Source organism: Flavobacterium sp. W1B (assembly GCF_047344965.1).
In the GTDB taxonomy this organism is placed as follows: domain Bacteria; phylum Bacteroidota; class Bacteroidia; order Flavobacteriales; family Flavobacteriaceae; genus Flavobacterium.
Map to the genome: position 1 here is coordinate 3229602 of NZ_CP178845.1, position 57671 is coordinate 3287272.

General features: G+C 35.1%; 47 protein-coding genes and 1 tRNA gene (2 of these 48 cut by a window edge). 15 read left to right on the forward strand and 33 right to left on the reverse strand.

The features are described 5' to 3' along the window. The 7 genes from ACMDB5_RS14065 to ACMDB5_RS14095 all read right to left on the reverse strand — a co-directional run. Positions 1-178, reverse strand: the beginning of a protein-coding gene (locus ACMDB5_RS14065) for a hypothetical protein (protein ID WP_413998893.1). The gene continues 398 nt to the left of window position 1, outside the view; only the first 178 of its 576 coding nucleotides appear in the window; its start codon is at positions 176-178; its stop codon lies beyond the left edge, outside the window. 556 nt (positions 179-734) lie between these two features. Next, a complete protein-coding gene (locus tag ACMDB5_RS14070; RefSeq protein ID WP_413998894.1) occupies positions 735-1199 on the reverse strand; it encodes a cyclophilin-like fold protein in 465 nt (154 codons plus the stop codon). Positions 1200-1209: 10 nt separating this feature from the next. Continuing rightward, the gene (locus ACMDB5_RS14075; RefSeq protein WP_413998895.1) at positions 1210-2253 is read right to left on the reverse strand and encodes an alpha/beta hydrolase; all 1044 of its coding nucleotides are present in this window, start codon (positions 2251-2253) and stop codon (positions 1210-1212) included. 6 nt (positions 2254-2259) lie between these two features. Next, complete coding sequence (locus tag ACMDB5_RS14080; RefSeq protein WP_413998896.1) at positions 2260-3312, reverse strand: carboxymuconolactone decarboxylase family protein; 1053 nt, start codon at positions 3310-3312, stop codon at positions 2260-2262. Between the two features lie 11 nt (positions 3313-3323). Continuing rightward, positions 3324-4088: an SDR family oxidoreductase gene (locus tag ACMDB5_RS14085; protein WP_413998897.1), complete on the reverse strand. Its 765-nt coding sequence runs from the start codon at positions 4086-4088 to the stop codon at positions 3324-3326. Between the two features lie 9 nt (positions 4089-4097). Further along, the gene (locus tag ACMDB5_RS14090; protein WP_413998898.1) at positions 4098-4607 is read right to left on the reverse strand and encodes a cupin domain-containing protein; all 510 of its coding nucleotides are present in this window, start codon (positions 4605-4607) and stop codon (positions 4098-4100) included. Between the two features lie 14 nt (positions 4608-4621). Then, on the reverse strand, positions 4622-5188 hold the full coding sequence (locus ACMDB5_RS14095) for a sugar O-acetyltransferase (RefSeq protein ID WP_413998899.1): 567 nt from the start codon (positions 5186-5188) through the stop codon (positions 4622-4624). A 106-nt stretch (positions 5189-5294) separates the two neighbouring features. On the opposite strand from ACMDB5_RS14095, the gene ACMDB5_RS14100 reads away from it, so the two are divergent. After that, positions 5295-6122, forward strand: coding sequence for a helix-turn-helix domain-containing protein (locus ACMDB5_RS14100; protein ID WP_413998900.1), 828 nt, complete (start codon positions 5295-5297; stop codon positions 6120-6122). Between the two features lie 322 nt (positions 6123-6444). Here ACMDB5_RS14100 and ACMDB5_RS14105 read toward each other — a convergent pair whose 3' ends face one another. The 3 genes from ACMDB5_RS14105 to ACMDB5_RS14115 form a co-directional block, all read right to left on the reverse strand. Then, on the reverse strand, positions 6445-6984 hold the full coding sequence (locus tag ACMDB5_RS14105; RefSeq protein WP_413998901.1) for an SRPBCC family protein: 540 nt from the start codon (positions 6982-6984) through the stop codon (positions 6445-6447). Between the two features lie 363 nt (positions 6985-7347). Beyond that, positions 7348-8106 (reverse strand): alpha/beta fold hydrolase, encoded by a 759-nt coding sequence (locus ACMDB5_RS14110; RefSeq protein WP_413998902.1) that lies wholly within the window; start codon positions 8104-8106, stop codon positions 7348-7350. 10 nt (positions 8107-8116) lie between these two features. Then, the gene (locus ACMDB5_RS14115; RefSeq protein ID WP_413998903.1) at positions 8117-9010 is read right to left on the reverse strand and encodes an EamA family transporter; all 894 of its coding nucleotides are present in this window, start codon (positions 9008-9010) and stop codon (positions 8117-8119) included. Positions 9011-9161: 151 nt separating this feature from the next. Between ACMDB5_RS14115 and ACMDB5_RS14120 the strand changes: the two genes are divergently transcribed. Beyond that, positions 9162-9623, forward strand: coding sequence for an Lrp/AsnC family transcriptional regulator (locus tag ACMDB5_RS14120; RefSeq protein ID WP_413998904.1), 462 nt, complete (start codon positions 9162-9164; stop codon positions 9621-9623). Positions 9624-9745: 122 nt separating this feature from the next. Here the strand turns inward: ACMDB5_RS14120 and ACMDB5_RS14125 are convergent, their stop codons facing one another. Next, entirely contained in the window at positions 9746-10555 is an 810-nt protein-coding gene (locus tag ACMDB5_RS14125; protein WP_413998905.1) for a lysophospholipid acyltransferase family protein, read from the reverse strand. A 106-nt stretch (positions 10556-10661) separates the two neighbouring features. Continuing rightward, complete coding sequence (locus ACMDB5_RS14130; protein WP_413998906.1) at positions 10662-11312, reverse strand: NUDIX hydrolase; 651 nt, start codon at positions 11310-11312, stop codon at positions 10662-10664. A 96-nt stretch (positions 11313-11408) separates the two neighbouring features. On the opposite strand from ACMDB5_RS14130, the gene ACMDB5_RS14135 reads away from it, so the two are divergent. Then, positions 11409-11843: a DUF4268 domain-containing protein gene (locus tag ACMDB5_RS14135; RefSeq protein ID WP_413998907.1), complete on the forward strand. Its 435-nt coding sequence runs from the start codon at positions 11409-11411 to the stop codon at positions 11841-11843. A 75-nt stretch (positions 11844-11918) separates the two neighbouring features. Here the strand turns inward: ACMDB5_RS14135 and ACMDB5_RS14140 are convergent, their stop codons facing one another. The 11 genes from ACMDB5_RS14140 to ACMDB5_RS14190 form a co-directional block, all read right to left on the reverse strand. After that, positions 11919-12329: a hypothetical protein gene (locus ACMDB5_RS14140; RefSeq protein WP_413998908.1), complete on the reverse strand. Its 411-nt coding sequence runs from the start codon at positions 12327-12329 to the stop codon at positions 11919-11921. 10 nt (positions 12330-12339) lie between these two features. Next, positions 12340-13284 (reverse strand): NAD(P)H-dependent flavin oxidoreductase, encoded by a 945-nt coding sequence (locus ACMDB5_RS14145; RefSeq protein WP_413998909.1) that lies wholly within the window; start codon positions 13282-13284, stop codon positions 12340-12342. Between the two features lie 30 nt (positions 13285-13314). Continuing rightward, positions 13315-14502, reverse strand: coding sequence for a tRNA 2-thiouridine(34) synthase MnmA (mnmA, locus tag ACMDB5_RS14150; RefSeq protein ID WP_413998910.1), 1188 nt, complete (start codon positions 14500-14502; stop codon positions 13315-13317). Between the two features lie 73 nt (positions 14503-14575). Further along, a complete protein-coding gene (locus ACMDB5_RS14155) occupies positions 14576-15289 on the reverse strand; it encodes a toxin-antitoxin system YwqK family antitoxin (RefSeq protein ID WP_413998911.1) in 714 nt (237 codons plus the stop codon). 91 nt (positions 15290-15380) lie between these two features. Next, positions 15381-17285, reverse strand: a complete 1905-nt coding sequence (gene yidC / locus ACMDB5_RS14160) for a membrane protein insertase YidC (RefSeq protein ID WP_413998912.1) — start codon at positions 17283-17285, stop codon at positions 15381-15383. 82 nt (positions 17286-17367) lie between these two features. Next, positions 17368-18981, reverse strand: coding sequence for a CTP synthase (locus ACMDB5_RS14165; protein ID WP_413998913.1), 1614 nt, complete (start codon positions 18979-18981; stop codon positions 17368-17370). Between the two features lie 157 nt (positions 18982-19138). Continuing rightward, complete coding sequence (locus ACMDB5_RS14170; protein WP_413998914.1) at positions 19139-19372, reverse strand: DUF3820 family protein; 234 nt, start codon at positions 19370-19372, stop codon at positions 19139-19141. A 95-nt stretch (positions 19373-19467) separates the two neighbouring features. After that, on the reverse strand, positions 19468-19869 hold the full coding sequence (locus tag ACMDB5_RS14175) for an OsmC family protein (RefSeq protein ID WP_413998915.1): 402 nt from the start codon (positions 19867-19869) through the stop codon (positions 19468-19470). Further along, a complete protein-coding gene (locus ACMDB5_RS14180; RefSeq protein ID WP_413998916.1) occupies positions 19869-21812 on the reverse strand; it encodes a LysM peptidoglycan-binding domain-containing protein in 1944 nt (647 codons plus the stop codon). The genes ACMDB5_RS14175 and ACMDB5_RS14180 overlap by 1 nt, the downstream gene beginning before the upstream one ends. A gap of 125 nt (positions 21813-21937) precedes the next feature. Continuing rightward, positions 21938-23467 (reverse strand): glutamine-hydrolyzing GMP synthase, encoded by a 1530-nt coding sequence (gene guaA, locus ACMDB5_RS14185; RefSeq protein ID WP_413998917.1) that lies wholly within the window; start codon positions 23465-23467, stop codon positions 21938-21940. Between the two features lie 198 nt (positions 23468-23665). Continuing rightward, positions 23666-24313, reverse strand: coding sequence for a hypothetical protein (locus ACMDB5_RS14190; RefSeq protein WP_413998918.1), 648 nt, complete (start codon positions 24311-24313; stop codon positions 23666-23668). Positions 24314-24591: 278 nt separating this feature from the next. Between ACMDB5_RS14190 and ACMDB5_RS14195 the strand changes: the two genes are divergently transcribed. The 6 genes from ACMDB5_RS14195 (at position 24592) to ACMDB5_RS14220 (ending at position 30454) form a co-directional block, all read left to right on the forward strand. Then, the gene (locus ACMDB5_RS14195) at positions 24592-25002 is read left to right on the forward strand and encodes a RidA family protein (RefSeq protein ID WP_413998919.1); all 411 of its coding nucleotides are present in this window, start codon (positions 24592-24594) and stop codon (positions 25000-25002) included. Positions 25003-25045: 43 nt separating this feature from the next. Next, on the forward strand, positions 25046-26302 hold the full coding sequence (locus ACMDB5_RS14200) for a voltage-gated chloride channel family protein (RefSeq protein ID WP_413998920.1): 1257 nt from the start codon (positions 25046-25048) through the stop codon (positions 26300-26302). 67 nt (positions 26303-26369) lie between these two features. Then, entirely contained in the window at positions 26370-27377 is a 1008-nt protein-coding gene (locus tag ACMDB5_RS14205; RefSeq protein ID WP_413998921.1) for a DHH family phosphoesterase, read from the forward strand. A 6-nt stretch (positions 27378-27383) separates the two neighbouring features. Beyond that, positions 27384-28013 (forward strand): gliding motility-associated peptidyl-prolyl isomerase GldI, encoded by a 630-nt coding sequence (gene gldI / locus ACMDB5_RS14210; protein WP_413998922.1) that lies wholly within the window; start codon positions 27384-27386, stop codon positions 28011-28013. Between the two features lie 62 nt (positions 28014-28075). Next, the gene (locus tag ACMDB5_RS14215) at positions 28076-29200 is read left to right on the forward strand and encodes a peptidylprolyl isomerase (protein WP_413998923.1); all 1125 of its coding nucleotides are present in this window, start codon (positions 28076-28078) and stop codon (positions 29198-29200) included. Positions 29201-29239: 39 nt separating this feature from the next. Continuing rightward, complete coding sequence (locus ACMDB5_RS14220) at positions 29240-30454, forward strand: peptidylprolyl isomerase (protein ID WP_413998924.1); 1215 nt, start codon at positions 29240-29242, stop codon at positions 30452-30454. A 157-nt stretch (positions 30455-30611) separates the two neighbouring features. Here the strand turns inward: ACMDB5_RS14220 and ACMDB5_RS14225 are convergent. Then, positions 30612-30682: transfer RNA gene (locus tag ACMDB5_RS14225), tRNA-Trp, on the reverse strand. 297 nt (positions 30683-30979) lie between these two features. Between ACMDB5_RS14225 and ACMDB5_RS14230 the strand changes: the two genes are divergently transcribed. Next, on the forward strand, positions 30980-33487 hold the full coding sequence (locus tag ACMDB5_RS14230; protein WP_413998925.1) for a beta-N-acetylglucosaminidase domain-containing protein: 2508 nt from the start codon (positions 30980-30982) through the stop codon (positions 33485-33487). Positions 33488-33571: 84 nt separating this feature from the next. On the opposite strand, the gene ACMDB5_RS14235 is transcribed toward ACMDB5_RS14230, so the two are convergent. Continuing rightward, positions 33572-34015 carry a hypothetical protein gene (locus ACMDB5_RS14235; RefSeq protein ID WP_413998926.1) on the reverse strand — a complete coding sequence of 148 codons (444 nt, stop codon included), beginning with the start codon at positions 34013-34015 and terminating at the stop codon, positions 33572-33574. A 395-nt stretch (positions 34016-34410) separates the two neighbouring features. Between ACMDB5_RS14235 and ACMDB5_RS14240 the strand changes: the two genes are divergently transcribed. The 4 genes from ACMDB5_RS14240 to ACMDB5_RS14255 all read left to right on the forward strand — a co-directional run bounded on the left by ACMDB5_RS14240 (position 34411) and on the right by ACMDB5_RS14255 (position 42925). Continuing rightward, entirely contained in the window at positions 34411-35541 is a 1131-nt protein-coding gene (locus tag ACMDB5_RS14240; RefSeq protein WP_413998927.1) for a Rieske 2Fe-2S domain-containing protein, read from the forward strand. 260 nt (positions 35542-35801) lie between these two features. Then, positions 35802-38645 carry a M16 family metallopeptidase gene (locus ACMDB5_RS14245; protein WP_413998928.1) on the forward strand — a complete coding sequence of 948 codons (2844 nt, stop codon included), beginning with the start codon at positions 35802-35804 and terminating at the stop codon, positions 38643-38645. 17 nt (positions 38646-38662) lie between these two features. Then, complete coding sequence (locus ACMDB5_RS14250) at positions 38663-40552, forward strand: heavy metal translocating P-type ATPase (protein WP_413998929.1); 1890 nt, start codon at positions 38663-38665, stop codon at positions 40550-40552. A gap of 222 nt (positions 40553-40774) precedes the next feature. Further along, positions 40775-42925, forward strand: coding sequence for a PAS domain-containing protein (locus ACMDB5_RS14255; protein WP_413998930.1), 2151 nt, complete (start codon positions 40775-40777; stop codon positions 42923-42925). A gap of 13 nt (positions 42926-42938) precedes the next feature. On the opposite strand, the gene ACMDB5_RS14260 is transcribed toward ACMDB5_RS14255, so the two are convergent. The 5 genes from ACMDB5_RS14260 to ACMDB5_RS14280 all read right to left on the reverse strand — a co-directional run bounded on the left by ACMDB5_RS14260 (position 42939) and on the right by ACMDB5_RS14280 (position 48579). Next, positions 42939-43541, reverse strand: coding sequence for a GNAT family N-acetyltransferase (locus ACMDB5_RS14260; protein WP_413998931.1), 603 nt, complete (start codon positions 43539-43541; stop codon positions 42939-42941). A gap of 124 nt (positions 43542-43665) precedes the next feature. Next, positions 43666-44022, reverse strand: coding sequence for a hypothetical protein (locus ACMDB5_RS14265; protein WP_413998932.1), 357 nt, complete (start codon positions 44020-44022; stop codon positions 43666-43668). Positions 44023-44141: 119 nt separating this feature from the next. Beyond that, on the reverse strand, positions 44142-45320 hold the full coding sequence (locus ACMDB5_RS14270; RefSeq protein ID WP_413998933.1) for an AIR synthase related protein: 1179 nt from the start codon (positions 45318-45320) through the stop codon (positions 44142-44144). Between the two features lie 77 nt (positions 45321-45397). Next, on the reverse strand, positions 45398-46189 hold the full coding sequence (locus ACMDB5_RS14275; RefSeq protein ID WP_413998934.1) for an OmpA family protein: 792 nt from the start codon (positions 46187-46189) through the stop codon (positions 45398-45400). 200 nt (positions 46190-46389) lie between these two features. Further along, positions 46390-48579 (reverse strand): glutamine synthetase III, encoded by a 2190-nt coding sequence (locus tag ACMDB5_RS14280; RefSeq protein ID WP_413998935.1) that lies wholly within the window; start codon positions 48577-48579, stop codon positions 46390-46392. Positions 48580-48882: 303 nt separating this feature from the next. Between ACMDB5_RS14280 and ACMDB5_RS14285 the strand changes: the two genes are divergently transcribed. Continuing rightward, a complete protein-coding gene (locus tag ACMDB5_RS14285) occupies positions 48883-49857 on the forward strand; it encodes a TerC family protein (RefSeq protein WP_413998936.1) in 975 nt (324 codons plus the stop codon). A 71-nt stretch (positions 49858-49928) separates the two neighbouring features. On the opposite strand, the gene ACMDB5_RS14290 is transcribed toward ACMDB5_RS14285, so the two are convergent. The 3 genes from ACMDB5_RS14290 to ACMDB5_RS14300 form a co-directional block, all read right to left on the reverse strand. Continuing rightward, positions 49929-50450: a hypothetical protein gene (locus ACMDB5_RS14290; protein ID WP_413998937.1), complete on the reverse strand. Its 522-nt coding sequence runs from the start codon at positions 50448-50450 to the stop codon at positions 49929-49931. 381 nt (positions 50451-50831) lie between these two features. Beyond that, positions 50832-52646 carry a T9SS type A sorting domain-containing protein gene (locus tag ACMDB5_RS14295; protein WP_413998938.1) on the reverse strand — a complete coding sequence of 605 codons (1815 nt, stop codon included), beginning with the start codon at positions 52644-52646 and terminating at the stop codon, positions 50832-50834. Positions 52647-52929: 283 nt separating this feature from the next. Then, positions 52930-57671, reverse strand: partial view of a hypothetical protein gene (locus ACMDB5_RS14300; protein WP_413998939.1) — the 3' portion only. Its footprint extends 2128 nt past the window's final position; 4742 of the gene's 6870 nt are visible here — the last part of the coding sequence; its start codon lies beyond the right edge, outside the window — the gene reads right to left on this strand; the stop codon is at positions 52930-52932.

A 57671-nucleotide genomic window follows, 5' to 3' on the forward strand; every position in this document is an offset into this window, starting at 1 on the left:
AAGCAAACTTTAGATTAGAATTTCCTTTTTCAAAATTCACAACCCATTCGCTATTATCTTTTCTGATAAGCTTAACAGCTAACCCTTCTGAAAATTGAGTATAGGCATTTTCGGGAATTGTAACATACATTTCTCCGTATACTGGTAAACCAGATAATATTTCAAATTTCTTTTTCAAAGATTAGGTGTTTAAACTTACTGCCAACGTCAGTCTATGAAAAAACCTCCGTTGATTTCTTTCAAAAATAGCTAAATTATTTTGACAAAAGGAAGAAAAGTAGTCTATTTAGTAATGTAACATATCAGTGGAATTTCCCGCCATCAACTAAGTTTATCTAGTTTAGAAGATACTATTTTACCAGAAAACCCCGTTCGATTCATCGATGCTTTTGCAGAGACTATAGCATTGGAGTCTTTGAGGTTTTCGACTCAAACCATAAAAGCAGAAAGTCGCCCGAGCTTCGATGCTAAAGTGTTTCTTGAAATTCATTGCTACTATTATGTAAAATGAATACCAAAAAAAAGAGGCACATTTGCCTCTTTGAAACCCTCCTAATTCTTTTACGATAACCCCATAGTGTTGGCGGAATCTCAACCGGTTGCAGCTTGTCCGTCGTGGCGGATTCAACCGCGGGTTCATTACTTTGTCCGTTCGATTGCGCACGGGTGTTGGCTTTTCAAGCCCAACGGAACTCTTAGTTGTTATAGGCTGTGGTTTTACGTATTCGGTTTTTTTATTTTACTTCAAAAGTAACAGTTGTATTTCCAGAACCTAATGCAGATGCAAAAGCTGTTGTATCATCCACTGAACCTAATTTTGTGTAACTGTAAGATGTTGAAAAAGTCTTGTAAAATAAAACCAAAGTCTTTGAACCATATAGCATTAAGTCTCCATTTTTAATAGTTTTTGGATTGGATGAATTTGTCGGAAGATTGTTTGGCAAATCATAATATTTTTCGTTTCCATTCAGTTCAATCATATTAATTGTCAAAGGCAATATTTTCTTAAATACTTTTGCCGAATTGTTGTCTAAAAGCGTAGCAGTAAATATTTGTGAGCCAATTTTTATTTTTATCTTTCCGTTTGCCATCGGTACATTATTTTCTGTATTAATTGTATCTTCTTTTTTGTTACAAGATGATGCACTACAAATAAATATAGAAATAAAAGTGAGTAGTATTAAGAATGACGTTTTCATAATTAATTTGTTACTTCAAATTTTCTTTAAAAAATGTTTCTAATTTATCGAAAGGGATTTTATCTATTTGGTCGTATAAATCGACGTGCACAGCATTTGGAACAATAACCAATTTTTTAGGTTCAGAAGCCATTGCAAAAGCATCTTCGCTAAAATATCTTGAATGTGCTTTCTCTCCTGCAATAATTAAAATCGGTCTTGGCGAAATTTCTTTGATGTAGGTCAAAATGGGCATATTCATAAAAGATATTGGATTTGTTGCCGTCCAAGAACCAGTAGAATTTATAGAACGTTCGTGAAATCCTCTTTCCGTTCGGTAATAATCGTGGTATTCTTTCACAAATTGCGGTTCATCGCCCTTCAGTTTTTCAGCGTTTAAAACAACTCCAGCTTGGAAGCTTCCTACTTCTGCATCTTTCCAACGTTGTTCGCCCAATTGTTCCAAAGTTTTTGTACGTTGTTCTAAAGTTACTGCGTCGTCATAGCCTTTCGACATTACTCTTGTCATATCGTACATTGTTGAAGTTGCAACCGCTTTTACACGTTTGTCAACAGCAGTTGCATTTAATGCAAAACCTCCGAAACCACAAATCCCGATAATCCCGATTTTATTTCGGTCGATATTTTTCTGAATACCAAGGAAATCTACTGCCGCACTAAAATCTTCAGTATTAATATCTGGAGAAGCAACATTTCTCGGTTCGCCACTACTTTCGCCAGTGTAAGACGGATCAAAAGCTAAAACTGCAAAGCCTCTTTCTGCCATTTGATTGGCGTATAAACCCGATGATTGTTCTTTTACCGCCCCAAAAGGCCCACTGATTGCAATTGCAGAAAGTTTTCCGTTTTCACTGTTTTTAGGTAGATATAAATCTCCCGAAAGTGTAATTCCGTAACGGTTTTTGAAACTTACTTTTTGTCGGATTACTTTTTCGCTTAACTTAAATGTATAGCGTTCTAATGTATTCATTTTTGTGTTATTTTGTTTTTGTTGTGCATTAATTTGCCCTGAAAAGAGTAGTAATGCAACGATTATCATTGCTAATTTTTTCATTTCTCGTTAATTTAATTTTTTAAAAATCTCCAACATTGTTGCTCCATCCAAACTTTCCATATCGATTAATTTTAGGCCTTTTACCATTTTTAAAGTAGAGGTTTTGTAATGCAAAAAGTGTGGCGTTTGCAAATGAGATTGATACGCAGTTTTATCCGCATACATTTCTATAATTCTGATTTGAAGTGGATTTTCCTTTTGATACATTGGAAAAATAGCAATTACTCCTGGTTCAATTTTTACCGAAACTGAAGCTTCTTCTTTCAGAATTGCATTGTATTCTTCTAAATATTCTGGTAAAATTTCAATTTCAGAAATACGAACCATCATTTCTGGTTTTACGATGGGAATGAGTGGTTTTGAAATCAATTTTCTTATTGTATTGGCTTGTGTTGCACTGACTGATTGCGCTATTAAACTTGAAATTTCTTCCAACTGATTTTCTGTAATTCCTGTATTTTTTCCCATTGTAATATGAGATTGCAACTGACCTTCAACGCCAGACATTGATGCCAATGCAGAAATTGTAACCAATTCTCTTTGCTGAAAACTCAACACATCACTTGCAAAAATATCCGCGAACAAATGTTCCTTCAAAAAAGCATCAATGCGAGGTGCAAATTCACCAAAACCTGGTGCTGGTTTAGCTTGTGGAGTTTTAGTTAAATCTTCCAAAACTTTTCTGCCTTGTTCATATTTGTCAGATGGATTGTTTTCTACAACAATTTTTTTTCCTTCTTTATCGGTAATTCCTTTGTTTTTTCGTTCATCTAAAACCGTTTTAAAAGTAGTAATGGCATTCAAACATCTAGGGAAACCACAATAAGCATAGAGTTGGGTTAATGCTTCTTTAATTTCGTTGATGCTTAAGCCGTTGTCTAAACCATTGTTTAATTGAATTTTCAATTCTTCAATATTTCCGGTTGTGGTAAGTGCAGAAATTTTGACTAAACTTTGTTCCTGACTATTTAAAGGGGTTTTATTTTGTGCGTTCATTTTAGTAAAACTTAGGATGAGAAGAAAAAGTGATGTCCATTTTAGGTATTTGCTGATGTTCATGTTTTTTTGTTTTAATGAATACTAAAACCTCCGTCTACAACAAGCGTGTGTCCAATGATTAAACTTGCAGCATCGCTACAAAGAAAAAGAACCGTATTTGCAATTTCTTCGGAGCGTCCTAAACGACCAAGAGGTACTTCTTTAAGCATTTCGTTGATAGCATCACCTTGCCCGTTTGCAATCATTTGGTCTGCCATTGCTGTATGAATAAGTCCAGGGCAAATTGTATTAATGCGAATGTTTTGTGAGGCATATTCCATTGCTGCACTTTTGGTAAGTCCGATAACACCGTGTTTTGCAGCGTGATAAATTCCTCTTTGAGCACCACCCAAAATTCCACCAATAGAGGAGCAATTTACGATAGACCCATTTCCTTGTTTCCGCATTTGTTGCAATTCATATTTCATACAACTCCAAACGCCACGAAGATTGATGCCTACTACTTTGTCGAAATCTTTTCGGGTTTGGTCGGCTGCTTCTGCCAATTCATTTTGAACTCCTGCATTGTTGTAGGCAAAATCCAAATATCCAAAATTGGCTACGGTTTTTTCGATCATTGCCTTCACTTGTTGGTCATCAGAAACATCACAAGTAATCGCAAGCGTTGTATAACCTTGGTTCGCTAATTCTTGTGCCATTGTGTTTACGGCTTTTTCGTCCCAATCTGATAAAACTACTTTTGCACCTGCTTCTGCAAATGCTTTTGCTGTTGCAAATCCAAGTCCTGATGCGGCTCCTGTGATGAGTGCTACTTTATTTTCAAAATTAAATTTCATTCGTTTATTTTATTTTTTGTTTGCTTCTTTGTAAACTTCGTCTGTCACAGGATCGAACCAATTATTTTCGTTGCTACTCGGATTTCCGTTCGTAGCCAAATGCGAGAACCAACTTGTAGCCGTTGCGCCGTGCCAATGCTCGATATTTGGAGCAATTTCCACAATGTCGCCAGGTTTTAAATGTCTTGCTTGTTTTCCTCTTTCTTGATACAAACCTTCGCCGCCAACAACAATCAAAAGTTGCCCACCAGTGTGGCTATGCCAATTATTTCGGCAACCAGGCTCGAAGGTTACATTTGCCATTGGCACATTCAAATTTTTATCTTTCGTTAAAGGAGCTAACCAAGATTTTCCTGTAAAATATTGTGCAAAACCTGTGTTTTCTTCTCCCGTGGGGAAATCGCTTATTTTTGGAATATTTGTTTTCATAACTGCTGATTTTTTGTCGGATTTGTTTTGTGCATTGACCTGATAAATAGCCATAAAGGCAATGAAAGTTAGTGAAATTATATTTTTCATTGTCAGATTGGATTTTAAATTTCTTTAATGATTTTTGCAGGAATTCCGCCAACAATACAATTATCTGGAACGTCCTTTGAAACCACCGAACCTGCTGCTACAACTGCATTTTCGCCTATCGTTACACCTTGCAAAATGGTTGCGTTGGCACCAATCCACGCATTTTTTTTGATGAAAATTGGAGCAACATTTAACGAATGTCTTTCGGTTGGTTCAATAGGATGCCCTTCGGAAAGCAAACTTACTTTTGGCGCTATCAAAACGTTATCTTCAATGGTAATTCCACCTAAATCCAGAAAAACACAATCGAAATTGATGAATACATTTTTGCCGATTTTGGTATGTTTTCCGTAATTGATGTACAATGGTGTAAAAACGGTTACACTTTCATCAATTACAGTATCGGTAATTTGGCTTAATAAATTTCTAATTTCTGCTGGATTTGTAGCATTATTCATTTCCACCAATAATTTTTTGGTAGCAAACGAAGCTTCACGCATTTTATAGGCTTCGTTGTCGTTTGATGAAATGGTTTCACCTTTTTTTAGTCGTTCAAATATGTTATTATCCGTATTTCTCATCTTTTGTTTTATTTATATAACAAAATTAATTCATTTTCTATTCTTATTTATGACACCAATTGCGTTAATAATGTCAAATATTACTTATTTTAGCTAAAAAATACAGATGAGTAAAAGTGCATTGCCAGATGTTTTATTTTTAGAAATAAAAAGCGAAATAGATTTTCCACATAATTTTAAAAATCTGTACCACACCCATTTGTATTGCCATATCGGAAGTATTCATTTTATGTTTAACGACCAAAAGATGGTTTGCAAAAGCGGACAGTTTTTGTTTTGGTTTGCGGAAAGTAGCTTGTCGGGATTAGAATTTTCTAAAAACTTTAAAGCGTCTGTTTTATTAGCAGAAAAAGATTTTTTGATGGATAATATTCCAGATCAAAGTTGGAGCATTAATGCACAATTGCATTCACGAGTTTATCCGATAAAAGATATTCAATCGAAATCTATAAAAGAAAAAATCTTAACGAATTTTAAACGATTGAACGAACGTTTTTTAGAAACCAACCATCGTTTTTATGAAGAAGTTTTGAAGTTACAAATGCAATTATTTATCTTAGAAATGTGGCATACGTTTGCCAATGAATACGACCAGCGCAAGCATAGTTTGCAAACCGGAACTTTGTACGAGCGATTTATTCAATTGCTTCAACAGCACTGTTTAAAGCATCGGGAAGTGCAATTTTACAGCAACGAATTAAATATTACGGCAAAATACCTCAATCATCTTTGTAAAATTCACTCAGGAATTACTGCTTCGGATTGGATAAAGCGACACGCCAAAGAACGCATTATTCTTTTGCTTCAAAATAAAACTCTCAACATTTCCGAAATTGCTGATGAAATGGATTTTAGCAGTCGGTCGTTTTTCACAAGATATGTGAAAAAGATTTTGGGTGTAACTCCGAGTGAGTTTAGAGATCGATTGAATTAAAGTTCATTTTGTTTGGTCGGAAAGTTGAATTTAAGTCTTGGTTTGTTGCTGTGCAGTGTCGTCATACCATAGCCTATAACGTCAGTCTGTGAAAAAACCTTCGTTGATTTCTTTCAAAAATAGCTAAATTATTTTAACAAAAGGAAGAAAAGTAATACATTTAGTGATGCAACATATCAGTGGAATTTCCCGCCATCAACTAAGTTTATCTAGTTTAGAAGATACTATTTTGCCAGAAAATCGTATTCGGACTTATAACACTCTAAAAGTTTTTAATAACTTAACAATGCTTTACATAGGAACCGCTGTTAGCGGCTCCTTTTTATTGTTCGTCTTTTTCAAGCAGTTCTTTCAATGTTGTCAAACTGGCATCCATATCTTTTGGAAAATTCTTTTCTGCCATTGGAATAAATATATTCATCGGATATTTCAATGTACCACAATTAATCAAAGTTACTTTGGTTTGATTATCGGATAGGGTTTCTGTCTCCATTATTACATTTGCAACGGTGGCCATTGGTTTTATAAAACGAATTTGAGTTTCTATTCTTTTCCCTTCAATTATTCTCATAATTTGCTTCTCTCCTTCACCTGCTTTTTTGTTACCGTTCCAAGAAATAACAAAGCCTACTGTTCCGTCTATTCCTTTGTATTCCCATTTTCTGTCTGGGTCTGCCTTCGCCCATTTATTAAATTTGTCTTGGTTTTTAAGTAGTCTTAAAAAGTCAAATACTTTTTGGCGAGGTGCGTTGATGACAATTTCACGCTTGACGTAATGTTCCTTTTTTAGAAAAAGAGCCATAATTAAAAACAGGCCAATGATGCCAACTATTACAAGTAGAATTGTTATTACAATGTTCATTTTATTTTTTTGTTTTTAATTTGAGTTTTCCAAAACGTTTTTATTCTTGTTTTGATTTAGAATGACCGTTACTCGTGCTCACAAACTAATTCAAATCTGTTCCTAAAACTGTGTTATCGTTATGACCTTAGCTTGTGGCACTGCCATTAACCCTAAAGTTTCGTCCCATTTTCTTTCCAAACTTATACTTTCTACTCATTGCCTTTCTAAGTAAAAGTAAACAAAAAAAGAGGCATTGCTACCTCTTGTCTCTACTAAACCTCAATCACGATACCTCTTGAAGGTGTAATCTGTTCCGTTTCACACAGGCTGCATTAATTCGTCTTTCAAAAGCAACGAAGCCTTAGCTGTTGTAGGCCGTTTTTATTTGGTTATATTTAGGATATAGTCAATAGTCTTGGTAATTACTTGTTCGGTTGCTTCTTTGTGAGGCGTGTGTCCAATGTTTGGAATGATAAATTTTTCGGCTTGTCCACTTACTTGACTGATTGTTTTTTCTAGCTGTGCCAAAGTTCCATATTCGTCTGCTTCGCCCTGTATGAACAAAAGCGGACAAGTAATACCCGATAAAAAATGCTCAATGTTCCAATTTCGGTAATCATTCCGTGTCCAGGTTTCTGTCCAAGCCTTAAAAATAGTTTCAACTTTTTCACCGTGGTATTTCGCCAATCGTTCAGGCAAGTTTGTAGTATTATAACTCTCAATAGCTTCATAAATACCTTTCAACGTTTCGTCTTCTACAAAAATGTGTCCTGCTTCTACAATGGTAGCTTTTATTTTTTCAGGATATTTACTTGCGGTTAGCAGTGCTATTGTTCCCCCGTCAGAATGTCCAAACAAAATGGCGTTGTCAATATCTAATTTGCTTAATAATTCATTCAATACATCTGCTTCCAATTCCATATAGTTGGTTGGTCTTTCGTAGGTAGGCATTGGCTCCGATTTTCCATAACCTAAACGATCATACATCAAAACATTGCATTGTGTGGCTTCTGCCAATTTTTGCGGAAAATCACGCCATAATTGCGCACAACCCAAACTGTCGTGAAGAAACACAAGCGTAGGTCGGTTTTCGTAATTGTTCTGGTACTCGATGTAAAGTTCTTTGTGGTTGCTATTCATAAATTAAATTTTAATGGATTGTGATTTGCTTTTCTCTTTTCGTTTTTACGATGTTGAGCCAAATAATTGCCCCTAACATCAACCCAATTCCGATGATTTGAAAAAAACTGATTTGTTCGTTTAAAATGATATAGGCACAAAAAATGGCGGCAGGCAATTCTAATGTCAATAGAATTGAACTTAATCCTGTACCGATTTTTGGCATTCCTGTTGTGAAACAAATAGGTGGAATTACGGTGCCAAAAACAGCCAAAAATGTTCCCCATTTCAATAAGCCTAAATCAAGATGTGTACTTGTGGTAATCGATTTTAGGTTAATCAATAAAATCATCAATGCAGAACCCGTTGTCATCAATGCGCTTTTTTCAAACATCGGAACATCATTGCCCAATCTGCTTGTAAATAAAACATAAAGCGTGTAAAGTAATGCCGATGTCAAACTCAACATAATTCCAAAAACGGAAAAATTAAAATCTTTTACATTCAATAAATTCCCTGCTAAAACAGTTCCAATAATAATTAAAACGGAAGCCAACAATTCAAAATTTGTCGGTTTCTTTTTAAAGAAAATCCATTCTGCTAACATACTCATCCAGGTCATTTGCATCAACAAAACGATGGCTAATGAAGCCGGAATATAAGCCACTAATAAATAATAAGTATAAGCTGAAATACCCATAGAAGTTCCTGCCAAAAGCAGTTTCCAATTTCCGGCTAGTTTAAAAGAACGATTTTTTATACTTCTAAAAAATACGATTGACCACAAAATAACTGCACCAATTAAGGCTTGCACAAAGGTAATTTCTCCTGCAGTGTAACCTTGCCCATAAGCGATTTTTGCAAAGGATGCTAACATTCCGTAACTTAAAGCACCCAATATTACAATGCTAATATATCTTGTCATGAAAATTTATTTTGTCCGTGCAAATTTATATAATATGAAATTAAGTTTTAATTACAGCTAACATATAAGTAAAATATCCTTTTTAAACATTAACCAACCGTGTTATGTCCTAAAAAGTATTTATTTTTTTATCTTTATCGGAAAAAATCCGATGGAAGAATTAAGTACACAAGAAATTGAGTTGTTGCGATTGCTTCAAAAGAACTCAAGATTTGATATTTCTGATTTGACAGAGAAATTAAATATGTCCCGAACTTCGGTTTATGACAGAATTAAAAAGTTAGAAAACGAAGGCTATATTAAGGAATATGTCGCCATTGTAAACCAAAGAAAAGTGGGCTTGAAATTTACCGTAATTGTCAATTTATCACTCAATAGTCAGCGAATTGAATATGTGGAAGAATTTTTAGAACAAATTTCGGATCTGGACGAAGTAATGGAAGCTTATGTTACCGGAGGTGTTTTTGATGTTGTACTCAAAGTCGTTACTAAAGACCCCGATGCATACAATGATTTTGTTACAAGAAAATTGTCTGCCATTCCGCATATCAGTAAAATCCAAAGTTCATTTGTTATGCGGTATATCAAACAAACTTCGGCTTTACCATTTTGATTTTTACATCCAGATTTACAAGTAAAGGGCTTTTCATACCAAATAACAAACCCGACCATTTCTTAAAACGGTCGGGTTTGTTTATTTAATTCGTCACAAATTAATCAATAGTTAGAATTTTACTAATAATCCCACTTGCGGTATTTGTTTAATTTTTCATGTTCTTCTATTTCTTCAGCTGGAATTACTTTTAGAAAAGATGGATGTTGCTCGATGGCATATTCTACTTTTTCTACGATTTCATCAATGGTATCGTTATCGTAATCAATTTTTAATGGCTCCTTGATGATAAAAGATTGCAAAATCCCTTTCTTTTTCATACGCAATCCCTTTTTGTCAAATGAACGTCGGAAACCATCGATAACTATTGGGACAACGATAGGTCTGTGTTGTTGGATAATATGCGCCGTTCCTTTGCGAACTGGCTTGAAAGATTTGGTTGTTCCTTGCGGAAAAGTGATTACCCAGCCATCCTTAAGCGCAATTTTAATATTTTCGGTATCATTGGGGTTTATATCACGCTTTTCGGCAACATCAACTCCTTTGGCACGCCAAGTTCGCTCCACCGAGATCGCTCCCACATAAGATAAAATTCTTGGCAATAGACCGGCACGCATTGTTTCCTTGGCGGCAACATAATAAATATTCATTTTAGGCTGCCACAAGTAGCATACATTTTTTATAGAGTCTTCTCTTCCACTAAGACTGGCATTAAAAACATGAAACATTGCCACTACATCGGCAAAATAGGTCTGATGATTAGATATAAAAAGTACGTTTGTATCTGGCAAATTACGGATTATCTCTGAGCCTTCAATCTGTAATTCATTGAAACCTCTATAACGTCTATGCGTAATTGCTCCAAAAACTCGGATTAACCATTTTTTTATAAATAGAATGTGACCAAAAGGATTTCTCTTAAATAATCCCATAAAATATTTGTTTATTTTCTAAATTAGGAAGGCAAACTTACGAAATTTATTTTTGAAGTATGCTTGATGTTTAAGCTTCTAAAAATGCCTTTAAATCACTAAAAAATCAAATTTCAGATTGTAAAACTACATTCAAAACATCTTTTAATTCACTAAGAATCATCGCTGTTGCTCCCCAAACTATATGCCCTTCGATATCAAAAGCCGGAACATTGATATTTTGAGCATAGGAAGTGGAAAGTTTTGCTTCGGTTACTATTTTATCACTTAAGAAAACCGACAATGGCAGTTCAATGATTTGGGCTACTTCAGAAGGATCCCGTACAAAACAAATTTCGTCTTTACAGATTCCTAAAAAAGGATACACGATAAAATTACTCGGAGGAATATACATTGGGGTAAAAGGCTTGATCACCTTCATTATTTCCGGACTAATTCCAACTTCCTCATGGGTTTCTCTCAATGCAGTTTCGCTGAAATTTTCATCTTTTTCTTCATATTTTCCTCCAGGAAATGCAATTTGTCCAGAATGAACTCCTACATAGGAATTCCGAACAATAAGTACCAAATGTGTGATTCCGTCTTTAGGATAAAATAACATCATTACCGCTGCTGTTCTTGGATTTTCATTTTTAACAGCATTATTTTTCAAACCTTCAATTCTTTCGAATGGCGCCATTTTAATATGAGCTTCCGTAGCCGGAAGTTTTGCTTCAACTAAATTGGGAACAAATTCTAAAAAATATTGAAAATCCATAATCAAAGACTATTTTTGCATTCAAAAAAAGAATATAAATATAAGTTAGAAAATAATAATCTACAAATTTTCTAGAAACCAATCCTAACAAACAAAATGTACAGCAAAGAAGAAACTCAAAAATTAAAGCGAGAATTCTGGGTCTCATTCGCCGAGAAATATCCCCGAAAATGGGTGCTATACGATACCAAAATAAAAGATTTCTCTTTTAAATTCTATGTAGACAATAAAAAAGCGCAAGTGCTAATTGACATTGAACATCGTAACGATGACAAGCGCAATGCCTATTTTGACAAGATAGAAGCCTTAAAAAACATCCTGGAAGAAGAATTTATCAAAGATTTAGTGTTTGAAAGAAACTACGTACTCGAAAACGGAAAAAAAATTAGTCGAATTTGGATCGAAAGATTAGGTGTAAGCGTAAGTAACCGTAACTATTGGGATGAAATTTTTGATTTCTACAACGAAAAAATGAATGCTTTGGAACTGTTCTATTCAGAATACGACGAGTTTATCAAAGACATTGAATAAATTTAAAAAAAACGCTGATTTACTATTTCTAAATAGTAAATCAGCGTTTGTAATTTTTATATAAATAGTTTTCAACTACATATTAAAAATATTGTATACAATAATTCGGTCGTCATAACTGATATACAGCTGCTTTCTATTATCCTGTTTTTTTCTGGTAATTATAGAAAGAGTACAATTCTCCCCATTATTATCTTTACAAGTAAAAGAATAAACAATATCTGTATCATTTTCTTCGATAGGCTGATAAACAACTATTTCAAACAGTTGAATCATTTCTGAATAAACCACAATCCTGTTTTTATTAGTATCCAACGTAATTGGAATATTCACTAATTGAAGATCAGACCATTTTCCCCATTTGCCCTTATCGTTTTTTTCTAAAACACTAAGACCAGACGTTTTGAATTGGTAGCTTTGACTATAGGAATGTTGCAAACCAAGTCCTAAAAAAAGCAACACTATATATAATTTAATTTGGGTCATTGTTTATCAGTTAAAAATTAAAACTCATTACTTCTTTTCTGGCTGTTTCAAAATCGGTCATCATTTCCATAACGATTTCTTCTGCAGAATTTATTTCGTGAATCAATCCAGCAATTTGACCTATTTCCAGTTCGCCTTCAATTAAATCACCTTCAAACATCCCTTTTTTGGCTCTAGCCCTACCCAACAATTCAATTAATTCTTCTTTCGTAGGACATTTTTCGTATAAATGTTGAATATCCTGATAGAATTTATTTTTTATTAATCGAACGGGAGCCAATTCTTTTAAGGTCAATTGTGTATCGCCTTCCTTTACTTCTACAATCGTTTTCTTAAAACTCTCATGGGCTGAGGATTCTATAGATGCAGCAAATCTACTTCCTACTTGAACAGCATCGGCTCCGAGTGCCATCGCAGCAAGCATCCCTCTTCCTGTGGCTATTCCTCCTGCGGCAATAACCGGAATTGTTATTTGTTCTTTTACCATTGGAATCAATGTAAAAGTAGTCGTTTCATCTCTTCCGTTATGGCCTCCTGCTTCAAAACCTTCGGCAACAATTGCGTCAACACCGGCATTTTGTGCTTTTAATGCAAATGCAGAACTACTGACAACGTGTACAACGATGATGCCATTTTCTTTTAAATAGGAAGTCCAAGTTTTGGGGTTTCCTGCCGAAGTAAAAACGATTTTCACCCCTTCCTCAACAATAATTTTCATTATTTCATCGATATTAGGATACAGCATTGGCACATTTACACCAAAAGGTTTAGAAGTGGCTTTCTTGCATTTTTGAATGTGTTCCCGCAAAACTTCGGGATACATTGAACCCGCTCCTATAATTCCTAATCCGCCGGCATTACTGACCGCACTGGCAAGTTTATAACCACTCACCCAAATCATTCCTGCCTGAATAATGGGATATTTAATTTTAAAAAGAGCTGTGATTTTATTCATTTACGGTAATTCCTAAATATAAATACTAAGCTAAGAAATAACTCCCGAACCAACTAATTCATCGCCTAAATGCCAAGCCACAAATTGTCCTTCGGTAATAGCTGATTGTGGTTCTTCAAAAGAAACATACATGCCGTTTTCATATTGATGCAAAGTTGCTTTTTGCAAAGGCTGCCTGTAGCGTATTCTTGCCATTACTTCCATTTGCTCTCCATTGACCAAAGCCAAATCAGTACGAACCCAATGCACTTCGGATTGCTCTATAAATAATGCAGAACGAAACAAACCCGGGTGATGACTTCCCATTCCTGTGTAAATTGTATTGGTATTTACATCTGTTGCTATTACAAATAAACCTTCAGCTGTACCCCCAACATTCAACCCTTTTCGTTGTCCTACTGTAAAATAATGAGCTCCTTGATGTTTCCCTACCACTTTGCCCATCTCGGGAGTGTAGGCAATTTTATTTGAAGCAAAAGCTAACTCTTCTTTCAAAGTTAAATTATCTTTTTTCTCTAAACTATAAACCGGATTGTTTTTGTCAATTTGGATAATCAAACCTTCTTTTGGTTGCAATTTTTGTTGCAAAAATTCCGGTAACCGAACTTTTCCAATAAAACACAATCCTTGAGAATCTTTCTTTTCGGCAGTTACCAATTCCATTTCGGCGGCAATTTCACGTACTTCCGGTTTCGTTAATTCTCCAATAGGGAATAAGGCTTTTGACAATTGCTCTTGTGATAATTGACAAAGAAAATAAGACTGATCTTTATTATTGTCAGCCCCGGCTCGCAATTGGTATATTGTTTTTCCGTCAACTTCAATTTCACTTTTTTGACAATAATGTCCTGTAGCCACATAATCGGCGCCCAGACTTAAGGCAATTTTCATAAAAACATCAAATTTTATTTCACGATTGCAAAGTACATCCGGATTTGGAGTACGCCCTTTTTCATATTCGTTGAACATATAATCAACGATTTTCTCTTTGTATTCTTCGCTTAAATCAACGGTTTGGAATGGTATTCCTAATTTTTCGGCTACCAATAAAGCATCATTGCTGTCTTCTAGCCAAGGACAATCATTAGAAATAGTAACTGAATCATCATGCCAGTTTTTCATAAAAAGACCGATCACCTCATATCCTTGTTGTTGCAACAAATAAGCAGCAACACTTGAATCAACACCTCCAGAAAGTCCTACAACAACACGCTTCATTTCAAAATCTTTATTAATTTTATAAGTCGGCAAAGTTACAAAGTTTTACCGCAGTATCTTAGCAAGGACAAACTTAATTGCGTTTGCTCTTTGAGGCATTCTCAAGATCGCTCATATTGACTTCCTTGACTTGTTTTCCTTTTTCAAAAAACTGCCAGACACCTGTTTTTTTGCCTTTTGAAAATTGCCCTTTTGAAGCAATATTACCATCAGAATCTTTAAAAACAGCCAATCCGTTATATTCATTATTCTTATAAGTGGATTCTTCAAGTACAATCCCGTTATCCGAATATTTCTTGTAAACGCCATCTTTCAAATTATTCTTAAAATTAATCTCTTCGGCAATTTTTCCGTTAGGATAAAATACGGAACGCAAACCTTCCAACTTTCCATTCTTATAATTCTCAATGGTCATTACAATCTGCGAAGCTTGATGGTAGTATTTCCATTGCCCTTCAAATAATTTATTTATCACTTTCCCTTCGCTTACCTTGTTTTTTGCCTGATCATAAAAAACAGTGTAAGCCGAATTATCATTTGCATTAAACTCCCTAGTAGCAATTACGGATTTAGCTTTGGTATCATCATAAAAATTGAAAACTCCAATTTCTTTTCCATGTTCAAAAACGCCCTCATATTTTGGTCTTTTGGATTCTCCATAAAATCCTTTCCAAAGCCCATGTTTTTTTCCTTTTTCGTCTAATTTATTGAAATCGGTTTGTGCCTGAAGACAAAGTGTACCCAAAAAAAACAAAGTGATCAATCCTTTTTTATAAAATGTTTTCATAAATATCTTTTATATAATAACGAGTTCTTAGAATCAAAATTACAACTGAAAATAAAAAAATCCCGACAAATCGGGATTTTTTTCAATTAAACTATTTCTTTTTTTGTTGGGCTTTTAAAGCTTCTTGCTGTTCCATAACTTCTTGAAGTTTTCGTTGGAACTTACCTTGTTTTTTAGGCTCTTTCAATTTGTTTTCCTGAATTTGAGCGTGAATCTTATCACTGTCAATAAAATATCTTTTGATGACAATCATAATACCAATAGTAATCAAATTCGAAATAAAGTTATACAAACTCAATCCTGCTCCATAACTGTTGAAGAAAAACAACATCATGATTGGCGAAACATAGATCATGATTTTCATCATTTTAGCCATATCTGGCATTCCTTCTTGTTGCGGAGCAGCCATTTGTTGATCACCAGAAGTCATTTTCATATAAAAGAAAATCGCAATTGCTGCCAAAACTGGGAACAAACTGATATGATCTCCATAAAAAGGAATATGAAACGGTAATTTTATCACTTCATCAAAAGACGATAAATCATCTGCCCAAAGGAAACTTTTTTGTCTTAACTCAAAAGCTGATGGGAAAAACTGAAACGAAGCATACATAAAAGGAAGCTGAATCAATGCCGGAATACAACCTGCCATAGGATTTACTCCCGCTTTGTTGTACAACTTCATCGTTTCTTGTTGCTTTTTCATTGGGTCTTTCTTGAATTTTTCTCCCAATTCAGCAATTTCAGGACGCAATACTTTCATCTTGGCTTGAGACAAGAATGATTTGAAAGTAATAGGCGACATTGCAATTTTTATAAGAATTGTAAAAATAATAATTGCAATACCGTAAGCAATGTAAGAACTCAAAAATCCGAATAATGGAATAAAAATAAATTTATTAATCCATCCAAAAATACCCCAACCTAATGAGATGATTTTATCTAGATTTTGATCGTAAGCTTTTAAGGTTTTATAATCTGTTGGTCCAAAATACCAGCTCATCTTATAGTCTAATTCACCATTGGTAAAAGCAAGAGGTAAATTAGATTTAAATTGCTTTGTAAAAGTGGTATCTATTTTCTCATCATTAACTAAATTAGTCGAATGCAATTTAGCGTTTTCAAAAGGCGTTTTCGTCAAAAGAATCGTTGAGAAAAAGTGTTGCTTATAAGCGATATATGTTGCTTTTTCAGGACTAGCTTCGTCATTTGAACCAAGTCCTGCATAATCAATTTTTCCGCCTTCATGTTCAAAATAGATTTCAGTATAACGGTTCTCGTAAGAAATACTTTTCTCGTTTCTGTAACTTTTCAAACTCCATTCTAAATCTAATGGTTTAGAAGTATTCAAAACTTTGTTCAAACCTTGAGAACGAAGATCAAAACCAATCATGTAATCGTTTGGCTTCAATGCGTATTTGTATTCTAAAAATTCATTAGGTCCTGCTTTCAATTTCATCGAAAGAATTTGATCCTCACCATTTTTAGTCAAAGTAGGCTCAAAATAAAGATCTTTGGTATTTAATGTACGATTATCGCTAGTAAGCAATTGTACATTCAAATTAGCATTATTGTTTTTTACCAACTCAACTAATTCTCCAGATCCTTTTTTGAATCTTTCGAAATTCTTTAAAGTAGCTTCAACAATGTACCCCCCTTTATTGGCGATTTTTAGTTTGACCAACTCGTTTTCGATTGTAGTATAGCCTTCTTTGGCAGAAGGAAGTGTTGCAGAATAAGCAAAATTCCCTAAAGTTTTTTCCAATTTAGCCAACTGAGTTGAATCGCCAGTTGTAGCAACAGCTACAGTAGCGTCGGCAACTGCTTTGTCATTTAATTCCTTGGCTTTGGTCGCCTTAAGAACCAGCTCTTTTTGAGCTTTCTCAGCTTCAATAGCTTTAGGATCGGGCTGATTATTATAGATTATCCAAATTAATATCCCAAAAATCAATGCAAAACCTATTATCGAATTCGGGTCAAACTTTTTTTGTTCCATTATAAAAATTATTTATTTTTTATCGTTTATTGTTTTCCAATAAACAAAATTAGATTTCATTACCTTTTTGGTAAACTGAATGTTATTTCTTTTTTGCCTTTACAGCTGCCGCAACAAAATTCACAAATATCGGATGTGGGTTTGCAACGGTACTTTTATATTCAGGATGGTATTGAACTCCAATGAAAAATGGGTGATTTTCTATTTCTATAATCTCAACCAAACCTGTATCAGGATTTACCCCAGATGCTATCAAACCAGCATTTTGCAGCTGTGCCACATAATTGCTGTTGTACTCGTAACGGTGACGGTGACGCTCTGAAATAGTTTCTTTTTCATAGATTTTATATGCCAATGAATCCTGCTTCAAATCACATTTCCATGCTCCAAGACGCATTGTTCCTCCTTTATTGGTAACTGTTTTTTGTTCTTCCATCAAGTTTACAACCGGATGAGGCGTTTGATCGTTCATCTCAGTCGAATTCGCATCGGCGAAACCTAAAACATTTCTTGAATATTCAATGACAGCCATTTGCATTCCCAAACAAATTCCGAAAAATGGAACCTTGTTTTCACGCGCATAACGTACTGCTTCAATCTTTCCTTCGATTCCTCTTTCTCCAAAACCTGGCGCTACAAGAATTCCGTCAAGACCTTTTAATTTCTCATCGATATTTGTTTCGTCAATATGTTCTGAATGAATCGAAACAACATTAACTTTGGTTTCATTAGCAGCACCTGCATGAATGAAAGCTTCCAAAATCGATTTGTAACAATCTTGCATTTCTACATATTTCCCAATCAAACCAATATTTATAGTATGCTTTGGATTATTTAATCGCTTCAAAAACGTATTCCAGTTTTTTAAGTCTGGAGCCGCTTTTTTAGGCAAATCTAATTTTTTCAATGCAACAATATCAAGACCTTCTTCTAGCATTAAATTAGGTACTTCATAAATAGTAGCAGCATCAATAGATTGAATAACGGCTTCTCTTTTTACATTGCAAAATAAAGCTAATTTATTGCGAATTTCGTCTGAAATTTCGTGCTCCGTTCTACAAACTAAAATATCTGCTTTAATACCGCTTTCCATTAAAGTTTTTACCGAATGCTGAGTTGGTTTAGTTTTCAATTCACCAGCAGCAGCCAAATAAGGCACTAAAGTTAAATGGATTACAATAGCATTGTTTTCTCCTAAATCCCAAACCAATTGGCGAACAGACTCTATATAAGGTAAGCTTTCAATATCTCCTACAGTTCCACCAATTTCAGTGATAACAATATCATAATCACCTGAATTACCAAGCAATTGCATTCTATCTTTAATTTCATTGGTAATATGCGGCACTACTTGTACCGTTTTTCCAAGAAATTCCCCTCTTCTCTCTTTTTCAATAACCGAAAGATAAATTCTTCCTGTAGTAACATTATTAGCCTGAGAAGTAGGAACGTTCAAGAAACGCTCATAGTGTCCCAAATCTAAATCGGTTTCAGCACCATCATCAGTCACATAACATTCTCCGTGTTCGTATGGATTTAATGTCCCTGGGTCAACATTTAAATAAGGGTCGAACTTTTGAATAGTTGTCCTATACCCTCTTGCTTGTAACAATTTTGCCAAAGACGCCGCGATTATTCCTTTCCCTAAGGAAGAAGTCACACCGCCAGTAACAAAAATATATTTCGTTTGATTCATTCTATTGTTGTTTGTGTTGTAGTTGTGTAAAAAACTTGGCAAAAGTACAAATTAAATTAGAGAATTTGCCAATTAGATAATGAGAAAATAAAGAGATAAGCTAATTAGATAATCCGACAATTAGATAATAAAATTTTCATTACTAGCAATAATCTAATTAACTCGGTTTTGGATAACGTTTTTTAATGTTTCGTATCAATTCTTCAAGCCCGTTTAGCTTTAACTCATAAACCAATTTTAGCTGTTCCCCTAATTCTCCTTTCGGAAACCCTTTATTATGATACCAAACCACATAATATTCTGGTAGATCAATTAGGTGTTTTCCTTCGTATTTACCAAAAGGCATTTTAGTATGCGCTAATTTGATCAGTTGTTGTTGATTTTTATCCATTTATTTTATAAAAGAAAGAGAAAAGAATAAAGGAATAAGAGAAAAAATTACATCAGCGAATCCTTTCTCTTATTCCTTTATTTTCAGTTCTAAAATTATTTCCAGTTAAAAGTGATTCTCTTTTCGATATCAGAATTTAAACTTAGAAAAACCGGGCAAGTCATAGCGGCTCTTTCTAAAATAGTTTGGTTTTTAGGATCCGAGGTACCGCACATTTCAAATGCTATTTCTATTGCGCCAATTCTTCTTGGCTCGGCATTCATAATTTTAGTTACCGAAGCCGTAGCGCCTGTCAAATCAACATCCATTTCGCGGGATTTTATACCCATTATAGTCATCATACAACTTGCCAAAGCATTAGCAACAGTATCAGTTGGCGAAAAAGCTTCTCCTTTACCGTTATTATCTAAAGGCGCATCTGAGATGATTTCATTTCCGGATTGCAAATGTATAGATGATGTTCTTAACTCGCCTAAATAGGTTACTTTTGATGTCATTATTTTGCTTCTTTTATTGTTAAATCGCTATCGTAATACAATACAAATACACCTTTATTGGTATATCCTGCGTCTTCTTTTTTATAGTACTCAAATTTATTATCTACTTGTAGCGTTGCAGTAGAATTCACCGTTTCTTCAAAACTTTTATTCTGAGACAATCGCAACAAAGTATCAAAAGTAACATCAAAACCGCGTGTTGCAAAATCGCTAGGAGAAACATTATTTAACTTTCTATATTTATTCTTAAAAATCAAAGCCTCAGCAGAATCATTACTACGCGTTACCGAAGGATACATCAGTCTTAATTTTGTTAGATTTAAAAAGTTAATTTCATCGGTATCTAAAGTTTCATTTGGCTCTAAAACCACCAGCTGTATCTGATACATTGGCAAAGCACTTACCATTGCTGCCATAGTTGTTTTTACCATCCCGGTATTCGCCGTTTCCATTAGCACATAATTGATTTTGTCTTTAACCAGCATAGCTTTCAAACTTTCAGCAGATACACTTCCGTTTTCTTTGAAAGCTACAAAACGAACATCCTTTTGATATTGTTGAATATATTTAATTACAGATTCTTTTTTCTTATCAACAACTGCTATAACATTTCCTTTTTTAGACCTCATATAATCAAAAACGGTGTTTCTGACAACATCAACAGTGGGAATTGTCTGAAAAAGGTTAGCGTAAGGATTCCCAACATCTTTTGATAGCGGAGAAATAACAGGAACGTTGTTTGCGCTCAATAACTGCGCTGTGGCTTCGGCATTGCTTTGATAAAAAGGACCAACAACAGCATCAGCCGATTCTAATTTATTATTACGAACAATAGCCGCCACATTAGAACTATTTTTGGTTTCTTGCGAATCGTATATTTCTACATCAACAGGAAGTCCAAGAGCCTTAGCTGAATCGACAGCCATTAAAGCTCCCGAATAAAAATCCAAGGTCATGTTCAAAAACTTATCTTTTTTCAAACGATCAACAGTCGAATTGACAGTATCTCCTTCAATCTTAGATATATTAAAAGGCAACAACAAAACCATTCTTTTGCGATCTCCATTAGTCGTTTTTTTTGATAAAGAACTAATCTCTTTTTTAGCATCGGTTGAAACCAAACTTTTTGAAGGAACCATTAAAGTCATTCCTGTCTCCACTCCATTCTTCAATTCCGGATTAAGAACAATTAATTCTTCTTGGCTCAGTTCAGTCATTTTTGACAAGCTGTAAAGTGTTTCCTTCGGTTTCACCTCATACATAACATAATCAGTGGCAGCTAATTTTTTTGAAGGACTCGGCTTTAAAGCTTCTTTTTGAGCTTCAACCTTCTCAATAGCTTTCACCGCTTTTGGAGCATTTCCTTTGATTATTAATCTATATCCAATTGGCAAATTAGGAATAATTTCAGGATTGCGTTTTTCCAATTCTTCTATAGAAATTCCATATTGTTTCGCAATTGAATATTTCGTTTCCTTTGCAAGCACCTCATGATAAACAACTTTAACCGGAACAACAGCAGTTATTTTTGAGCTGTTTTTTGAAGGAATAACAAGAGTTTGTCCTATTTGCAATCCGTCCTTTTCAAGGCTTGGATTGGCTTTTTTCAAATCTTCATCCGAAACGCCATATTTTTTTTCAATCCCGTACAAAGTTTCTTTAGCAACAACCTCATGTGTTTGAGACTTCGCACTTATCTTTAACGGTGTACTTGGAATCTTAGCAGATGTTTTATTAGGGATAAGCAAAGTTCCATTAGGCTTTAAACCTCTTTGCGCATCTGGATTTAATTGATAAATATCAAATGGAGTCACTTTATACTTTTGTGCAATTTGACTAATAGTTTCCTCTTTTTCTATTTTATGTGTTATTATTTTTTCTTGTGAAAAAGCACTCCCAACAAACAAGAAAATTGTCATATAAATCGCGAAAAAATACTTCATTATTTTATTTGTAAAATTAATAATTCAAAGATAACTAAAACGGTATCAAATTTTATTCCAAAATCTGATACCGTTTCTATAAAGAACATTAGAAATAATGACTTTTTAATAAGTAAGATATTACTCTATTCCCATTCTATTGTTGCTGGCGGCTTAGAGCTAATATCGTACACTACTCTATTAACACCTTTTACTTTATTGATAATATCATTAGACACTTTCATCAAGAAATCATACGGTAAATGTACCCAGTCAGCTGTCATACCGTCAGTAGATTCAACAGCGCGAAGTGCCACTACTTTTTCATAAGTACGCTCATCGCCCATTACACCTACACTATTTACAGGAAGAAGGATTGCTCCCGCTTGCCATACTTTATCGTATAATCCCCAAGATTTCAAGCCTTCAATAAATACAGAATCTACATCTTGCAAAATTTGTACTTTCTCTGGCGTAATATCTCCTAAGATTCGGATTGACAATCCTGGTCCTGGGAAAGGATGTCTTCCTAACAATTCTGGATCAATTCCTAGACTAGCCCCTACTCTACGTACTTCATCTTTAAAAAGCATGCGAAGCGGCTCTACAATTTTCAATTTCATATAATCTGGCAATCCACCAACATTATGATGCGATTTGATAGTTGCAGAAGGTCCCTTTACAGAAACCGACTCAATAACGTCAGGATATATTGTTCCTTGCGCCAACCATTTTACATCTTCAATAAGATGCGACTCATCATCAAAAACTTCGATAAAAACTCTACCGATAATTTTACGCTTGGTTTCCGGATCACTTACTCCGGCAAGTTCTGACAAGAAACGATCTCCGGCATCTACTCCTTTTACGTTCAATCCCATTCCTTTGTATTGATCTAATACATTTTGGAATTCGTTTTTACGAAGTAAACCGTTATTTACAAAAACACAATATAAGTTTTTCCCGATAGCCTTGTTCAATAATACCGCAGCTACAGTAGAATCTACTCCTCCTGAAAGTCCAAGAACCACTTTGTCGTCTTGCAATTTCTCTTTAAGTTCAGCAACCATATCTTCAACGAAAGCACCTGGCGTGAAATTTTGAGGAACCTCGGCAATTTTCACCAAGAAATTCTCTAACATTTTTGATCCATCAGTAGAGTGAAAAACTTCAGGATGGTATTGGATGGCGTAAGTAGTTTCGCCCTCAATTTTATAAGCAGCAAATTCTACATCATGAGTGCTAGCAAGCTTTACTCCATTTGCTGGCAAGGCTTTTATACTGTCGCTATGACTCATCCAAACTTGGCTATTCTCTGAAACACCTTCAAAGAAAACTTCATTCTCTTTTATAAAAGATAAATTAGCTCTACCATATTCTCTCGTATTTGAAGCAGCTACTTCCCCACCACTAAAGTGAGCTAAATATTGCGCCCCGTAACATACGGCAAGTACAGGCAATTTGCCTCTAATTTGAGATAAATCAGGATGTGGTGCATCTTCTCCTCTAACAGAAAATGGACTTCCTCCAAGAATTACGGCTTTATAACTTGATAAATCACTCGGAAAATGATTGTATGGGAAAATTTCGCAGAATATATTTAATTCGCGAACTCTACGCGCAATAAGCTGAGTATATTGCGATCCGAAATCTAAAATAAGTACGTTGTGTTGCATGCGCAAAAATACTTTTTATATTTGGAATTGAAAAATTGAAATTTGAAAAAATTAAAATTTATTTATATCCCAATAAACATCAAGTATTTTGAAGATTGTTGTTCTTTAAAATAGGATAATATTGAAAGAAAAATCTTTTATTGAGATTCTGTCTTTTTACCCAAAAAACAGAATCTCAATAAAAAACACAATTACAACCTACTCTTTTGTAAGAATTAGAGTTGCTTTAAATCCAGTTCCAAGATTCCACTGACTAGCCGATATCAAAACTCCTTTGTCATCATAAACCTTAAACTCAGCTGTATTTGGTCCTGAACTACCTTGATTCAGAGCTTCAAAATCAATTTTATTAAAACCTTTTTCCAGTTTTATTTCAAAACCTTGAAAGTTACTATCTAAATTCACTTGATATTGAATCACTTTGTCATTCAAGTACACACGAATCTGATCGCCATCCACATAAGCGGCATCACGATACATCACTTTTGCGGTAACGGCTGTGGTTTTAAAATCTCCCAGATTTTGATTTCTTCTATAAACTATCCCTTCCGATGGCTCTTCTTTTTTATTTAGTTTATCTCTAATAGCATCTCCCGGATTAATAAATTCATTTTTAGGAATCATCGAAATAGTAACAGGTTTCTCTATTAGCGCAGAAGGATTCGGTTTTTTTGGAACATCGGGCGCAACAACCTTTGGAGGCTCAGCAACAGGAGGCTTAACCTTCTTAGATTTAAACTTGGTATCTATAGGTGGTATCGCTTTGAACTTAGAATTAAATTCATTTTGGGAGTATCCTTTTACCGACAATCCTAGTATTAAAACATAAAAGAGTATTCGCTTCATAATTTTATAATCTATAATAATCAATTGTGTAATTTTTTAAAAATAAAAAACCAATGGTATAAAAACCTAAAAATGCTGTTAATTAACTTTCTTTTATAACATCAAATTTTCAAATTTATTTTCCAATAAAGTATAAAACACTTTAAATCCTTTTTTGAAAATCGCCTTTTTATATAAAATCAGTATTCTTTATTTTACTATTTTTACAAATGGCAAAAAATATACCAAACTTTAAATTAGTTAGTATTCTTAAAATCTAAATCCAAAAAAGAATCAAAATGAAAAGAGAAAACATACTAACAGGCTCTCCTTGGGAAGAGAAAATGGGTTATTGCAGAGCGGTTCGCATTGGAGACATTATTGAAGTATCCGGAACAGTTGCAATTGTTGATGGTGAAATTGTAAAAGCCGATGACGCTCATGCTCAAACACTGAACATCCTAAAAAGAGTCGAAAAAGTACTTAAGGATCTTAATGTAAGTATGAAAGACGTTATTCGAACCCGAATATTCACAACTGACATTACTACTTTTGATGCCGTTGCGAGCGCTCACGCTAAATTTTTTAAGGACATAAAACCAGCAACCGGATTTTATGAAATCAGTAAATTAATGGCTCCCGAATATTTAGTGGAAATAGAATTTACCGCCATTGTCACCGAAAAACCACTAATTCAAGAAGGATTGTAATACTTTAGCCAAAAATTACTTGTCAATTTTCGTATTGAAACGAATGAATTTAGAAAAAATAAAAAAAACAATACCACTTCTTACCAAATGGCTTTTCATTTGTATCCTAATAGGCTTTTTATCCGGTTCTGCTTCGGCTTTTTTTCTAGTGGCCTTAGAATGGGTGACACAAATTAGAGAGCACAATAATTGGATTATTTGGCTTTTGCCAATTGGCGGACTCCTAGTAGGATTGAGTTATCATTATTATGGAAAAGAAGTTGTAAAAGGCAATAACTTATTACTGGAAGAATACGAAAATCCTCAAAAGACAATTCCTTTAAAAATGGCACCATTAGTGCTTATCGGGACTTTAATAACTCATCTTTTTGGAGGCTCAGCCGGTCGCGAAGGAACTGCCGTACAAATGGGAGGCGCCATAGCCGATCAATTCCGCCGGATTTTCAAACTCGATACTTCTGATAGAAAGACACTTATTATTCTAGGCATCAGCGCCGGATTTGCTTCGGTTTTTGGAACTCCATTAGCCGGCGCTTTGTTTGCGTTAGAGGTTTTGTATTTTAGCCGAATTAGTTTAAAAAGCAGTATCTTATCATTTTTGGTTGCGTTCATCGCCTATTTTACAGTAGAATTCTGGGAAGTAAAACACATTCATTACACAATTCCCTTGGTTCCGGATATAAGCCTAGAAACGTTGCTTTGGATTATTCCTGTAAGTATTCTGTTTGGATTAGCGGCCATGTTATTTTCCAGAAGCACTCATTATTGGGGCGCACTATTTGCAAAAAACATAAAATATCCTCCACTTCGCCCTTTTATTGGCGGGCTGTTGTTTGCTATTATCATGTATTTTATAGGAACCACAAAATACCTTGGTCTAGGTGTTCCCGTTATCGTAGAATCCTTTTCGAAACCAAGTGAAAATTACGTTTTTTTACTCAAAATATTGTTTACTGGATTTACGCTTGGTGCGGGATTTAAAGGTGGCGAAGTAACTCCTCTTTTCTTCATCGGCGCCACATTAGGAAGTACTTTATCTCTCTTTATTCCTCTCCCTATCGCCTTATTAGCAGGAATGGGATTCGTAGCTGTTTTTTCGGGAGCAACCCATACGCCAATAGCATGCACAGTAATGGGAATAGAACTTTTTGGCATAGAAAGTGCATTATTTATTGGAACAGCCTGTTTTATTGCTTATTTCGCATCGGGTTCAGTGGGGATTTACCATTCACAACTTTTAAAAGGACCTAAATATCATTTGTACGAAAAATTTAAAAGAAGAAAATTAGATGATTTCTAATATGAAAAAGCATGTTAATTTTTAAATGATTTAAAACTTTACATTAAAAAATGTAATTTCGCAGACTATGAAAATACAAGACATTCAAGCGATAAAGTTGTTATTGGCAACACCAAAAAAAATTGTAATCATCCCGCACAGAGGACCTGACGGAGATGCTATGGGATCTACCTTAGGATTATACCATTTTTTATTAAAGAACAATCACGAACCTATTGTGATTGCCCCAAATGAATTTCCTGATTTCTTGGCTTGGCTTCCTGGCTCAGAAACCGTTAAAATATTCGAAAAAGACAAGGAAAATTGCACTAAAATCCTTGAAGCAACTGATCTGATTTTTACATTGGATTTTAATGCCTTGCATCGTACTGGTACAGACATGGAGCAAGTATTAGCCCAGCAAAAAGCGCCGTTTATCATGATCGATCATCATCAAAAACCTGATGATTACGCTGCTTATACTTACTCTGACACTTCTTTTGGATCAACTTGCGAAATGATCTACAACTTCATCTCTTTCCTTGGAAAAAAAGAAGATATAGACAAAACTATCGGAACCTGTATTTATACAGGAATTTTGACAGATTCCGGTTCTTTCCGCTTTCCTGGTACTACAGGAAATACGCACCGAATTGTAGCCGAATTGATCGATTTAGGTGTAGAAAACACCAAAATCCCAAGTTTGCTTTTTGAGAACAGTTCTTACAGCCGTTTGCAGTTATTGGGAAGAGCGTTGCAAAACATGAAAGTCCTAACAGATCATAAGACTACTTATACGACACTAACCCAAGATGAATTAAATACATTTGGTTATGTTAAAGGAGACACCGAAGGCATTGTAAATTACGGATTAACGATAAAGGGAATTGTTTTTACGGCTATTTTTATCGAAAATAAAGAAGAAAAAATCATCAAAATATCATTCCGTTCTCAAGGTAATTTTGATGTCAATCAGTTTGCCAGAGATCATTTTAACGGAGGTGGACATCAGAATGCTGCAGGAGGAAAATCAGAAGTATCAATGGAAGAAACAATTGCCAAATTTGAAGATTTAGTAACAAAACTAACGCTATAGAACATCATGAAATTAAAGCATTTTATTTCCATCTCATTCATTTTATCTATACTCGTTTCGAGTTGTAAACAGGAACAAGAAGTTCGTAGACCTATTTCGCATAGCTCTGGTTCTTTTATGAAAAAATCGGTAGTCCGAAATAAAAAATTAGTAGCAACCGAAGAAGATCAAATCAAAGCCCTCATCAAAAGCACACCTACGATTGAATATTTCACTTCAACCAAAGGCTATTGGTATTCTTATGAAACTAAAAATGAACTAGACACCTTGACTCCTAAAAAGGGTGATATTGCTTTTTTTGATTATGAGATAAAAGACCTAAAAGGCAATATTATATACTCTGAATTAGAATTAAGACCCCAAACCTATCGCGTAGACAAGCAAGACATCATGATGGGATTAAGAGACGGAATCAAATTAATGCATAAAAACGAAAAAGTAAACTTCCTTTTCCCATCTCATATAGCTTATGGATATCATGGCGACAATAAAAAAATAGGCGTAAACCAGCCATTACTTTGTACAGTTACGCTACGTGATTTCAAACCCGAATCGGTTTATAAAAAAGAAAAAGAATCAAGTCCGATTATTGATGCTAATCCCACAAAAAAAACAATTACCGATAGTTTAGAATAATAAAACCATTACTGATCAAATAAACCCAAAAAAAACACCATTAAATAATTAAGTAAATAGTTATGAAAAAAAGAATCTTACTCGTATTATTCGCAATCACTACTTTATATTCTTGTAAAGAGGAATACAACAATCTTCCAGATGGCTTGTATGCTAAAATTGAAACAAGCAAAGGAGATATCATTGTATCATTAGATTATGAAAAAGCACCTATTACGGTAGCTAATTTTGTTACTTTGGCCGAAGGAAATAATGATTTTGTTACCAATAAAAACCTAAAAGACAAACCCTTTTTTGATGGTTTGAAGTTTCACAGAGTCATCAATGACTTTATGATACAAACAGGAGATCCTTTAGGCACAGGTTCTGGCGATGCCGGATATAAATTTAAAGATGAAATTTCTGATTTGCAATTTGATAATGGAGGCGTTTTGGCCATGGCCAATAACGGTCCTGCAACTAACAGCAGCCAGTTCTTCATTACGCACCTTGCTACACCATGGCTTGACGGGAAACACACTATTTTTGGTCATGTGGTTGATAAAGGAATGGAAGTTGTAAACAAAATTGTACAGGACGATTTCATCAAAAAAATCACCATTATAAGAAAAGGCGAAGCTGCAAAAAAGTTTAATGCCATTAAAACATTTTCTGATTACTTCACTGTTGAATCTGAAAATCAAAAAAACAAGCAGGCTATTGAGGCTCAAAATCAAAAAATATACGACGAAAAATACAAAGACGTTCGTGATGACAAAGTAAAATATTTTAATGCCCTAAAAAGCAAAGCAACAAAAACCTCCTCTGGACTTAAATACGTTATCACTAAGAAAGCTGACGGTAAAAAGCCTGCTAAAGGAGCAACATTATATATTCATTATGCCGGTTTTCTTGAAGACGGTCATTTATTTGATACCAGCATAGAAAGTGTAGCCAAAATTTTTGGTAAATATGATGAGAACAGAGCAGCTCAAGGAGGTTACCAACCCATTCCCTTTCAAGCAGGAAAAAAAGATGGGATGATTCCTGGTTTTATCGAAGGACTGGAAAAACTATCTTTTGGCGATAAAGCAATACTATTTATTCCTTCTCATTTGGCTTACGGAGCAGGTGGAGCAGGTGACATAATACCACCAAACGCTAATATTATTTTTGAAATCGAATTATTAGAGACAGCCCCTCAATAATTCAATGGACAAAAAAATTAAACTTTAAATTTTAAAAAAATGAAATTCAAACTTTTATTATTAGCTTTCATCGGAATGCTAAATATGCAGGCACAAACGACAAAGAAACCCGTTTCATCAAAAAAACCTGTTGCTACAATTAAGAAAACAATTAAAGCTCCTGTGGTTGCTGAGGGAATTTTTGCAACTATTTCGACTAACAAAGGAGATATTGTTATTCAATTAGAATATAAAAAAACGCCTATTACAGTAGCAAACTTTATTTCGCTTGCTGAAGGAAAAAACACTTTTGTTACTGACGAAAAATTAAAAGGAAAACCTTTTTTTGATGGTTTAAAATTCCACAGAGTCATCAATGATTTTATGATTCAAGGTGGTGATCCTTCAGGAAATGGATCTGGCGGACCAGGCTATTCTTTCAAGGATGAAATCACCGACTTGAAGCACGACAAACCAGGAATTCTTTCTATGGCCAATTCGGGACCAGCTACCAATGGAAGTCAGTTTTTTATTACTCATAAACAAACATCTTGGCTAGACGGGAAGCACACCGTTTTTGGACATGTAACCAAAGGAATGGAAATAGTAAACAGCATTGTTCAAAATGACGTAATTACAAAAATTACTATTGCCAGAAGAGGAACTTTGGCAAAGCAGTTCAATGCCACAAAAGTATTCTCTGATTATTATGGAGATAAAGCCGACGATGCCAAAAAACAAGCCTTAGTAGAAGCTGAAAATAAAGCCAAACAGCTGGCAGCTGAAGCTGAAAAGAAAAAAGTATACCTAGAGAAATATAGCCCTGTTATTGCAGCTAAAGCCGCTTACTTGGCAACAACAAAAGCTACTACAACCACGACTCCTTCAGGCTTAACATACAAAATAGTTCAAAAAGGAAAGGGTTTAAAACCTGCCGATGGAACGACTTTCTATTTTCACTATGCCGGATATTTTGAAGACGGAACCTTATTTGACAGCAGTTATGAGGACGTTTCTAAAACCTACGGGAAATATGACGAAAACAGAGCCGCTCAAAATGGCTACCAAGCTTTTCCTTTTGAAGCCGGTAAAAAGGACGGTATGATTCCAGGATTTATTGAAGCATTATCATTAATGTCTTATGGTGACAAGGTAGTAGCATTTATCCCATCTAAATTAGCCTATGGCGAAAGAGGTGCTGGTGGTGTTATCCCACCAAATGCTAATCTTGTGTTTGAATTGGAAATGTTTGAAAAACCAACAACTTCAAAATAATAAAAACAGTTTTTTACTAAGAACTAAAATAAACAAACCCGACAAGTTTTAATAAACTGTCGGGTTTTTTATGCGCTGCTATTTCAAATTTCATTAAAATATTAGCAACTTATACTCCTTTATAAATCTACAACTCTGGACTGTGATTTATTTCTTGCACGGGCGGAGGGATTCGAACCCCCATCAACGGTTTTGGAGACCGCTATTCTACCCTTGAACTACGCCCGTTTCTAAAAGTCAATAATAGCAAAGCCTTACTGATTATTTTATCTTTTGCAAAAGTAACAATTCAATAATAATATTAGCCTATTTAAGTTTTTATTTACAAAAAAAAATACTGCAAGCTTAAATCAAGTTCTCAACTTCTTTTAAAATGAATTATCACTTTTTTAGAAGAAAAACATTTTTTCGTAAAAGGTAAATCATATATATTTACCCTTTTGGGTTCGACTCTTTATTATTTTATGTAAACCCGAAATATCTTATAAAAACTTATTCAAGCCCTATTAACCTTTAGACCCAAAAATGAAACTAAAACAACTCTTATTAACTGCCTTAATTTTATCTTTTGCAAATACTGGCTGGACGCAAAATAGCAGCCACAACATTTACCCAAGTCCACAGATAATAAACCTTGGTGAACAAAAAATCAGTTCCGATGTACCTTATCAATTAGCGGGTAATTTTAAATTAAAATCCAATAGTTTAAATTTATTAAACGAGCTATTTAACAATAAAAGTGGAAGCAAACCATTAGCCATAATCATTAATCCTTTAAAAAAAGCCGATAAAAACCTAAATGTATCCGGAGGATTTACGTTGAAAATCACTCCTCAGGCTATAGAAATTGGTGTTTTTGATAATAGATCTGCTTTTTATGCGTTGCAAACCTTAAAGCAATTAAAAAAAGACAATAGTCTGCCTTTAGTTGACATCACAGATTTCCCAGATGTTTTGTCACGTGGTTCTGTTGAAGGTTTTTACGGAACTCCTTGGAGCCATGAAGACCGCATTTCGCAATTTAAATTTTATGGAGCGTTAAAATTAAACACTTATATCTACGGTCCAAAAGATGACCCATACCATTCCTCACCAAACTGGAGAAAACCTTATCCATCAGAAAATGCGAAGCAAATTAAGGAACTCGTTCAAGAAGCTAAGAACAATGAAGTAGACTTCACTTGGGCCATTCATCCGGGCTTAGACATTCAATGGAATAAAACAGATAGTTTAGCCATTTTAAACAAATTCGAATGGATGTACGATTTAGGCGTGCGTTCCTTTGCCGTATTTTTTGATGATATTTCAGGAGAAGGTACCAAAGCCGAAAAACAAGCACAATTATTGAATTATCTACAAAGTCAATTCGTTGAAAAGAAAAAAGATGTTTTGCCTTTAATCATGTGCCCAACAGAATACAACAAAGCCTGGTCTGACCCAAAACCAAATACTTATTTAGACATTTTGGGAGACAAATTACATCCTACGATTCAAGTGATGTGGACGGGTGACAGAGTTATCGATGATGTTAGCGCAGCCGATTTAGACTGGATCAATAAAAGAATTAAACGCAAAGCTTACATTTGGTGGAACTTTCCTGTAAGCGATTACGTTCGCGATCATTTGTTGATGGGCGCGGCTTATGGTCTTGACACTACGATTAAAAATGATTTATCGGGATTTGTTTCCAATCCTATGGAGCGAGCCGAAGCCTCTAAATTGGCATTATTTAGCGTTGCTTTGTATTCTTGGAATCTAAAGAGTTACGAGCCAATGTCGGCTTGGCATGCAGCGGCAAAATATATTATGCCAGAAGCAGCAACGGCATTTCAGTTATTCAATGAACACAATAGTGATTTAGGCCCAAATGGACATCGTTACAGAAGAGACGAATCGGTAATCATAAAACCCGCGGTAGAGTCTTTTTTAGCGGCATATAAAAACGGAAGTTATTTGCAGGACTTAGCGACAAAAATTAAAACTGAATTTGAACATATTATTCCGGTTTCCAAGGAACTGCGCAGCAAATCTCTCAATAAAAATCTGATTCGTGAAATTGATCCTTGGTTAACACAATTTAACTTATTAGGAAAAGCAGGATTAGAAACTATAAATATGCTTGAGGCAAAACAAGCCGAAAATAAGGCTTTGGCTTGGAATAGTTATTTAAAAGTGGAAGCGCTTTTAGACAGCATCCATTTAGTAGACAAAACCTTCAACCAAAACCCTTACCAGCCGGGAGTAAAAACAGGTTCTTTGGTTTTAATGCCTTTTGTTAAGACTATTTTTGATCAAACTCAAAGCTATTTTATCCCAGCTGCCGCAAATTTTGAAAAAAACAGTTCTACAGCCTTGATCAACAATACCGAAAAACTAAAAAACCAACCTTTGCAATTAAGCAATACCAGTATTGCCATATCCCCTATTTTGGAGGTTATAAATCTGAATTCACAAGAATATCTAGGAATTCACATTGACAAAAGCTTAAAAGCAAAAGAATTTTATTTTAATTTAGAATCCAATAATTTGCTGGAAGGTGGAGCATTTGAAACTTCGGTTGATGGTCTTAATTGGCAAATCTTAAATGTGGAGCAGAAAAAAGGAAAAAGAAACCTTAAAGTTTTGGCCGATGGTATAAAACACATCCGTTACAAAAACAACTCCGCAAATAGTAAGAGTTTTTTCCTAAAAGAATTTAAAATAATTGTGGAAGCCGAAAATAAAAATGCCGATCAAACGGTCTACGTTCAAGATTATTCGATTGCAACCTACTTAGAACTGAATGCTAAAGATAATCTAAACCTGCCTATATCATTAAGCAAGGAAACAAAAACGATTAGTCTGCTTTTGCAAAACAACAACAAGCCTTTTGAAATTTATCAAATTAGCAAGCAAGGTAAAAAAACACAAATCTATAAAGGTTCTGAAAATTACATCGTAATTCCTTCTAAACAATTAAAGAAAGTAACCGCAATAGAGATAAACGCTAATGGTAATAAAGACTTTAGAATTTATGAATTACTAAAAAACTAATCCAGAAAAGAATTATTACAGCCTTTTTTAGACAAAAAACCCGATAGCTATAAACTATCGGGTTTTGTTATTTAGGGATACAAATTACTTTTTAGCCGGGAATTTCCAGTCAAATTCGTCTTTTTGATTGATGATAGCACCAATTTCAAATTTCACTACCTCGTCAAATTCGGTTTGCAGGATAATCCAGTTTTCTTCATTGAAATAATTTTCAAACGTATCAAACTCTTCTTGGGTGAATTTAGTAATTCCTTTGGCTACCATGTCTTTCTTAACATCATTAATGTTTCGACCGATAACTTTGTTACCAAATAATTCCAAAGCCGCGCTGGAAGCCACCATGTAGCCCAGTTTAAACTCTTCGTCTTTGTAGAACGTTAATCGAATTTTAAGCGCATTATAGGCAAAAATTACGTTATCATCCTCATCCTTGTAGTTTCTATCCGGCTTACCGTAAACTGCGGTAACATCCTTTTGCTTCATCCCGAAAATGAGCTTGTCAATTCCGTTCTTTAGGTTTATTTTCATTTTCTCTTGTTTTACCGCAAAGTTCGCAAAGTTTTTCGCAAAGTGCGCTATAATTTATTTTTTATCTAATACAAAGTAAAAGCAAAACATACCTCAAAAATTATCTCATTAAAACTAAATGCGCTTGGTATACTTTTCAAATAATTCTTTATTCTGTATCCATCTCTATAAACAATTTCTAAAACTCCTCTCTCCTTTTCGTCCTTTTGCAATTAATTGCTTTTTCACTATCTTTATAAAGCCGAAAACATTCAGCTTGCTATAACACTGAATTACAAACAGCTATAAACAAAAAGTAAGGCCATACAACTAACATTGACCAACTAAAAAAAGTCTAAAAAGTCGGATTAAGATCGTAACACAATTTTTCATTTCAAGCATTAAATCATTCGAAAATGAATTTCATAAAAGTAGCATCTCTTTCTGAATTTCCGGAAGACAGCAGTAAGATCGTACAGCTAAAAAATTCAAAAGTAGTTCTGTTTCATTTCAATGGAAAAATCACGGCCATAGGAAATGCTTGTTTGCATAAAGGAGGTCCTTTAGGCTTAGGCTGTGTCGAAAATAAATATGATGGCACTTATGTGACCTGTCCATGGCATGGTTGGGAATATAATATTGAAACAGGTAAAGCGCCTTTTGATTACAAAGACCAACAATCTGTTTATCAGATAAAAATAGATGGCGATGCTATTTTAATAAGCGAAGAACCTATCGTAAAAGCAAAAAAAGCCACCCACGATTTAAGTGCCTTGGAGGATTTAATTCATTTAAAATACCAAACAACAGCAAGCTCTTTAAACATATTGGGGATTTCTACCACTAACATGAATGATAATCTGGCAAGATTTAGCACATCCGAAGACGCACTTGAAAAAGCATTGGCCTATGCTAGCGAAAAATATGGGGCGCAAACAAAAATGATCAAACTACGGCAATTGAAATTCAGGCATTGTGAAGGTTATTACTCTCAGCATATGAATGCGTGTACTTGGCCTTGCAGTATCACCGAAATGAATCCCAAAGACGGCATGACACAGCTATATCGTGATATGGTTTTGTGGGCCGATGTGGTTTTATTAGCCACTCCAATCCGTTGGGGAAATCCTTCGTCTTTGTATTATAAAATGGCGGAACGCCTCAATACGGTACAAAATCAAATCACCCTCAAGAAAAAAATATTAATCAAAAATAAGGTAGCGGCTTTCATTATTACAGGAGGACAAGACAATATCCAATCTGTTGCCGGTCAATTAATGTGGTTTTTTACCGATTTAGGATTTATTTTTCCCCCTTTCAGTTTCGTAGGCTGGAGCAGAGGCTGGACAGCTGAAGACATGGACAAAAATGTAATGCAATTTAAAAAAAGTGACTATATAAAACGCACCACCGAAGAAATGGTTGATAACTGCATCGAAACTTTATCCCAAATAAAAAATATAAACTCAGTCAAAATAATTGCTCCCAAACCACATCGACAAGATTCCTTGTCAGCAGATATTGAAAATCCGGATATGAATATCTGAATCTGAGCAGAAGGATTGATAATAAAACTCTATAAATAAGCTACCTAAAACAGCTGCTTTTTCATATTTACCTCCGATTTCGCACTATTGGAAAAAATCTTACATTAACAAATCTAAACACTATTTTTTCTTAACTTCGTTCCCGTTATAAAAAATAGGTAGCGTACTTTTTATCAAAAAAACAGCAGCCTATTCTGACACAACATCAAATCCTGTTTTAATCAGTCGGTTCTTTAAAAACAATAATTTAAATTTTTAAAATGAAATCATTCCAGTTTCTAACACTCCCAATTCTCCTATTTACGGTATTTGTTTCCTATTCACAGAAGGATGGTAAAACGGCTAAATCAAAAGAATTCAAAGTGGAATTTGAACAATTCACTTTAGACAATGGCCTCAAAGTAATCTTACACATTGATAGATCTGATCCTGTTGTTGCCGTTGCTTTGACCTGTCATGTGGGATCGGCAAGAGAGAAAGCCGGCCGAACTGGATTTGCTCATTTATTTGAACACTTGCTTTTCTTGGAATCAGAGAATCTGGGTAAAGGCGGATTAGATAAAATGAGTGCCCGTATTGGAGGCTCCGGTGCCAATGGATCAACAAGCCGAGACCGCACCAATTACTATCAAACAGTCCCTAAAGATGCTTTAGAAAAAATGATTTGGGCAGAAGCCGATAAACTGGGGTATTTCATCAATACCGTTACAGATCCTGTACTTGCCAAAGAAAAACAAGTCGTAAAAAATGAAAAAAGACAGAGTTACGACAATAAGCCTTACGGGAATAATTTTTCTGTAATCAATACCAATTTGTACCCTGAAAACCATCCCTACCATTGGGAGGTAATTGGTTCTTTGGAAGACTTACAAAATGCTTCCCTTCAGGACGTAAAAGAATTCTACAATCGTTGGTATGTCCCTAACAATGTGACCCTAACCATTGCAGGCGATTTTGATGTAAAACAGACCAAGGCTTGGGTACAAAAATATTTCAGCGAAATTAAACGTGGAGAAAGCATTCCGAAAATGGAAAAACAGCCCGTAACCCTGACCGAAACTAAAAAATTATACTACGAAGATAATTTTGCGCGTTTACCACAACTTACCCTAACCTGGCCTTCGGTTTATGAATACCACCCTGACAGCTATGCGTTGGAAGTTTTGGCAACTTATCTTTCAAGAGGAAAAAAAGCACCTTTATACAAAACTTTGGTGGAAGACCAAAAATTGACCGATGAAGTAAGATTCTCTCAATACAATTCTGAACTAACAGGACAATACATCCTCAAAGTTGTTGCTTTTGACAAAACGGATTTAAATACTGTTATGAATGGTGTAAACGAAGCCTTCAAAAACTTTGAAAAAGAAGGTATTTCTCAACAAGATCTAAGCCGAATTAAAGCCGGACAAGAAACTGATTTTTACAACGGACTATCGAGTGTTTTAGGAAAAGGATTTCAGTTAGCTCAATATGAAATCTTTGCTGGAACTCCTGATTTTATAAATCAAGACGTAAAAAATATCCTTGCAGTAACGACCGAAGATGTGATGCGCGTTTATAAAAAGTACATAAAAGACCAACATTTTATTGCAACGAGTTTCGTGCCGAAAGGCGAAGCCAATTTAGCACTTAAAGGCTCAGTCTTAGCCAAGGTTGTTGAAGAAAAAATAATTGAAGGCAAAGAAGAAGCTTTTGATGCCAGTATTGCAGCAACTTATGCCAAAACGCCTTCCAAATTTGACAGAAGCATAGAACCTGCTTATGGGAAAAGTCCGGATGTTGTATTGCCATCAGTTTGGAAAGACAAATTATCATCTGGTTTAAGTCTTTTTGGAATCGAAAATCAGGAAGTGCCTTTGGTAGAATTTCAATTACAAATTAAAGGCGGAATGTTATTGGAAAATGCATCGAAAATTGGTATTTCAAAAATGCTTGCCGAATTGATGACAAAAGGAACGCAAAACAAAACGCCAGAACAATTGGAAAATGCCATTGAAAGCCTTGGAGCCACAATCAAAGCTTCGGCAACCGATGAATCTATTTTGATTAAAGGGAATACACTGGCGAAGAACTACGACCAAACAATGAAATTAGTTCAGGAAATCCTTTTGCAGCCTCGTTGGGATGCCAAAGAATTTGATTTGATAAAACAAAGTACTTTAAGCCAAATTCAACAACAAAAAGCAGATCCAAACAATATTGCCAGAAATGAATTCCGAAAATTAGTTTACGGAAAAGAATCTGTTTTATCGAATAATCGCATCGGAACCGAAAATTCAATCAATAGCATCAGCCTTACTGATTTGAAAGACTATTACAACCAAAATATCTCGCCAGTTGTTTCTGATTTCCAAATTGTAGGAGCTGTATCAAAAGCCGAAGTAAATCGTTCGTTAGCCGATTTAAATAAAAACTGGAAGTCTAAAAAAGTAACATTCCCGGCAATAAAAGTAGCCGATGCCCCAGAAAGTTCTAAAATTTACTTTTACGATGTTCCCGGTGCCAAACAATCAGTAATCCGAATAGGATACCCGGCTCTTGCCGCTACAGATGCTGATTTTTATCCTGCTGACATCATGAATTACCGTTTAGGAGGCGGAGGTTTTTCGTCACAACTTACCCAAGAATTGCGCGAAGGAAAAGGTTATACTTACGGAATTGGTTCATCTTTTGATGGGTCCAATACCAAAGGTCCATTTGCAATTTATAGCGGAGTGCGTTCAAATGTAACTTACGAATCAGTAAATTTAATAAAAGAAATTGTAGATCAATATGGCGCCAATTTTAATGCAAATGATCTAGATGTCACTAAAAGTTATCTGATTAAAAGTAATGCCAGAGCATTTGAAACAATGGATTCGAAATTGGAAATGCTTTATGAAATCAGCAACTACAATTTCCCTAATGATTACGCCAAACAAAGAGAAAATACGGTGAAGAATATTTCTATAGAAGACATAAAAAAGCTTTCAAAAAAATATTTAAACACTAACAAGATGATCTATTTAATTGTAGGTGACGCAGAAACCCAACTTAAAAAATTAGAGCAAATTGGTTTTGGAACGCCTATTCTTTTAAACAAGCAGCAAAACATTAATTAGAATAGAAAATTGAAATTATGCAACTGCCAATAAACGATAAAAAATTTCTTTTTCTCCTGCTAGCTATCAGCATTGTGATTATTTTAGAAATTTTATCGCTTATTGGCATTTCTATTCCGATGCCTTATGGTCCTTTTGTTTTTGCCGCATTTATTATAGGTATTGGTCATGAGGTTTTGACAAATGGTATAAAAGCCATTTTCAAACTTCAATTTAGCAGTATCAATTTGCTGATGACTATTGCGGTTATTGCCGCTTTCTATTTGGGTGAATACCCCGAAGCTGCAGTCGTTATAGTACTTTATGTTTTGGGCGAGCGACTAGAAGATATCGGTTTAGAAAACTCAAAATCAGCCTTGGATGAATTAGTGCGTAAGGCTCCCAAAACTGCTTTTGTAAAATCTGAAAACAAAGCTATTACCCTTAACAAAATAGCCGTAGGAACCATCATTCAGGTAAAACCGGGCGAAATGATTCCGCTAGACGGAAAAATCATTTCTGGGGAAACCACCGTTGATGAAGCCGCAATTACAGGAGAACCCATCCCAAAAGACAAACATCCCGGCGACGCCTTATTTGCGGGAACGCTCAATAAAAATAATTTTATCGAAATCGAAACCACCAAACTTTCCGTTGATAGCACCTTTTCAAAAATCATCCGACTCACCTTTGAAGCAGCAGCCTCAAAAAGTGAAACCCAAAAATTTATTCAACGCTTTTCTAAATTTTATACACCAACGATTATTGCTATCGCAGTTTTGGTTTTTGTGATTCCGGTTTTTGTGCTACATCTGGATTTTGATCTTTGGTTAAAACAAGCCATCACCCTGCTGGTAATTGCCTGCCCGTGTGCGCTGGTTATCTCCACTCCCGTTGCCATCTATGCCGCCATTGGGAATGCTTCCGCAAAAGGAGCTCTGATAAAAGGAGGTAAATACATTGAATCTATGGCGCAAATAAAAGCAATTGCGCTAGACAAAACTAGAACCATCACTTATGGAAATCCAGTCGTTTCAGATATTTTTCCATTAAATGGTACCAGTCGCGAAGAACTCTTGGCTTGTACAGCTGGAACCGAACTGTTTTCTGAACATCCTTTGGCGCAAGCCATAGTTGCCGCAAGCAAAGCAGAAGGTTTTGAACCACACAAAGCAGAAGGCTTTAAAAGTTTTATGGGGAAAGGAGCTACAGCAAGATGTTTGGTTTGTGAAGATGAAACCGTTTTTGTAGGCAAACTTGAATTCATCAAAGAATATCATGAAGTAACTGAAGAAGCCGAAAAAATAGTAGCACAATTAGCATCAGAAGGCAAAACAAGTGTGGTCGTAAGTTTTGGTAAAGGTGTTGCGGGTATTATTGGTCTGACAGACGAGATAAAACCAGATAGTATTGCCGCAATAAAGCAATTACAAACACAAAATATCGAATTGATAATACTTACCGGCGACAGTGAAAAAGCGGCAAATTATGTGGCTAAAAAAGTAGCCATTACAAAAGTGTTTGGCGGTTTACTTCCCGAAGACAAATCCGAAAAAATAAAAGAATTATTACAAGAATACGGCAGTGTAGCCATGGTGGGCGATGGCATAAATGATGCACCAGCCTTAGCATTAAGTACCGTGGGAATTGCAATGGGAGCTGCAGGAAGTGATACCGCAATAGAAACAGCCAATATTGCTCTGATGAATGACAATCTTTCTCTTATCCCTTTTTTAATTCGTCTTAGCAAAAAAACATTGTCCCGAATAAAAATAAATACCATCGGTGCAATTACAGTAAAAATATTTTTTATCCTCTTAGCTTTTTTAGGTTACAGCAACTTAGTTTTAGCCATTGCCGCAGATGTAGGGGTCACTCTTGTTGTCATCTTATTGAGCTTAAATTTGATGAGATTTGAAAACAGTTAAAGATAAAATACTAGAACTGTATTTTTAAAATTATACAAACCATTACTGTTTTTTTGCTTCTTTTCACACCGCAGACAATGATTATTATACTTATAAAAGCTACTTAATTTGCTGTCAAAAAAATGAAATACAGATTCAAAAATTGAATATAATTCACTAACTTTCATATAGATAAGCAATTCATCAGGATTTAACTCAAATCGCGTTTAAAACTTTAAACTCATGAAAATTTCTTTTGAAAAAAAAATATTCCTTGGATTTGTCATCAACGTATTGGTTGTTATTGCTTCAGGTATAATTTTTGTCACACGACTGAAAGAGCAAAGAGATCAAGTTATGGATTCCCCATTAAATTGGATCGAACTCTCCTTGTTTGTCCTCTCCGTTATTTTATTGTTTATTGTTTATTTTATCATTCGTTCCCAATTGCATGCCAAACAAATTTCACAGGACTTACTTTACGAAAACAAACAATTACTTCAGTCAATCATAGACAACACAACCAATCCTATTTTTATAAAAAAAATCAATGGAGAATACTTATTGATAAACAAGCAATTTAGTAACTTATTTAAAATATCGAATGAAGAAATAATAGGAAAAACAGACTATAATTTTCTAGCAAAAGAAGTGGCGGAGCGCTATCGAAATTCAGATCTTGAAGTTGTAAAAGCATTAAAAGAATTAAAAACAGAAGAAATTATTGAACAAGGGGATGGACCACATACTTATATCGCGGTTAAGTTTCCCTTGTATGATTCATCAGGTCTAATTTATGCCATCGGAGGAATTTCTACTGACATCACCGACAGAAAAAAACTAGAAGAATCAACAAAAGGCACTGACAAATTCTTTAATATGTCTTTGGATATTATGGTAATTGCCTCCAAAGATATGCTTATAAGAATTAATCCATCGCTCAGCAAAACATTAGGATACACTGAGGAAGAATTATTGAGTCATCCTTTTCTAACGTACATCCATCCGGATGACAAACTAATTACACAAAAAGAAGTAGAAAAACTTGAAACAGGAGGTAAAACCATCCAATTTGAAAACAGATGGATTTGCAAAGACAAGTCTGTCAAACGATTGGTATGGTCTGCTTCTTCAGATCTTCAAACGGGATTATTCTATGCTGTTGGCCATGACATTACTGCTCAAAAAGAAATTGAAAACACTTTAATCATTGCCGATGCCTTTTTTAATATATCCTATGATATTTTTGTTGTTGCAAAAGACGACTATTTTATAAAAATAAATTCAGCCTTTACAAGGACTCTTGGCTACAATCAAGAAGATATGAACAACAACCCTTTTTTGACATTTACCCATCCTGAGGAGCAAAGAAATGCTATAGATTCTATGAAAAAATCACAAAAAGGGAATGCTGTTTTAAATCATAGAGCGCACACTATTTGTAAAGACGGCTCTTATAAATGGCTAGACTGGACAAGCACTTATGATAGCCGAACAGGTTTAATGTATGCCGTTGCCCGTGATATCACAAAATTAGTTGAAAATGAAGAATCCCTAAAAATGGCTGATCAGTTTTTTAATATGGCATTCGATATACTTACCGTGGCAAAAGATGATCATTTCATCAAAATTAATCCTGCTTTTACCAGAACATTAGGCTATAGCCAAAAAGACATTGCTAAAATAAAATTTATCGACTTAATCCATCCTGATAATAAAAATGCAGTCGAGGAAATCTTAGCCAAACTTTCAAAAGAAAATCCCGGAGTAAATTTTAAAGATCGTATGTTATGCAAAGACGGCACTTTTAAATGGCTGGACTGGAATGTCAATATTGACACCAAAAAAGACATTTTATATTCTGTAGCCCGCGATATTACTGAAAGAGTCCGATTAGAAGAAGAAGAGAAAGAAATAATAAATGAGCTTTATCAAAATAAAGAAAAACTACAATTAATCATTGAAAATATAAATGAAGCTGTCATAGTAGCAAATGTAGAAAAAGAAGTTATCATGGCTAATTACATGGCCAATGAAATTTTTGGGATTGAAAATGACAATCAAATACCTGTGAATCTATCAGAGCATTTTGATTTGTATTTCCCCGATGAACAAACGATTTTTCCGTCTCAAAATCTGCCTATGGAACGCGCTTTAAACGGTGAAGAGACAAATGACGTTGATGTTGTACTTTGGAATCCAACTACACATGAAAAAAAGCGAGTTCTTATAAGCGGAAAACCTTTAATTGATCAAGAGAATAATGTGGTTGCTGCTGTGGTAACCATAAAAGACATTAGCAATTATAAAAAACTAGAAGAAGAACTAAAAGAATCAGAATCTAAGTACAGAAAGTTGATTGGTTTTAGAAAGGAAGATAAAAAAGAACCCTAATTTCTTGTTTCCTTTACTCTGTAATCCTTTTTAATAAATTAGCCTTTACCTCCTTAAACCATTCTTCCCTTAGAATACTCAAAATAATGGTGTCACGGCGCAATTCACTTCCAAAAATGGGCATATGATTTCGCAAAATGCCTTCTTCTTGACAACCGATGCTTTTCATCGCAGCAATACTTCGAAGATTATTATTATCTGCACGAAATTCCACCCGTTCCATTCCAAGGGTTTCGAAAGCAAATTGCAGCAATAAAAATTTGCAATGTTGATTCAATCCTGTGCCACGGAATGCTTTTCCGTACCAAGTGTAACCCAATTGCAGGGTTTTGAATCCAAAATTGATATCATAAAAACGAGTGCTTCCGGCATATTTACCCGTTTTTTTATCGAAAACAATAAAGGGAAATTCGGTTTTATTTTCTCTTGCTTCAACGGCAATCTGGATGTAGTTTTTCAGGTTTTCTTTCCCATTGGCCCGTACTAAAGAATACTCCCAAGTTTCGGGTTCCTTGATAGAGATTTCGAGTAAATTTTCAATATCATATTCCTGTAAAGGGCGAAGCAACACCCTTTCGTCTTCGAGGATTATATTCTGAGAGAAGTTGAAATTCATATTTTATATCTGATACAATTATTAAATTCAGGATTCTTTTTTCATTAAAACACTAAGGCATTAAGTTCCTTATGTTTTTCATAATTCCCTTAATGCCTTTTAATTTTATATAGATAGTGAAAATCTATTCACTCATTTCGTCGTAACGCATGGGTACTTGCGGATCGTATAGCGGACATTTGAATTCTTCCATAATATCTACTAAAGTGTCCATTGTCTTGCCTTCGGTACCATAGCAATCAATCTGAATGCTCTGCGGTGTCGTTTTTACTTGAAAAGCACCTACTCCAGCATTATTTTTCCAACTGTTATCATCTACTTTTTCCCATTTTGAGAACACAGAAGCAATTCTATTCAAGATTACTTGAACAGGAAGTTCCTCTAATCCTTCTACAGTTTGTTTTTCCTCGATGGCTTCATAAACCTCGTGATGGTTTAAATAAACCTCATCTAAATATTTCCAAAAAAGTAATTCGTACATCTTATTTTGTTTTTAGCCCCGATATGAGCGGTATTCTTAATGTTTTTCTTTAAGAACATAAAGACATAGCGTCCCGATCCTTCGGAAGCTGGATTAGCTCCAAAAAAATATCGGCTTAATTAATATTCGAAAGTTCCGTATTCACTGCTAATTGTTAGTTTTTTAGTATCGGCTGCTTCTACTCTTCCGACGATTTGTGCATCGACATTGAATGATTTAGAAATAGCGATAATATCCTGTGCAACGGCTTCGGGAACATATAATTCCATACGATGTCCACAGTTAAAAACTTGATACATTTCTTTCCAATCGGTTTTTGATTGCTCTTGAATCAATTTAAAAAGTGGCGGTACCGGGAATAAATTGTCTTTTATAATGTGTAGATTTTCTACAAAATGTAAAATTTTTGTTTGTGCACCACCGCTACAATGTACCATTCCGTGAATGTCTTTAGCATCGTATTGATCTAAAATTTTCTTGATAATAGGCGCATAAGTACGCGTAGGCGAAAGCACTAATTGTCCGGCATCGATTGGGGAATTCTCAACTGCATCTGTCAATTTCACCTGACCTGAATAAATCAATTCCTCTGGAACAGCGGCATCATAACTCTCCGGATATTTGGCAGCCAAATATTTCCCGAAAACATCATGGCGCGCAGAGGTCAATCCGTTGCTTCCCATTCCGCCATTATAACTTTTTTCGTAAGTAGCCTGACCAAATGATTCTAAACCTACAATTACATCTCCATCTTTGATATTTGCGTTGTCAATTACTTTCGAACGTTTCATGCGAGCCGTTACGGTAGAATCTACAATAATGGTACGAACGATATCGCCCACATCAGCAGTTTCCCCGCCTGTGGAATGAATGGTCACTCCAAAAGAGTCCAGTTCTTTTATCAATTCTTCGGTTCCGTTGATAATAGCAGAAAGTACTTCGGCGGTAATAAGGTTTTTATTTCTTCCGATGGTAGAGGAAAGTAAAATATTGTCTGTTGCTCCTACGCACAACAAATCGTCGATATTCATGATTAAAGCATCTTGTGCAATACCTTTCCAAACTGATATATCACCTGTTTCTTTCCAATACATATAGGCCAAAGAGGATTTTGTTCCTGCTCCATCGGCATGCATAATCAGACAATATTCATCGTCTTGGGTTAGATAATCTGGGACTATTTTACAAAAAGCTTGAGGAAACAAACCCTTATCAATGTTTTTTATGGCGTTATGCACATCTTCTTTGGAAGCCGAAACGCCTCTTTGTGCGTATCTTTTTGAAGTATCTGAACTCATGAAATAATTTGTGTTGTGTGAGGCAAAGATACAAATTTGATTTAGGATTTCAGAATTAGGGTTTAGGATTTATTTGACTATTTTTTGACAATCATAATCTCCACTCTTCTATTAGCAATTCTTTCTTCTTCATTCTTTTCTGGCAATAGATAAATTGGTCTAGTGCTACCAAATCCATTATAAGAAAGTCGCTCTTTTTCGATTCCGTTCTTGACTAAAATATCATAAATCTTTTTGGCACGTGCAAGAGAAACATCATACTTACCTTCTTTTGTTTGGCAACAGATATGTCCTTGAATTTCAATCTCTACATTTTTATTTTTCATTAAAACAGAAAGCAACTCCACTAAAGCAGGTTTCGACTCCGGAAGCAATATATCACTAAGATTAAAAAAATTGATATTCTCTAATTTTAGTAAGTCGCCAACTTCCGATTTATTTACCTCTACTTCAATAACTGCCTTTTTTGATTCTTCCTTTTTGATTTCTATCGGTAGAATTGTCTTAAAAAAAACTTCAACTTTTCGATTTTCGCTTTGGATTTTGGATTGCACAAAGTCTTCTCCAAAACTGCTTAACTTCAAATTTTCATTAATCTGAACTTTATTTAATTCCAAAAGAGAAAGCACATTATTAACTCTTCTTATCGACAAATCCTTATTATACAAATTCGTATCAACACTATCACAATATCCATGAATATTTAAGATTTCAATATCTTTAGAATTTTCCAGCCAATTGCTGAATTCTTTATTAGATTTTTCATTAATAACGTCTTTATTAAAGTCAAAAAACAACACAAGCCTATCTTGGGCAGACAAAATCATTGTATTTAAAAAAAACAAAATCAAAAACTGCTTTATTCTCATAACTAACTATTTATCGTTATTTAAAATTGTATATGTGGTCATTATAAAATCATAATTGACTTTTACGTTTTACCAAATACGGCTACTTCATGTAAATAAAGTATTACATCAGAATAACGTATAAAAAAATAAAATAGTATACAAAAACACCCGACGAGATTCGAAAACCTGTCGGGTGAAAAAAAAATCTTTTTAAAGAATTATTTAGTAAATAATAATTCTCTGTATTTAGTCAATGTCCATAACTCATTATCTACCAACAACTCCAATTTATCGCAGTGATTTCTAATGATTTCGAAATATGGTTTTACTTTATCACAATATGCCTCAGCCATTTCTTGTGCATCGGTCATTGTATTTGCTTTCTTTCTTTCGTTTGTCATCGCTTCCACTTTAGAATTGATTCCTTCGATATGCCCTGAAATTTCTTTGATTAAGATAATTTGTTCTTTTGCAATGGATTCAAATTCAGCACCAAAGATATCTTTCAATCCTTTTACGTTTTCAATCAAAGTGTTTTGGTAACGAATAGCCGTTGGAATTACGTGATTTTTTGAAATATCACCTAAAACTCTACCTTCAATTTGAATTTTCTTAGTATACTCTTCCAATTCAATTTCGTAACGAGCTTCCACTTCAATGTGATTCATGATACCCATTTCAGAAAACAAATCCAAAGCTTGTTTAGAAGCTCTGGCTTTCAATGCCTGAGGTGTTGTTTTGAAATTGCTCAAACCTCTTTTGGCTGCTTCTATTTCCCACTCTTCACTGTATCCGTCTCCTTCAAAAAGGATCTTCTTAGAATGTTTGATATATTCTCTCAATACATTGAAGATTGCATCGTCTTTCTTCATGTCTTTAGATTCAATCAAGGCATCTACCTCTTTTTTGAAATCTCTCAATTGTTTTCCTACAATAGCATTCAAAGTAGTCATTGAATTCGAACAGTTTGCCGTTGACCCTACCGCTCTGAATTCAAATTTATTTCCTGTAAAAGCGAATGGTGAAGTTCTGTTTCTGTCTGTATTATCTAAAAGAACATCTGGAATTTTACCAACCACATTCAATTTTAAATCTGTTTTTTCCTCAGGAGATAATTTACCAGCAGTTACACCTTCTAATTCATCCAAAACTTTTGTCAATTGCTCTCCAATAAATACAGATATAATTGCAGGTGGCGCTTCATTAGCCCCTAATCTGTGATCATTACTTGCAGAAGCGATAGCAGCTCTCAACAAAGCTTCATTGTCATTTACCGCTTTAATTGTATTGATAAAGAAAGTCAAAAATTGTAAATTACTCATTGGCGTTTTGCTTGGACTCAACAAGTTTACGCCTGTATCTGTTGCCAATGACCAGTTGTTGTGTTTTCCTGAACCGTTTACTCCTTTGAAAGGCTTTTCATGGAACAATACTTTGAAATCATGACGTTCTGCCACTTTTTGCATAACATCCATCAACAAACAGTTATGATCTACCGCCAAGTTTGTCTCTTCAAAAATAGGAGCCAACTCAAATTGATTTGGAGCCACTTCATTGTGACGTGTTTTTACAGGAATACCTAACAGCATACATTCTTGCTCTAAATCTCTCATGTAAGTCAAAGCACGAGTTGGAATAGCACCAAAATAATGATCGTCTAATTGTTGTCCTTTTGCAGATGTATGTCCTAACAAAGTTCTTCCTGTCATCATAAGATCAGGACGAGAATTTGCCAAAGCACTATCAATCAAGAAATATTCTTGCTCCCATCCTAGGGTTGCAGTAACTTTCTTTACATTTTTATCAAAATATTTACATACTTCGGTAGCTGCTTCATCTATAGCTGTCAAAGCTCTCAATAAAGGAGTTTTAAAATCTAAAGCTTCACCAGTATAAGATATAAAAACCGTTGGAATACATAAAGTAGTTCCAAAAATAAAAGCAGGAGAAGTTGGATCCCAAGCTGTATATCCTCTGGCTTCAAATGTATTTCTAATTCCTCCGTTTGGAAAACTAGATGCATCCGGTTCTTGTTGCACTAATTGTGCGCCACCAAATTTTTCAACAGCATCTCCACCATCATAAGATGTTTCAAAGAAAGCATCATGCTTTTCGGCAGTTGTACCAGTAAGTGGTTGAAACCAGTGTGTATAATGTGTAACTCCTTTTGAGAGAGCCCACTCTTTCATACCCATTGCAATATAATCTGCTAATTTTCTATCTATTTTAGTTCCATACTGAACAGCACCTTGAACTCCTTTAAAAGCATCTGAAGTTAAATATTGCTTCATTGCCTTATCATTAAACACATTTGAACCAAAAAGCGTAGATTTTCTATCAGCTTCTTCAAATTTAACCGGTTTTCTGTTCGATGCTTCTTTCAAAGCTTGGAAACGTATTGTTGACATAAAAAATGTATTTTTAGATTTAACCCCTATTATTTCACTGCAAATATAATTTAAATATGACTTTCTCAATATCCAACCTCTATTTTTTTATGGGTCAACATCAATAAATTATCAAATTGTCAATATTTTCGTCTACAATTTAAAACATGATAATTTTAGAACTGTTTTTTTAAACTCTTATTTTTAACAAAAGATATTTTTCTCTCAACTCGTTAAATTAAGACTAATTTTAAGTTAATAATTTAAAAAAAAACAAATTCTAAGACTATCTTTACGTTTTTAAATTAATTATTACTATACTATATGATTGTTTGGATCTCTTTTTTAGCCGCTATTTTATTATTTCTTGCACTCGACTTGGGCGTATTCAACAAAACTCCCCACATTATTAGCACCAAAGAAGCTAGTAAATGGACTGCCATTTGGGTTAGCATTTCTTTTCTGTTTTCGGGAGTAGTCTATTGGTTATACAGCAACAATTATGTTGCAAATCCAGACCAATTGAAACCAGCAGTAGCCTCGATGAAATTCATCACCGGGTATTTAATCGAATTATCCCTTAGTGTTGACAATATATTTGTCATCGCAATTGTTTTCAATTCTTTTAGAATTCCAAAAAAGTACCAACACCGAGTTTTGTTTTGGGGAATATTGGGTGCCATTGTTTTTAGAGGAGTTATGATCTATTTTGGGGTTTTGCTTATTAATAAATTTGCATGGACCACTTATATTTTTGGAGCTTTTCTAATTTATACTGCGATGAAAATGCTTTTCACTAAAGAAGATGAACATTTTGAACCAAAAAAATCATTCGTTTACAGAACATTACGAAAAGTGATACCTGTAACCAGTCATATAGATGGAGAACATTTCTTCGTAAAAAAAAGACACCTAAATGTAGCAACGCCACTTTTTGTTGCTTTGATCATTATTGAAGTAATGGATGTTGTATTTGCTCTTGATAGTGTTCCCGCTATTTTAGCAATTACAAGCGATCCTTTCTTGGTTTTTAGTTCGAACATTTTTGCCATACTAGGACTACGATCCATGTATTTCTTCTTAGCTAATATGATTGAAAGATTCAGCTATTTAGAATACAGCCTTATTGCTATTTTGAGTTTCGTGGGACTCAAGATGCTACTTCATGATTTTATAGCAGTTCCAGAATGGGCATCATTAGCTTTTATTGCGGTATCGCTTTTAACGGGAATTGTAGTTTCTTTAAAAATGAACAAAAAAGAAATCTCTGAAGAAAACACTTCATCCGAGAATTCTTAAATTCAATAAATAGAAAGTATAAAAAAAAGGAAATCGAGAGATTTCCTTTTTTTTATAGATTGAATTTACAATTAAAACTTAATCTGTTGAACTTGATTTTCTTTTAAATTTAAAGCAGACATAACTTCTGAAAAATCGTTTTTATTAACAGATTTAGCTAAAACAGAAGGCATTATAACAACACGAAATGTTTGATTATTTATAAAAGTAGGAGCATTCAATAAATTAAAAGAACCTCTTGCGGTAATTATAAAATCAACTTTACTGAAATCAAAATAATAATCTATTACATCTCCATTATTAAAATAAATTGTTCTAGGTATCAATTGCCAAACCGGAGTATTCGAATTCACAATATCGGTTAATCTATAAACCAAGACAGTTTCATCATCAAATAAATTTCCCCCTACTTCAAATTGGAAAGTACTTTTTAAATTATACTCATTATCAGCAACTCTACCTAAGTTAACATTTTTAATTTCGAAAGCTTCAGGGATGGTGTCATGATCTACATAATCCGTAGCATCATTTACTGTACAACTTTGTAGGCTAAACATTCCTACAACGGCCAAAAAGGTAATTATTTTTCTCATAGATTATTTTTTTTATAGATTAATGATTATTTGTTACAATGACCTATTCATGAATTGTGCCAAAGTTTATTTTAAGCAAAAATATAGTTTTAACATCTGAAAAAATATAATGCTTTTTTGGAATAGGGAATTTTAAAAAAAATTAAAACACTATAAATAAGCGACTTAAATAACCAAAAACTATAAAAACACGAAGTAAACTTTAAAGAAGATAAATAGGAAATTGGCTATTTTAAAAATTGACAATCAAGCTCTTTAACAAAAAGCAAATGACTTTTTTAAGGTATGTACTAAAAAATAAACCCCAAAAACAAAACTTCTGGGGTTTTATCCTACCATCTAGTCCCTCTCCTATTTTATGGGACTAGCTGATTAATACTATTATTGTGAAGAGATTACTTTTTTAGTGCTGCTTCCTCGATTGGTAGTCAGTTTCACAACATACACTTGTTGTCTTCCTGAATTCATTTTAAGGTCAAGTGCAATTTCTTTGTTCAAATAGCTATTGGTATCTACTTTAGAAAGCACCCGAGCACCTTGCGAATTAAACACTTCAATTTTTACATCAGAAACATAATCAAAATTATATCTGATTGTAAACTGATTCTTAAAAGGAACAGGATAAGCTTCAAAACCTGCAAGTTCAGTTTCACTCGTTTTCGCGGTTTCTTTTGGAGTAACTGTATCGGTGGTTTTAGCAAATGGTTGTGAACAAGTAGCCGTTGCATTGCTACAAGAAGTCGGAGCAGAAATACACCCTCCAGCAGTTGTTGCAGTTACACTTGGATTAGAGCCAGCCGCAAGACCATCAAATACAAGTGGTCCACTTACATATTTTGATTTAGTTGTGTTAAGCACACCATTTAAATACAACTTGTAAATGTAATCAACAACTGGATTACATACCTCAATACTCCCAGTTGATGATGATCCACAAAGTGATGGCTGAGTTATTTTTAATGAAGGTGCTGGTGGCAATGTAGGTGGTTGATCTACAGTTACAGCATCACCTGGCGTAGTACATTCACCAAGGGTAGCTGCGAAATCATAAGTACCAGGAGTCACTGTACTGAAAACTCCACTAACAGCTGTGTATATTACAACATTTGATTGCTTAAGCGTATAAGTGACACCAGTGACAGGTGATGTTACATTAACAGTTCCCGTACCAATAGTACAAGTTGGCTGAACTACTGTAGCCGCTGGCTTACCTAATGGAGTCGCCCCACCCACAGTTTTAGGTTTAATGATACTACAGTGAGTAGGAAGGGCAGAATCTGTTATCGTAATATTGTAAGTACTGGCAGCGAGACCACTAAAAGTTGTTGAGGCACCAGCAGCAACGTTAACTGGAGTACCATTTCCTAATTTGACAGTATACGGTGGCACACCACCAAATGGAGTCACAGTAATAGAACCTCCTGCAGTACAAGTAGCACTAGCAGCTGTAACAGTCCCGTTAACCCCTGCATTAATTTCTATAAAAGGTAAAGTACCGCATTTTGGAGCAATTTTACTAGATTCTAAGGGACATGATGCATTATCAGCAGCTGAAGTCCACGCTAAAAATAAATTAGTAATCACCAACCTTTCTCCACATGTATAGGTAATTTGATTAAAATCCAAATCTGTTATTTTATTTGGAGGAAGTGCAGAAGTATTACCTGGAAGAGGAGTACTATTACATCCACTTATTGGACCCGAAAAAACTAAAGTAGTACCATTATATCGCTCTAAAGTTCCCCAAAATGCAAAGGACGTTCTATTTGATCCTGTAGTATTGTTAATAGATAAGGTCAAGGTTCGCGTCACATCTCCTGCAGTACATGAATTACATGCATCTCCACCAGTCAACCTTGCTTCAACTAATTGTAAATCTTTGGAAGTACATCTCTTTGCTTCAGGGAGAGCAACTTGTGCAAATGCAGTAGAAGAGCTTAAGTAACTAACAATAAAAAACAAACATATATTTCTAAAAGAAAAAAAAGTTCTCTCTACCGATAATTTCAATAAGTTGTAATGGGCAAAATTCAATAAATTATTCTTTATTCTTTCTAATTTATTTCGAGAATCAATACGAATAGTGTTCTCTAATTTTAAAAAAACTAATCTAAAAACATTGTTTTTCGTAAAACGCAAATTTATACTTTTGCTAAATAAATAATCGAAAAACTGCGGAAGTGTATTATTTTCCATGATAATAGTATTTTTAACACCATACATTAGTTATAAAAGGAGGTTTACAGACTGGGGAAAATTTAAATAAAAATAGAAATCATCTTCAGATAAAATCTTGAAGTATACCGTCATCAAAAGGAATCACATCGTGATTAACAATCGCAAAATCCTTTAATTAACCAAAAATCACTTTAACACATTTAAAAAAGTATAAACAAACCCCGAAAGTTTTACTTTCGGGGTCTATCTTTACTACCTAATCCTTCTCTATATTTTATAGGATTAGATTATTGGTACTTAACTATTGTGAAGACATTACTTTTTTAGTGCTGCTTCCTCTATTAGTAGTCAATTTCACAATGAAAACCTGCTCTTGCCCTCTATTTACATTTAGGTTTAGCGCAATTTCTTTGTTCAAATAACTATTGGAATCTAATTTAGAATACACCAAGCTACCATTTGAATTAAACACTTCAATTTTCACATCAGAAACATAATCGAAATTATATCTAATATTCAATTGGCCTTTAAAAGGAACCGGACTGGCTGTAAAACCTGCTGGATCAGCTGCTTTAGCTGTTGGTGTTAGACTAGTACAATTAGAAGCTGAAGTTGCGCTTGTGCCTCCTAAAGTACAATTGTCTTTCTCATTAAGTTTCCCTAAAATAGCTCCCATTGCACCTGCTTGATTATTTCTATAGGCAGAATTAACCGCATCAATAACAGCTTGTGGGGTACTATATGGATCAGAGTATTTAAGAGTACATGCATTAAGCAATGCAGCTACACCTTGACGCGCTAATAAATTATTACCGCCACCACCTAAATTTAATGCTTCTAGCAACGTTATGTTTTTCAAAGCTGCAGGTGCATCTTTAAATACATCACCAAATAAGTCACATGTTCTGTAAGTAGAACACCATCTGTCGGTATGGTTTTTCCAATAACCGAGGGTACATTCTTCAGATATACAACTTTCTACAATAAGCTCTCTTGAACATGTACTTGAACAATCACTTGAATTTGTGATTGTCACTTGATATGTTCCTGCCATACTCACTGTTATAGTCTGATCAGATGAAGTGAACCCATTTGGACCTGTCCAAGAATAGCTTTTCATTCCTGCTGTTGCAGTAAATGTCGAGGTTCCTCCGGAACAGATGGTTTGCCCTCCTGTAATGTCACATATAGGATTTGGATTAATAGTAACAACCATAAAATCACTGACTGCAGGACAAGGTCCATCCGGATTATTAGTTGTTAATGTTAATGTTACACTACCTCCTGCTATATCTGCTGCACTTGGAGTATAAACAGCATTGAGTGTCGTAGCATTAGGTGCAAATGTACCTGTACCACTTGAACTCCATGTTCCTGAAGAAGCACCTCCACCAACTGAACCCGCTAGCTGAACGGTTGAACCCGCACAAATAGTTTGGTCAATATTAGCATTAGCTGTTGCTCCCGGATTAATAGTAACAACCATAAAATCACTGACTGCAGGACAAGGTCCATCCGGATTATTAGTAGTTAATGTTAATGTTACACTACCTCCTGCTATATCTGCTGCACTTGGAGTATAAACAGCATTAAGTGTCGTAGCATTAGGTGCAAATGTACCTGTACCACTTGAACTCCATGTTCCTGAAGAAGCTCCTCCACCAACTGAACCCGCTAGCTGAACGGTTGAACCCGCACAAATAGTTTGGTCAATATTAGCATTAGCTGTTGCTCCCGGATTAATAGTAACAACCATAAAATCACTGACTGCAGGACAAGGTCCATCCGGATTATTAGTAGTTAATGTTAATATTACACTACCTCCTGCTATATCTGCTGCACTTGGAGTATAAACAGCATTAAGTGTCGTAGCATTAGGTGCAAATGTACCTGTACCACTTGAACTCCATGTTCCTGAAGAAGCTCCTCCACCAACTGAACCCGCTAGCTGAACGGTTGAACCCGCACAAATAGTTTGATCAATATTAGCATTAGCTGTTGCTCCCGGATTAATAGTAACAACCATAAAATCACTGACTGCAGGACAAGGTCCATCCGGATTATTAGTTGTTAATGTTAATGTTACACTACCTCCTGCTATATCTGCTGCACTTGGAGTATAAACAGCATTGAGTGTCGTAGCATTAGGTGCAAATGTACCTGTACCACTTGAACTCCATGTTCCTGAAGAAGCACCTCCACCAACTGAACCCGCTAGCTGAACTGTTGAGCCAGCACAAATAGTTTGATCAATATTAGCATTAGCTGTTGCTCCCGGATTGATAAAAGTTACCATCATATCAGAAACTGCCTGACATGGACCAGTTGGATCATTGGTGGTTAACGTTAATGTTACACTACCTCCTGCTATATCTGCTGCACTCGGAGTATAAACGGCATTAAGTGTCGTAGCATTAGGTGCAAATGTACCTGTACCACTTGAACTCCATGTTCCTGAAGAAGCACCTCCACCAACTGAACCCGCTAGCTGAACGGTTGAACCCGCACAAATAGTTTGGTCAATATTAGCATTAGCTGTTGCTCCCGGATTAATAGTAACAACCATAAAATCACTGACTGCAGGACATGGTCCATCCGGATTATTAGTAGTTAATGTTAATGTTACACTACCTCCTGCTATATCTGCTGCACTTGGAGTATAAACAGCATTGAGTGTCGTAGCATTAGGTGCAAATGTACCTGTACCACTTGAACTCCATGTTCCTGAAGAAGCTCCTCCACCAACTGAACCCGCTAGCTGAACGGTTGAACCAGCACAAATAGTTTGGTCAATATTAGCATTAGCTGTTGCTCCCGGATTAATAGTAACAACCATAAAATCACTGACTGCAGGACAAGGTCCATCCGGATTATTAGTAGTTAATGTTAATGTTACACTACCTCCTGCTATATCTGCTGCACTTGGAGTATAAACAGCATTGAGTGTCGTAGCATTAGGTGCAAATGTACCTGTACCACTTGAACTCCATGTTCCTGAAGAAGCACCTCCACCAACTGAACCCGCTAATTGAACGGTTGAACCCGCACAAATAGTTTGATCAATATTAGCATTAGCTGTTGCTCCCGGATTAATAGTAACAACCATAAAATCACTGACTGCAGGACATGGTCCATCCGGATTATTAGTAGTTAATGTTAATGTTACACTACCTCCTGCTATATCTGCTGCACTTGGAGTATAAACAGCATTGAGTGTCGTAGCATTAGGTGCAAATGTACCTGTACCACTTGAACTCCATGTTCCTGAAGAAGCACCTCCGCCAACTGAACCCGCTAGCTGAACGGTTGAACCCGCACAAATAGTTTGATCAATATTAGCATTAGCTGTTGCTCCCAGATTGATAAAAGTTACCATCATATCAGAAACTGCCTGACATGGACCAGTTGGATCATTGGTGGTTAACGTTAATGTTACACTACCTCCTGCTATATCTGCTGCACTCGGAGTATAAACGGCATTAAGTGTCGTAGCATTAGGTGCAAATGTACCTGTACCACTTGAACTCCATGTTCCTGAAGAAGCACCTCCACCAACTGAACCCGCTAATTGAACTGTTGAACCCGCACAAATAGTTTGGTCAATATTAGCATTAGCTGTTGCTCCCGGATTAATAGTAACAACCATAAAATCACTGACTGCAGGACAAGGTCCATCCGGATTATTAGTAGTTAACGTTAATGTTACACTACCTCCTGCTATATCTGCTGCACTAGGAGTATAAACAGCATTGAGTGTCGTAGCATTAGGTGCAAATGTACCTGTACCACTTGAACTCCATGTTCCTGAAGAAGCTCCTCCACCAACTGAACCCGCTAGCTGAACGGTTGAACCAGCACAAATAGTTTGGTCAATATTAGCATTAGCTGTTGCTCCCGGATTGATAAAAGTTACCATCATATCAGAAACTGCCTGACATGGACCAGTTGGATCATTGGTGGTTAACGTTAATGTTACACTACCTCCTGCTATATCTGCTGCACTCGGAGTATAAACGGCATTAAGTGTCGTAGCATTAGGTGCAAATGTACCTGTACCACTTGAACTCCATGTTCCTGAAGAAGCTCCTCCACCAACTGAACCCGCTAGCTGAACGGTTGAACCCGCACAAATAGTTTGGTCAATATTAGCATTAGCTGTTGCTCCCGGATTAATAGTAACAACCATAAAATCACTGACTGCAGGACATGGTCCATCCGGATTATTAGTAGTTAATGTTAATGTTACACTACCTCCTGCTATATCTGCTGCACTTGGAGTATAAACAGCATTGAGTGTCGTAGCATTAGGTGCAAATGTACCTGTACCACTTGAACTCCATGTTCCTGAAGAAGCTCCTCCACCAACTGAACCCGCTAGCTGAACGGTTGAACCAGCACAAATAGTTTGGTCAATATTAGCATTAGCTGTTGCTCCCGGATTAATAGTAACAACCATAAAATCACTGACTGCAGGACAAGGTCCATCCGGATTATTAGTAGTTAATGTTAATGTTACACTACCTCCTGCTATATCTGCTGCACTTGGAGTATAAACAGCATTGAGTGTCGTAGCATTAGGTGCAAATGTACCTGTACCACTTGAACTCCATGTTCCTGAAGAAGCACCTCCACCAACTGAACCCGCTAATTGAACGGTTGAACCCGCACAAATAGTTTGATCAATATTAGCATTAGCTGTTGCTCCCGGATTAATAGTAACAACCATAAAATCACTGACTGCAGGACATGGTCCATCCGGATTATTAGTAGTTAATGTTAATGTTACACTACCTCCTGCTATATCTGCTGCACTTGGAGTATAAACAGCATTGAGTGTCGTAGCATTAGGTGCAAATGTACCTGTACCACTTGAACTCCATGTTCCTGAAGAAGCACCTCCGCCAACTGAACCCGCTAGCTGAACGGTTGAACCCGCACAAATAGTTTGATCAATATTAGCATTAGCTGTTGCTCCCGGATTGATAAAAGTTACCATCATATCAGAAACTGCCTGACATGGACCAGTTGGATCATTGGTGGTTA

Excerpts from the sequence above, each read along its gene's own strand:
- ACMDB5_RS14070 (WP_413998894.1), bottom strand. The coding sequence starts at position 1,199 with ATGAAAACGTCATTCTTAATACTACTCACTTTTATTTCTATATTTATT.
- ACMDB5_RS14075 (WP_413998895.1), bottom strand. The coding sequence starts at position 2,253 with ATGAAAAAATTAGCAATGATAATCGTTGCATTACTACTCTTTTCAGGG.
- ACMDB5_RS14080 (WP_413998896.1), bottom strand. The coding sequence starts at position 3,312 with ATGAACATCAGCAAATACCTAAAATGGACATCACTTTTTCTTCTCATC.
- ACMDB5_RS14085 (WP_413998897.1), bottom strand. The coding sequence starts at position 4,088 with ATGAAATTTAATTTTGAAAATAAAGTAGCACTCATCACAGGAGCCGCA.
- ACMDB5_RS14090 (WP_413998898.1), bottom strand. The coding sequence starts at position 4,607 with ATGAAAAATATAATTTCACTAACTTTCATTGCCTTTATGGCTATTTAT.
- ACMDB5_RS14095 (WP_413998899.1), bottom strand. The coding sequence starts at position 5,188 with ATGAGAAATACGGATAATAACATATTTGAACGACTAAAAAAAGGTGAA.
- ACMDB5_RS14100 (WP_413998900.1), top strand. The coding sequence starts at position 5,295 with ATGAGTAAAAGTGCATTGCCAGATGTTTTATTTTTAGAAATAAAAAGC.
- ACMDB5_RS14105 (WP_413998901.1), bottom strand. The coding sequence starts at position 6,984 with ATGAACATTGTAATAACAATTCTACTTGTAATAGTTGGCATCATTGGC.
- ACMDB5_RS14110 (WP_413998902.1), bottom strand. The coding sequence starts at position 8,106 with ATGAATAGCAACCACAAAGAACTTTACATCGAGTACCAGAACAATTAC.
- ACMDB5_RS14115 (WP_413998903.1), bottom strand. The coding sequence starts at position 9,010 with ATGACAAGATATATTAGCATTGTAATATTGGGTGCTTTAAGTTACGGA.
- ACMDB5_RS14120 (WP_413998904.1), top strand. The coding sequence starts at position 9,162 with ATGGAAGAATTAAGTACACAAGAAATTGAGTTGTTGCGATTGCTTCAA.
- ACMDB5_RS14125 (WP_413998905.1), bottom strand. The coding sequence starts at position 10,555 with ATGGGATTATTTAAGAGAAATCCTTTTGGTCACATTCTATTTATAAAA.
- ACMDB5_RS14130 (WP_413998906.1), bottom strand. The coding sequence starts at position 11,312 with ATGGATTTTCAATATTTTTTAGAATTTGTTCCCAATTTAGTTGAAGCA.
- ACMDB5_RS14135 (WP_413998907.1), top strand. The coding sequence starts at position 11,409 with ATGTACAGCAAAGAAGAAACTCAAAAATTAAAGCGAGAATTCTGGGTC.
- ACMDB5_RS14140 (WP_413998908.1), bottom strand. The coding sequence starts at position 12,329 with ATGACCCAAATTAAATTATATATAGTGTTGCTTTTTTTAGGACTTGGT.
- ACMDB5_RS14145 (WP_413998909.1), bottom strand. The coding sequence starts at position 13,284 with ATGAATAAAATCACAGCTCTTTTTAAAATTAAATATCCCATTATTCAG.
- mnmA (WP_413998910.1), bottom strand. The coding sequence starts at position 14,502 with ATGAAGCGTGTTGTTGTAGGACTTTCTGGAGGTGTTGATTCAAGTGTT.
- ACMDB5_RS14155 (WP_413998911.1), bottom strand. The coding sequence starts at position 15,289 with ATGAAAACATTTTATAAAAAAGGATTGATCACTTTGTTTTTTTTGGGT.
- yidC (WP_413998912.1), bottom strand. The coding sequence starts at position 17,285 with ATGGAACAAAAAAAGTTTGACCCGAATTCGATAATAGGTTTTGCATTG.
- ACMDB5_RS14165 (WP_413998913.1), bottom strand. The coding sequence starts at position 18,981 with ATGAATCAAACGAAATATATTTTTGTTACTGGCGGTGTGACTTCTTCC.
- ACMDB5_RS14170 (WP_413998914.1), bottom strand. The coding sequence starts at position 19,372 with ATGGATAAAAATCAACAACAACTGATCAAATTAGCGCATACTAAAATG.
- ACMDB5_RS14175 (WP_413998915.1), bottom strand. The coding sequence starts at position 19,869 with ATGACATCAAAAGTAACCTATTTAGGCGAGTTAAGAACATCATCTATA.
- ACMDB5_RS14180 (WP_413998916.1), bottom strand. The coding sequence starts at position 21,812 with ATGAAGTATTTTTTCGCGATTTATATGACAATTTTCTTGTTTGTTGGG.
- guaA (WP_413998917.1), bottom strand. The coding sequence starts at position 23,467 with ATGCAACACAACGTACTTATTTTAGATTTCGGATCGCAATATACTCAG.
- ACMDB5_RS14190 (WP_413998918.1), bottom strand. The coding sequence starts at position 24,313 with ATGAAGCGAATACTCTTTTATGTTTTAATACTAGGATTGTCGGTAAAA.
- ACMDB5_RS14195 (WP_413998919.1), top strand. The coding sequence starts at position 24,592 with ATGAAAAGAGAAAACATACTAACAGGCTCTCCTTGGGAAGAGAAAATG.
- ACMDB5_RS14200 (WP_413998920.1), top strand. The coding sequence starts at position 25,046 with ATGAATTTAGAAAAAATAAAAAAAACAATACCACTTCTTACCAAATGG.
- ACMDB5_RS14205 (WP_413998921.1), top strand. The coding sequence starts at position 26,370 with ATGAAAATACAAGACATTCAAGCGATAAAGTTGTTATTGGCAACACCA.
- gldI (WP_413998922.1), top strand. The coding sequence starts at position 27,384 with ATGAAATTAAAGCATTTTATTTCCATCTCATTCATTTTATCTATACTC.
- ACMDB5_RS14215 (WP_413998923.1), top strand. The coding sequence starts at position 28,076 with ATGAAAAAAAGAATCTTACTCGTATTATTCGCAATCACTACTTTATAT.
- ACMDB5_RS14220 (WP_413998924.1), top strand. The coding sequence starts at position 29,240 with ATGAAATTCAAACTTTTATTATTAGCTTTCATCGGAATGCTAAATATG.
- ACMDB5_RS14230 (WP_413998925.1), top strand. The coding sequence starts at position 30,980 with ATGAAACTAAAACAACTCTTATTAACTGCCTTAATTTTATCTTTTGCA.
- ACMDB5_RS14235 (WP_413998926.1), bottom strand. The coding sequence starts at position 34,015 with ATGAAAATAAACCTAAAGAACGGAATTGACAAGCTCATTTTCGGGATG.
- ACMDB5_RS14240 (WP_413998927.1), top strand. The coding sequence starts at position 34,411 with ATGAATTTCATAAAAGTAGCATCTCTTTCTGAATTTCCGGAAGACAGC.
- ACMDB5_RS14245 (WP_413998928.1), top strand. The coding sequence starts at position 35,802 with ATGAAATCATTCCAGTTTCTAACACTCCCAATTCTCCTATTTACGGTA.
- ACMDB5_RS14250 (WP_413998929.1), top strand. The coding sequence starts at position 38,663 with ATGCAACTGCCAATAAACGATAAAAAATTTCTTTTTCTCCTGCTAGCT.
- ACMDB5_RS14255 (WP_413998930.1), top strand. The coding sequence starts at position 40,775 with ATGAAAATTTCTTTTGAAAAAAAAATATTCCTTGGATTTGTCATCAAC.
- ACMDB5_RS14260 (WP_413998931.1), bottom strand. The coding sequence starts at position 43,541 with ATGAATTTCAACTTCTCTCAGAATATAATCCTCGAAGACGAAAGGGTG.
- ACMDB5_RS14265 (WP_413998932.1), bottom strand. The coding sequence starts at position 44,022 with ATGTACGAATTACTTTTTTGGAAATATTTAGATGAGGTTTATTTAAAC.
- ACMDB5_RS14270 (WP_413998933.1), bottom strand. The coding sequence starts at position 45,320 with ATGAGTTCAGATACTTCAAAAAGATACGCACAAAGAGGCGTTTCGGCT.
- ACMDB5_RS14275 (WP_413998934.1), bottom strand. The coding sequence starts at position 46,189 with ATGAGAATAAAGCAGTTTTTGATTTTGTTTTTTTTAAATACAATGATT.
- ACMDB5_RS14280 (WP_413998935.1), bottom strand. The coding sequence starts at position 48,579 with ATGTCAACAATACGTTTCCAAGCTTTGAAAGAAGCATCGAACAGAAAA.
- ACMDB5_RS14285 (WP_413998936.1), top strand. The coding sequence starts at position 48,883 with ATGATTGTTTGGATCTCTTTTTTAGCCGCTATTTTATTATTTCTTGCA.
- ACMDB5_RS14290 (WP_413998937.1), bottom strand. The coding sequence starts at position 50,450 with ATGAGAAAAATAATTACCTTTTTGGCCGTTGTAGGAATGTTTAGCCTA.
- ACMDB5_RS14295 (WP_413998938.1), bottom strand. The coding sequence starts at position 52,646 with ATGGAAAATAATACACTTCCGCAGTTTTTCGATTATTTATTTAGCAAA.